The sequence below is a fragment of the Vreelandella hamiltonii genome (assembly GCF_014651795.1).
Classification (GTDB): domain Bacteria; phylum Pseudomonadota; class Gammaproteobacteria; order Pseudomonadales; family Halomonadaceae; genus Vreelandella; species Vreelandella hamiltonii.
Genome location: NZ_BMXO01000006.1, coordinates 57,672 through 115,342 on the forward strand (window position 1 = coordinate 57,672; position 57,671 = coordinate 115,342).

General features: G+C 58.5%; 45 protein-coding genes and 1 CRISPR repeat array (2 of these 46 cut by a window edge). Of the genes, 22 read left to right on the forward strand and 23 right to left on the reverse strand.

Annotation, left to right across the window (positions count from 1 at the left end; all coding sequences use genetic code 11):
- Both IE061_RS08070 and IE061_RS08075 read right to left on the reverse strand, forming a co-directional pair.
- On the reverse strand, positions 1-11 hold the 5' portion of the coding sequence (locus tag IE061_RS08070; protein ID WP_193461374.1) for a hypothetical protein. The gene continues 649 nt to the left of window position 1, outside the view; the window shows 11 of its 660 coding nt (coding positions 1-11); the start codon lies at positions 9-11; its stop codon lies off the left edge, out of view.
- Between the two features lie 953 nt (positions 12-964).
- Positions 965-2,614, reverse strand: a complete 1,650-nt coding sequence (locus tag IE061_RS08075) for a hypothetical protein (RefSeq protein ID WP_193461375.1) — start codon at positions 2,612-2,614, stop codon at positions 965-967.
- Positions 2,615-3,322: 708 nt separating this feature from the next.
- Here IE061_RS08075 and IE061_RS08080 point away from each other — a divergent pair.
- On the forward strand, positions 3,323-3,754 hold the full coding sequence (locus IE061_RS08080; protein WP_193461376.1) for a GNAT family N-acetyltransferase: 432 nt from the start codon (positions 3,323-3,325) through the stop codon (positions 3,752-3,754).
- Positions 3,755-3,849: 95 nt separating this feature from the next.
- On the opposite strand, the gene IE061_RS08085 is transcribed toward IE061_RS08080, so the two are convergent.
- Complete coding sequence (locus IE061_RS08085; RefSeq protein WP_193461377.1) at positions 3,850-4,029, reverse strand: hypothetical protein; 180 nt, start codon at positions 4,027-4,029, stop codon at positions 3,850-3,852.
- Positions 4,030-4,043: 14 nt separating this feature from the next.
- Entirely contained in the window at positions 4,044-4,490 is a 447-nt protein-coding gene (locus IE061_RS08090; RefSeq protein ID WP_193461378.1) for a hypothetical protein, read from the reverse strand.
- A gap of 233 nt (positions 4,491-4,723) precedes the next feature.
- Here IE061_RS08090 and IE061_RS08095 point away from each other — a divergent pair, with 233 nt between their 5' ends.
- From IE061_RS08095 to IE061_RS08105, 3 genes are read left to right on the forward strand one after another with little or no spacing between them, the layout of a single operon-like run.
- The gene (locus tag IE061_RS08095; protein ID WP_193461379.1) at positions 4,724-8,011 is read left to right on the forward strand and encodes a site-specific DNA-methyltransferase; all 3,288 of its coding nucleotides are present in this window, start codon (positions 4,724-4,726) and stop codon (positions 8,009-8,011) included.
- A 3-nt stretch (positions 8,012-8,014) separates the two neighbouring features.
- Positions 8,015-9,979 (forward strand): ATP-binding protein, encoded by a 1,965-nt coding sequence (locus IE061_RS08100; protein WP_193461380.1) that lies wholly within the window; start codon positions 8,015-8,017, stop codon positions 9,977-9,979.
- Positions 9,976-12,798, forward strand: coding sequence for a BPTD_3080 family restriction endonuclease (locus IE061_RS08105; RefSeq protein ID WP_193461381.1), 2,823 nt, complete (start codon positions 9,976-9,978; stop codon positions 12,796-12,798). The genes IE061_RS08100 and IE061_RS08105 overlap by 4 nt, the downstream gene beginning before the upstream one ends.
- Here IE061_RS08105 and IE061_RS08110 read toward each other — a convergent pair.
- The 11 genes from IE061_RS08110 to IE061_RS08160 all read right to left on the reverse strand — a co-directional run bounded on the left by IE061_RS08110 (position 12,773) and on the right by IE061_RS08160 (position 27,919).
- Complete coding sequence (locus IE061_RS08110) at positions 12,773-14,179, reverse strand: site-specific integrase (protein WP_193461382.1); 1,407 nt, start codon at positions 14,177-14,179, stop codon at positions 12,773-12,775. The genes IE061_RS08105 and IE061_RS08110 overlap by 26 nt on opposite strands.
- 295 nt (positions 14,180-14,474) lie before the next feature.
- Positions 14,475-16,202 carry an ExeM/NucH family extracellular endonuclease gene (locus IE061_RS08115; protein WP_193461383.1) on the reverse strand — a complete coding sequence of 576 codons (1,728 nt, stop codon included), beginning with the start codon at positions 16,200-16,202 and terminating at the stop codon, positions 14,475-14,477.
- A gap of 28 nt (positions 16,203-16,230) precedes the next feature.
- On the reverse strand, positions 16,231-17,010 hold the full coding sequence (locus IE061_RS08120) for a sulfite exporter TauE/SafE family protein (protein ID WP_144984347.1): 780 nt from the start codon (positions 17,008-17,010) through the stop codon (positions 16,231-16,233).
- A 48-nt stretch (positions 17,011-17,058) separates the two neighbouring features.
- Positions 17,059-19,326, reverse strand: coding sequence for an ATP-dependent DNA helicase (locus IE061_RS08125; protein WP_193461384.1), 2,268 nt, complete (start codon positions 19,324-19,326; stop codon positions 17,059-17,061).
- Entirely contained in the window at positions 19,323-21,002 is a 1,680-nt protein-coding gene (locus IE061_RS08130; protein WP_193461385.1) for a VRR-NUC domain-containing protein, read from the reverse strand. Before IE061_RS08130 ends, IE061_RS08125 begins: the two co-directional genes overlap by 4 nt.
- Before the next feature lie 32 nt (positions 21,003-21,034).
- A complete protein-coding gene (locus IE061_RS18050; RefSeq protein ID WP_039183209.1) occupies positions 21,035-21,463 on the reverse strand; it encodes a hypothetical protein in 429 nt (142 codons plus the stop codon).
- A gap of 64 nt (positions 21,464-21,527) precedes the next feature.
- Positions 21,528-22,562, reverse strand: a complete 1,035-nt coding sequence (locus IE061_RS08140; protein WP_193461386.1) for a histone deacetylase family protein — start codon at positions 22,560-22,562, stop codon at positions 21,528-21,530.
- Between the two features lie 25 nt (positions 22,563-22,587).
- Positions 22,588-22,875: a GIY-YIG nuclease family protein gene (locus IE061_RS08145; protein WP_039183214.1), complete on the reverse strand. Its 288-nt coding sequence runs from the start codon at positions 22,873-22,875 to the stop codon at positions 22,588-22,590.
- A 9-nt stretch (positions 22,876-22,884) separates the two neighbouring features.
- Positions 22,885-26,370 (reverse strand): bifunctional diguanylate cyclase/phosphodiesterase, encoded by a 3,486-nt coding sequence (locus IE061_RS08150; protein WP_193461387.1) that lies wholly within the window; start codon positions 26,368-26,370, stop codon positions 22,885-22,887.
- A gap of 30 nt (positions 26,371-26,400) precedes the next feature.
- On the reverse strand, positions 26,401-27,429 hold the full coding sequence (locus tag IE061_RS08155; RefSeq protein ID WP_096921612.1) for a Bug family tripartite tricarboxylate transporter substrate binding protein: 1,029 nt from the start codon (positions 27,427-27,429) through the stop codon (positions 26,401-26,403).
- Positions 27,430-27,454: 25 nt separating this feature from the next.
- Positions 27,455-27,919: a YchJ family protein gene (locus IE061_RS08160; RefSeq protein WP_039183222.1), complete on the reverse strand. Its 465-nt coding sequence runs from the start codon at positions 27,917-27,919 to the stop codon at positions 27,455-27,457.
- Between the two features lie 156 nt (positions 27,920-28,075).
- Here IE061_RS08160 and IE061_RS08165 point away from each other — a divergent pair, with 156 nt between their 5' ends.
- Positions 28,076-28,390 carry a hypothetical protein gene (locus tag IE061_RS08165; protein WP_039183225.1) on the forward strand — a complete coding sequence of 105 codons (315 nt, stop codon included), beginning with the start codon at positions 28,076-28,078 and terminating at the stop codon, positions 28,388-28,390.
- Positions 28,391-28,464: 74 nt separating this feature from the next.
- On the opposite strand, the gene argE is transcribed toward IE061_RS08165, so the two are convergent.
- Positions 28,465-29,646, reverse strand: a complete 1,182-nt coding sequence (gene argE, locus IE061_RS08170) for an acetylornithine deacetylase (RefSeq protein WP_039183228.1) — start codon at positions 29,644-29,646, stop codon at positions 28,465-28,467.
- Between the two features lie 175 nt (positions 29,647-29,821).
- Here argE and ugpB point away from each other — a divergent pair, with 175 nt between their 5' ends.
- The 4 genes from ugpB to IE061_RS08190 all read left to right on the forward strand — a co-directional run bounded on the left by ugpB (position 29,822) and on the right by IE061_RS08190 (position 34,086).
- Entirely contained in the window at positions 29,822-31,147 is a 1,326-nt protein-coding gene (ugpB, locus tag IE061_RS08175; protein ID WP_039183231.1) for a sn-glycerol-3-phosphate ABC transporter substrate-binding protein UgpB, read from the forward strand.
- 129 nt (positions 31,148-31,276) lie between these two features.
- The gene (gene ugpA / locus IE061_RS08180) at positions 31,277-32,161 is read left to right on the forward strand and encodes a sn-glycerol-3-phosphate ABC transporter permease UgpA (protein WP_039183234.1); all 885 of its coding nucleotides are present in this window, start codon (positions 31,277-31,279) and stop codon (positions 32,159-32,161) included.
- A 27-nt stretch (positions 32,162-32,188) separates the two neighbouring features.
- Positions 32,189-33,031: a sn-glycerol-3-phosphate ABC transporter permease UgpE gene (gene ugpE / locus IE061_RS08185; protein ID WP_039183237.1), complete on the forward strand. Its 843-nt coding sequence runs from the start codon at positions 32,189-32,191 to the stop codon at positions 33,029-33,031.
- 2 nt (positions 33,032-33,033) lie between these two features.
- Complete coding sequence (locus tag IE061_RS08190; RefSeq protein WP_193461388.1) at positions 33,034-34,086, forward strand: sn-glycerol-3-phosphate import ATP-binding protein UgpC; 1,053 nt, start codon at positions 33,034-33,036, stop codon at positions 34,084-34,086.
- 30 nt (positions 34,087-34,116) lie between these two features.
- Here the strand turns inward: IE061_RS08190 and IE061_RS08195 are convergent, their stop codons facing one another.
- Entirely contained in the window at positions 34,117-35,748 is a 1,632-nt protein-coding gene (locus IE061_RS08195; RefSeq protein ID WP_230478408.1) for a bifunctional metallophosphatase/5'-nucleotidase, read from the reverse strand.
- 176 nt (positions 35,749-35,924) lie between these two features.
- On the opposite strand from IE061_RS08195, the gene IE061_RS08200 reads away from it, so the two are divergent.
- The 10 genes from IE061_RS08200 to IE061_RS08245 all read left to right on the forward strand — a co-directional run bounded on the left by IE061_RS08200 (position 35,925) and on the right by IE061_RS08245 (position 45,158).
- Positions 35,925-37,088 carry a glycosyltransferase family 4 protein gene (locus tag IE061_RS08200; protein ID WP_193461389.1) on the forward strand — a complete coding sequence of 388 codons (1,164 nt, stop codon included), beginning with the start codon at positions 35,925-35,927 and terminating at the stop codon, positions 37,086-37,088.
- A complete protein-coding gene (locus IE061_RS08205) occupies positions 37,051-37,590 on the forward strand; it encodes a phosphatase PAP2 family protein (RefSeq protein ID WP_039183250.1) in 540 nt (179 codons plus the stop codon). Before IE061_RS08200 ends, IE061_RS08205 begins: the two co-directional genes overlap by 38 nt.
- Positions 37,591-37,682: 92 nt before the next feature.
- A complete protein-coding gene (locus IE061_RS08210; RefSeq protein WP_039183252.1) occupies positions 37,683-39,128 on the forward strand; it encodes a sodium/glutamate symporter in 1,446 nt (481 codons plus the stop codon).
- A gap of 895 nt (positions 39,129-40,023) precedes the next feature.
- The gene (locus IE061_RS08215) at positions 40,024-40,155 is read left to right on the forward strand and encodes an entericidin A/B family lipoprotein (RefSeq protein WP_016915839.1); all 132 of its coding nucleotides are present in this window, start codon (positions 40,024-40,026) and stop codon (positions 40,153-40,155) included.
- Between the two features lie 7 nt (positions 40,156-40,162).
- Positions 40,163-40,675 carry a YqiA/YcfP family alpha/beta fold hydrolase gene (locus IE061_RS08220; protein WP_096923352.1) on the forward strand — a complete coding sequence of 171 codons (513 nt, stop codon included), beginning with the start codon at positions 40,163-40,165 and terminating at the stop codon, positions 40,673-40,675.
- 106 nt (positions 40,676-40,781) lie between these two features.
- Complete coding sequence (locus IE061_RS08225) at positions 40,782-40,958, forward strand: DUF6435 family protein (RefSeq protein WP_144984375.1); 177 nt, start codon at positions 40,782-40,784, stop codon at positions 40,956-40,958.
- 3 nt (positions 40,959-40,961) lie between these two features.
- Positions 40,962-41,891 carry a ChaN family lipoprotein gene (locus IE061_RS08230; RefSeq protein ID WP_230478409.1) on the forward strand — a complete coding sequence of 310 codons (930 nt, stop codon included), beginning with the start codon at positions 40,962-40,964 and terminating at the stop codon, positions 41,889-41,891.
- Positions 41,892-42,212: 321 nt separating this feature from the next.
- A complete protein-coding gene (locus tag IE061_RS08235; protein WP_230478410.1) occupies positions 42,213-42,629 on the forward strand; it encodes a hypothetical protein in 417 nt (138 codons plus the stop codon).
- Position 42,630: 1 nt separating this feature from the next.
- Positions 42,631-44,142, forward strand: coding sequence for a tripartite tricarboxylate transporter permease (locus IE061_RS08240; RefSeq protein WP_189462985.1), 1,512 nt, complete (start codon positions 42,631-42,633; stop codon positions 44,140-44,142).
- Between the two features lie 47 nt (positions 44,143-44,189).
- Positions 44,190-45,158: a tripartite tricarboxylate transporter substrate binding protein gene (locus IE061_RS08245; protein WP_039183263.1), complete on the forward strand. Its 969-nt coding sequence runs from the start codon at positions 44,190-44,192 to the stop codon at positions 45,156-45,158.
- Positions 45,159-45,266: 108 nt separating this feature from the next.
- Here IE061_RS08245 and ntrC read toward each other — a convergent pair whose 3' ends face one another.
- The 4 genes from ntrC to glnA form a co-directional block, all read right to left on the reverse strand.
- On the reverse strand, positions 45,267-46,694 hold the full coding sequence (gene ntrC / locus IE061_RS08250) for a nitrogen regulation protein NR(I) (protein WP_016915831.1): 1,428 nt from the start codon (positions 46,692-46,694) through the stop codon (positions 45,267-45,269).
- Positions 46,687-47,748 (reverse strand): nitrogen regulation protein NR(II), encoded by a 1,062-nt coding sequence (glnL, locus tag IE061_RS08255; protein WP_039183267.1) that lies wholly within the window; start codon positions 47,746-47,748, stop codon positions 46,687-46,689. Before glnL ends, ntrC begins: the two co-directional genes overlap by 8 nt.
- A gap of 186 nt (positions 47,749-47,934) precedes the next feature.
- On the reverse strand, positions 47,935-48,468 hold the full coding sequence (locus IE061_RS08260; RefSeq protein WP_230478411.1) for a DUF4124 domain-containing protein: 534 nt from the start codon (positions 48,466-48,468) through the stop codon (positions 47,935-47,937).
- Between the two features lie 101 nt (positions 48,469-48,569).
- Positions 48,570-49,976: a glutamate--ammonia ligase gene (gene glnA / locus IE061_RS08265; protein WP_039183269.1), complete on the reverse strand. Its 1,407-nt coding sequence runs from the start codon at positions 49,974-49,976 to the stop codon at positions 48,570-48,572.
- Between the two features lie 588 nt (positions 49,977-50,564).
- Here glnA and IE061_RS08270 point away from each other — a divergent pair.
- Positions 50,565-51,182, forward strand: coding sequence for a hypothetical protein (locus IE061_RS08270; RefSeq protein ID WP_193461390.1), 618 nt, complete (start codon positions 50,565-50,567; stop codon positions 51,180-51,182).
- A gap of 92 nt (positions 51,183-51,274) precedes the next feature.
- Here IE061_RS08270 and IE061_RS08275 read toward each other — a convergent pair whose 3' ends face one another.
- The gene (locus tag IE061_RS08275) at positions 51,275-52,300 is read right to left on the reverse strand and encodes an acyltransferase family protein (RefSeq protein ID WP_193461391.1); all 1,026 of its coding nucleotides are present in this window, start codon (positions 52,298-52,300) and stop codon (positions 51,275-51,277) included.
- 123 nt (positions 52,301-52,423) lie between these two features.
- Here IE061_RS08275 and IE061_RS08280 point away from each other — a divergent pair, with 123 nt between their 5' ends.
- Positions 52,424-53,365 (forward strand): alpha/beta hydrolase, encoded by a 942-nt coding sequence (locus IE061_RS08280; protein WP_373294956.1) that lies wholly within the window; start codon positions 52,424-52,426, stop codon positions 53,363-53,365.
- Here the strand turns inward: IE061_RS08280 and IE061_RS08285 are convergent.
- Positions 53,335-53,589, reverse strand: a complete 255-nt coding sequence (locus IE061_RS08285; RefSeq protein WP_193461392.1) for a diguanylate cyclase domain-containing protein — start codon at positions 53,587-53,589, stop codon at positions 53,335-53,337. The genes IE061_RS08280 and IE061_RS08285 overlap by 31 nt on opposite strands.
- A gap of 547 nt (positions 53,590-54,136) precedes the next feature.
- Here IE061_RS08285 and IE061_RS08290 point away from each other — a divergent pair.
- Entirely contained in the window at positions 54,137-54,454 is a 318-nt protein-coding gene (locus IE061_RS08290; protein ID WP_039183279.1) for a hypothetical protein, read from the forward strand.
- Between the two features lie 171 nt (positions 54,455-54,625).
- Positions 54,626-57,671: direct repeats of the CRISPR family, unit length 28 nt; unit sequence TTTCTGAGCTGCCTGGGCGGCAGCGCAC (it continues 643 nt past the right edge of the window).

A 57,671-nucleotide genomic window follows, 5' to 3' on the forward strand; every position in this document is an offset into this window, starting at 1 on the left:
GATGCATTCATCAAAGGTTCCTTTTGGATGGGTGGAGTAACGAATAAAAGGTGTAGCAATACCTCCACTGGCGACTGAAGCCATGGATGAGAGCAACACATGGGGATAGAGATATGATTGGGAATAGCGGTACGGATGACGGCTATTGCCTGAACCAGCAAGCAGACTCCGGTTACCCTAGAGCCAAGGTAATCAGGAGTCAGAGTGACGTGAGCTATGCACAGGGCCGATGTTAGCTGCTGAGCTTTCGTCCTTATCCCCTGAAGTATTTTGATATCACCTATTCAAGCTAGAAAGCCGGTTAGCTCTGCTGGCTCCCGTGCCTTTCCCTATCATTTTCACAAGAGTGGCGGAGCCACGCTCATCTCTCGTATTGGCTAGCTCTTGTGGTATTGAGATCTAGTCACTTGCTATCACTACTGATATATACCCAGCGCAATGGCGTAGCCATGAGAGCATCAGCACAGACTCAGGGAGGACTACAAACTGTCTGGCTGGCTGTGTTGTGTTGTGTTGTGTTGTGTTGTGTTGTGTTGTGTTGTGCATAGGAGCAGAGCTCACTGCTAAACCAGTGAACTCCAGTGGGCCAATGATGTTTTTTCTAAGCTAGGCCCCCGGGGGGGGGGTAGTTGTGTAAACAGCAACCGATAGCTATCAGCAGGGGCCGTACGAATTTTATAAAATTGGTGAAAACCTGCGGCTGACTCAAATCAGACAGAGCCATTGATGAAGCTACCTACAGAGTAAGCCGTAGGGGCTTCGAATGATCTTGGCTAGTCAAGAAGTCTTGGACTGTCAGCGTGCATAGACTGCATCCGACATTGCTTGTACCAAGGGGCTGATAGGATATAGGCGTTCTTCGTCGTAACGACCTATTTTGATAGGGTTAGTATATGGGTGAGAAGTCTACGTAGAAGTGTGCAGACTTCTCCCACTATCGCTGTCCATCTGGCTTTGAAGTCGATTACAGCTTTGTCTGCTTGAGGGTAGGATATAGGTCTCCTAGGGTTCCTCCTTTACTAGGCTTAGAGGGGAGTAATCCTTTCTGATGCAGCTCCAACCGGAAGTCTTTGATATGTTTGTCGTATGCTGCTCTGGATAGGCCTGCAGCCTTGAGCAAGTCCTTGAGCTTGGCCTTCTTATTACGGCGCTGCGTCAAAATGCTGACCAGGGTATCTAGCCGCTTCTGCCTGGCGGCTCTGCGGTCGTACTCACTCTTTGTCAAAAACGACTTCTGGGTCGAAACACGCGCACAACCGGTCTCAAACCAGCTAGCGATGTATGTAGCGTACTCGTAGTCAGGCACAATGAAAGTGTGCATTTTCAAGGAATTGAGCTGATTCCTTACGCTAGTACGAGCAATACATTGATAGGCGTTCTCATATGATCGCTCAACTTTTATGGCTTTTAACAGCTGAGCAATAGGCAGGCTGCGATCGTTGGCAAATTTTCGGTAAATGCGTTCATCGAAAGGTGTCAGATTGGTAGCAGCCAAGTACACAGCATGGTCAAGGTGTGTGAGGTGGTTCATGCCGTGGACCTTGGTTGTGGTTCGGACTATGCCTCGCACTTCTAAACTCTCTAGCAGCTGCTCTTCAGTATTGAGAGTTATCATGAAATCCTGACGCCCCAAAATCCGCTCTGCGAATTCTTGAGCATACATACCTACCGCCAATGTTGACGAAACCGGTTGCCCTTGCACGTTAACTAGAGCTTCATTGGCTGGCTTTTTGCGTAGTGCCGTTGACCAGTCACCACCGCTCAGGATCGGAATGATATTGGCTCGGTTTCTGTGTTTTTTCTCTAGCTGTGTACTGTCATTGATCGGTTTTTCGACAATGGTGAGCTTAAGTAATTCTACGCAAATGAAACCAAACAACGTGTCTTTCAACTGTGCACTTAGAACGGCTAGGTAGCTGACGTTGTCGACTAATTTTTTCAGAGGGTGATAGTAAACCGCTTGGTACATCTGACATGGTTTGCCATCTATGGTCGTCTTTCCTCTGTATACAGGCTCCTGCCCCACCAACAGATGCTCCAACAAATCGGCCACTGAAAATGACAGGGTGTTATCGAAACCACTGCGTATCTCCCGGATGAGGCCTTGGACCGAAGCCCGTGCGTTAGGAACCAACGATACGATTTCATCGCCATTGGATGTTTGTGAAAATTGAAGGTACTGTTCCCAGGATATGTTTTGTCGCAAGGGATCGTGCTTGACCATCAAGGTGCCTGCCAGATCTTGTGGGACTTCATCGATCACCACACGAACATCACGTAACAGTTGAGGCGACAAAATGGCCAAAGCTTTATGCGAAATGAACATCACCCCCTTGAAGCCACCTTCGAGCAGATTCCTAATTGCGTCGGCAACCGTCCCCACGGCAGTTTCGAAATCCACTTTTTTAACGGAAATCTGGCTCTGGGGATACTTGCTGATCTCGGACAACGTGAAGCTGTAGTTCTGGCCTGACAGCGCTAATGTGCTGGATGCAAACAGATATGTTTCAGAAACGGTCTGCATGCTGGCAAGGTGCCTCACTAGCTCTCTGATAGCTTCACGACTTTTACCACCACCACACCTGCTGCTTACATGCAGAATTTCTTGGATCATTATGGGTGCCATGCTGAGAAAAAAAGAGGAGCATTATTCATCAACTTCTGACTTCTGTCCTCTACTGGCCACTGTTTTTTCGTAGCCAAAAAGTACACCTTCCCTTAAAGGTGCATTAAGGGAAGGTGTACTTTTTCCAGGCACCAACAACACCAAAAAAAACCAAGCCACTGATTTATTTGAAAAAATACCAAACTAACGAGAAGCGCATCCCTCTTTCCCCAGCGGTAAGGAACAAGCAGTAGAGACCGCCGCTTTAGCGGCGGAGTGTCTGCTGCGCCAGTTCCGGCACCGCAGGGGAAAGAGGGGTGAGGCAAAGAGAAACCAAAGTTGTCAGCCAGCTTGGGGGTGGCCAAAAAAGTACACCTGCCCTTAGAACTCCATAAGGGCAGGTGTACTTTTCCGCAAACACTGCTAACCCTCTACCCACAGAACAGCACTGGCTTCACCTTCCCTGAGCAAGGAGTCGCTTGATACTCTCCACACACAACCAGGGTGGGTGGATGCAGGCAAGGCCAATAACCTGTAGATATCCCCATATCCATTCCTCAGTTGAGGAGGACGAACTGCTAGAACCAAGAGTATAGGGCTGCGTTGCTGGTACTAGATGCCTGGTACGCCTGGTTCATTTCTTTGATATTGCTGCTTGGTTCCACAGCTGGATAGGATATTTCATCCCCCCCCCCCTTTCTGGCTGAGGCCCTCAACATGACGACCCTTCTTGACCGCCGTGAGCTTTCAGACGTAGACGCCTTATGCACTCGCCTCGATAGTTTTTTGATGGCCCGGTTTGGCTATAAAACCTCATGCGCCTTCTGCTCCAGCCTCAACACCAACATCACCGCCAAGCGTAAAAAATTCGACCTTTACATCAGAGTTTTTGAACATGAGGATAAGTTTTGGGGAGGCAGAGCCCTGATCCTTGCCCGTATTGATTTCGATAAAACTCGACAAGGCCATGGCACCGCACTACTGAAACTGCTTGTCGATTTCGCCCAGAAGTATCGCTACGATGTCATTGGGATCGAGCAAGGCAAGACCTCATCGATCCAAGGGTTTGCAAATAGGCATGGTTTCCAAACGGTGGATGATGGGAGCAATTTTACCGCGAGCGTTTCAAACCTAGCGGCTGAGCTCTGAGGTCAGCCATTTTGTCATCGTTACAGTGACGACCTGTCACCTTGACGATGACAATACAATTTCCTCGCCAGGTGCTGCCGTTATATATGGCAGTGCTACTCAAATCCTCGCACCACCCAACGCAACACCCAGCCTAAACCAATGGCTAGCATCCCTAGAAAAAGCAATCCTTCGCTTCCAGCAAATAGGCCCATGAGGCCTATGACCAGACCAACGACTAACCACAACCGAATCCATCCTTTTTTTTCAACTAGGTCTTTTAACTGGTCAAGCATGCTCGTAGCTTCCCTTATTGGCACATCGTGTAAGTGCCGACGCGGTTACAGATGACCGGCCGGTTCTGGTTGATCTGATTGATCTGGTTCTGGAGAGCCTGGCGGTTCTGATCGACTTGGGCGTTGTGCATGTCGATTTGTTGTTTTCGTCCTGCTATGGACGAAGCCAGACTGTTACAGTGTCCCCTATGAACACGAGGCGTATCACGATAAACCGCATTAATGAGGGCATTCATGCGCCCCACATTGTAGCTATAGTCCGTAAACGCCCCATTGGCGTACCTTTCTCCTAATGCACTGATTTCGGGGGAAAGATGGCCTTGCTCAATACACCGCTGGAGCTTTACCCAGGATTCGGCCATAGGCCGATAGCTTGTTTCTGGTAGTTCAGGAGCCTGTCGCGGACTACTAGCACACCCTGTTAATACCACCATCCCCAACAGCACGATCCACCGTCCCATAGTATTCTCCTTAAGAGGGTGAGAAATCATATTCTCATAATCTAATTTAACCTAGAAAAATTTCGTAGCATTGGACTAATTGCCAGGTACAGGTTGGTGCTCATGACAGTCCCAAAACAGTGGGTTGGGTACCGAAGCCATCGTTGCATTGAGCCGTCGCCTTCTCATTTCCTGGCGGGTCAGGCACTATTTCGCCCTAATGACACCTTCTGATGTATGACAGGGATGCCCCCATGAGCCTTACCGACACCCAACTGCGTGAGTTGATTCTTTCAATCGTTCCACAGGATGGCTCTACCGTAGGTAACGTCAAGTTACTGGGTCTAATCACTGCTCAAGACAGCAGCATCGATAGAAGCGCCTTTGAGCATGTACGCGATGCCCTGGTGGAGGAAGGCATGCTGAGTAAAGGGCGTGGACGCGGGGGATCAGTTTTCCTGGTTCAATCATCGGAGGCTGCCCACGTAGAACCCGACCTGACCCTAAAGATGCAGGAGGCGCCTGCAGAGCAGGCACCCGCCTCCACCAACACCAGAAAAACGGGGACCAGCAAAGCACGTCAGAAAAAGGCGGACCAGGCTCAAGTACTTTCCTACCGTCACGATGAAAAACGCAAGAACAACCCACACGTAGGCATGGTGGATACCGCCAGCGATGGCGTCGAAGAGAAAACCGTATGGGCGTACGACCCCCACCTAGACCCAGAGTTACAGTTTGACTCTTCCGCTAGTCGTGCCCAGGTAGAGAAGCTCATCGATGACGCCTTGGCATCGGGTGATCAAGAGCAGATGCGTGAGGCGCTAGAAGAGCTAAAGCGCCTGCAGTCGCCGTACCTTCAATGGGCAGGCAAAGCTGAACGAACCAGTTTTGACGTGGATACGGTTTCACTGCACGTACACGAGCGAATCGACCCAGCGACTATTTTGGGTGAAGTTCAAAAGCGTATGAAAGCCAGCCAGAAAAGCGGCAGTGCCTTTCAGCCGGATATGTTCCATGCGCCGTTTGAGAACCTCCCGCTGCGGGAAGCCATTGACTTCTATAAACACGAACGTGACTGGGCCAACCGCCTAATCGCGGGTGACTCCCTACTGGTCATGAACTCCATGCTGCAGAAAGAAGGCATGGCGGGGCAGGTACAGATGATCTACATCGACCCGCCCTACGGTATTAAGTACGGCTCTAACTTCCAGCCCTTCACCCACAAGCGGGATGTGAAGGATCGTAAGGACGAAGACCTGACCCAAGAACCGGAGATGATCAAAGCGTTCCGGGATACCTGGGAGCTAGGCATCCACTCCTACCTCACCTACCTGCGGGATCGCCTGTTATTGGCTCGGGAGCTACTGAGCGATAGTGGTTCAGTGTTTGTACAGATATCTGATGAGAACCTGCATCATGTACGTGAACTGATGGATGAAATTTTTGGTAAAGAAAATCTAGTTAGCCAGATACTTTATCGAAGAGGTGGTTTTCAAACAGGTGCTCATATAGCCAATACTTTTGACTACATAATTTGGTTTTCAAAAGATATTACTGAACTTCATAAAAAAGTTAACCGAGTTTATGTACAAGCCTCGGTGGATAGCTGGTATTCCTCCAGCGACAAATGGGCTGAATACCCGAATGGTCGCAGAGAAGTACATAAAAAAGGCCGTGAAATCCCCGGAAACGTAAAGATACATAGTGACCGCTCATGCTTCTCTGCCTCTGGTGGAGAATCTAGCTCCTTTACGACTTCACTAAAAGGAGCTGTGGCAGCCCCTGCCTCAGGTCGTGGCTGGTCAACAAATGAACGCGGGGTGTGGAGGCTAAATGTTTCAAACCGGTTATTTATCAAAGGCAATAGGCCAAGATATAAACCTTATTATGATGATTTTCCGCTTCAGTATCTGAGCAACGGATGGTTTGACGTTATACGTGGAGGGTTCTCAGGCGACCCTGAAAACGAAAAAATCTACGCCGTTCAAACTCTGACCTCGGTTGTAGAGCGCTGCATCCAGATGACTACCGATCCTGGCGATCTAGTCCTCGACCCCACCTGCGGCTCTGGCACTACCGCCTATGTGGCCGAAAAATGGGGGCGCCGCTGGATTACCTGTGATACCTCCCGAGTGGCTGTCACGTTAGCCAAGCAGCGCTTGATGACAGCCAGCTACGACTACTTTGAACTCAAGTACCCGCAGGAAGGGTTGAGCGGTGGCTTCATCTATAAGACCGTGCCACATATCACGCTCAAGTCGATTGCCAATAACCCTGAGATTGATCAGATCTACGAACAGCATCATCCAGCCATCGTTGAGGCACTGGGCTGGCTCAATGGTGAGCTTCAGAAAAAGTCAGCCCCCTTGTTCACAGTGACGGAAGGCGGCCGCAAGGGAGAGAAAGTTGACTTTACCGCCCCTGACCGTAAAACCACTACGCTCCCCAGCGGTGAAGAAGCCCCTGTTAATGCCTTGTTGGAGTGGGAAGTACCCTTTGATTGGCCAGAAGAGTGGCCAGAAGAAGCGCTTCATGCCTTTGAGGATTTCCATAAGCAGCGTATTCGTATGCAACAGCGTATGGACGAAAGCATTGCCAACCACGCTGGCCAGGAAACCCTCTACGATCAGCCCGAAGCCAGCAAAGACAAGCTGCGCATTACCGGCCCCTTCACCGTTGAAGCCGTACCTTTTGCTACCGTGCTTGGTTTAGATGAGGCAGAACAACCCAAAGAAGCCAATGTGGCTGTCGCCCGCTCTGGTGCAACCTCTCGCCATGCCCAGTGGCGTGACGAGCTGATAAAGGCCGGGATACGCGGTAAAGGAGGCCAATTACTCAAGCTGATGGACTTGGAAACCCTACCGGATGCTAAGTACCTACACGCAGTCGGTACCCTGGCCGATACCGGTGAGCGAGTTGCCGTTAGCTTTGGTCCTGAATATGCCGCGCTGGAGCAGCGTCAGGTAGAGATCGCCAAGAATGAAGCGGGTGACCTTTTCCCCACGCCTAAGCTACTGGTGTTTTGTGCCTTTACCTTCGACCCTGAGGCCGCGAAAGATCTCGATAGCATCCGAGGTATTCAGGCCTTACGGGTACAGATGAACACTGACCTGTTGACCGAAGACCTGAAGAAAAACAGCCGTAGCAACCAGTCCTTCTGGCTTATGGGTCAACCGGATGTAGAAGTTCATCAGCTGGAAGGTGGAAAGCTACAGGTTGAGGTGCATGGCTTCGATTATTTCGATACCAAAACGGGCGAGCTGAAATCGGGTGGCAAGCGGGATATCGCGGTTTGGGAGCTGGATACCGACTACGATGACCGCTCGCTTTACCCTCGCCAAGTCTTCTTCCCCATGGCCGGCAAGAAAGACGGCTGGTACAAGCTGAAGAAAGACATTCGTGCTGAGCTCAATGAATCACTGCTCGACCAGTACCACGGCACGAAATCGCTGCCTTTTGAGCCAGGCGATAACCAGTGTATTGCGGTGAAGATTGTTGATAACCGAGGCATTGAATCGCTCAAAGTCGTTCGGTTGGACTGAGCCATGATCCAGCAACTTAGCTTATTCGAGGTATTGTCTCGCCATGAAGGGGTCGATACCGAGTACAAAGCAGCCAAAGGAGGCCTGCCCAAGAGCCTATGGGAAACCTATAGCGCTTTTGCTAACACCGCAGGCGGCACAATCTACCTCGGCGTCAAGGAAGGTGATGATGGCCCTGTTACCGCTCGGCTGAGCGAAACAGACGTAGAGAAGTTACGGGGCGACTTCTGGGTGACGATTAACAATGCCCAGAAAGTCAGTGCCAATATTCTTCAGGAGCATCACGTCAATGTCGAAACGTACGGCGGTGATGCCATTCTGGTGATTGAAGTCCCACGTGCATCCAGAAGCGAACGCCCCGTTTATATTGGGGTAGATCCCATCAAAGGCACCTTTCGGCGTAACCACGAAGGTGATTTCCGCTGCAACGATGCGGAAGTGCAGCGAATGTTTGCGGATCGTCTCGACCATGAGCCTGCGGATAGTCGTATTCTGGCTCACTTCGATTTAGACGACCTGGATGCTGCCTCACTTAAGCAATTCCGAAATCGTGTGGCTTCACGAGTACCTGACCACCCTTGGCTCACTGAAGATGATATTGGCCTGCTCACTAAGTTAGGCGGTTGGCGTAAGGATCGTCGTACAGGTAGTACTGGCTTAACGGTAGCTGGGCTGTTGATGTTCGGCAAAACGGAAGCCATTCAAGACAACGAGGTACTCCCCGGCTTTCAGCTCGACTTTCGTGAGCGGTTAGCAGACGACGACAACATTCGCTGGAGTGACCGGTTGCATATCGATGGCACCTGGGAAGCTAATCTTTTTCAGTTTTATCAGCGCGTCTCACAAAAGCTGACCCATGATCCGGCACTGAAAGTGCCTTTCAATCAAGAACGACGTGGGTCTAGTGATGCCCATGAAGCTCTGAAAGAAGCCTTGGTGAATGCGTTGATTCATGCTGATCACTCTGGCCAGGGTGGCATCATCATTGAGCGCTTCAAGGATGCGTTTGAGTTTTCGAACCCTGGTACGTTGCTGCTCTCGCAAGAACAGTTGGTCGCCGGAGGTGTGAGCGAGTGCCGAAACAAGTCGCTACAGAAGATGTTCCAATGGCTAGGCGTAGGCGATAAAGCTGGTTCAGGATTGGATAAAATTCGCCGTAGCTGGCACGCCAATCTTTGGCAGCCACCTAGCTTGAGCGAGACGTTTCGTCCGGATCGCGTCAAGCTATCACTCCCGCTCATCAGCATGATGCCTGAAGATGTGCTCGATCGGCTTCACCAGTTGTTTGGCCCTGAGTTCAAGGCTCTTTCTCGTGATGAAGCTCAAGCCATCGTCATCGCTTCTACAGAAAACCAGGTCACCAACCAGCGCCTACAAGCAATGCTGACCCTGCATCGTGTCGACATTACAGGGATGTTGGCTGGGCTCGTTGATAAGGGTTTTTTAGAGCCTCACGGCCGCAGCCGTGGCATGTACTACACCTTGGCAGAACCCAACCACACACACTCCGCAGGCATTGGCGCCGTTACTGCTGCGAACGACGATTCCAGCAGCTCCCTAGAATCCGAATCCAGCTCCCTAGCATCTGAATCCAGCTCCCTAGCATCTGAATCTAGCTCCCTATTATCCGGGGATAGCTCCCTAGCCTCTGGTAACGATGATCAGCCGTTGGCTGAGCTGGAGAGACAGTTCGGTAGGGATATCGCTGGCTACCTTTGGCAGGTTGCAAGCCCCGCCCGGGGTAGAAAGCCACCAACCGCGACGGTGAAACACATATTGCTAACCCTTTGCCAAGGCCGCTACCTCAGCGTATACGAACTTGCTACGTTGATGCAGCGTAACAGTGAAAGTTTACGCCACAGCTATCTGAAGCCTATGGTGCTCAATCGACAGCTAGCGCTGCGGTATCCCGACACGCCTAACCATAGCCAGCAAAAATATATCGCGGTAGAAGGAATCACCGAATGAGCCAACCAACGCTGATCATCAACTCGCCTTATGATGTACCTACGGCTTACTGGGAGCGAGATGATAAGAAGCTAAATTTACAGCAAGGTCGCCGCCCTGCCGCTTACGATATTTTTGATACCCGCAGCAATACAACGCGTTCAGAACCCCTGGAACAGGTAAACCGCATTCGAGAACGTGTTGATGAGTGGCGAGAAGCGGGCTACCCGGGGGTCACCTCGGTAACTCGACAACTGTTAGAGCATTGGCATGAGCGTGGTGAATGGGATGAGGATGGCTGCCGATGGGAAGGTGGCCCACGCCAGTACCCCTTCTATTTTTGCCAACTTGAAGCTATCGAAACACTGATTTGGTGGTTAGAGGCTCAAGAACAGTATCGCCAAGGTATTTACCTGCATGGTGATGGCGGGCCTTGGGAACGCATCTGTAACAAGATGGCCACGGGGTCGGGTAAGACATCTGTCATGTCGTTGATCATTACTTGGCAGACGCTTAACGCCATTCAGTACCCTAAAGACCGGCGCTACTCCAAGGCTGTGTTTATTGTTGCCCCTGGGCTCACAGTGAAGAGCCGCTTGCAGGTGTTACAACCAGGGCACCTGCAAAACGTGTACGATGAGTTCAACCTTTGCCCAAACGAAGCCATGCGGCAGCAGCTGAACCAGGTACAACTGGTTATCGAAAACTGGCATGCCTTGATGCCATTAAAAGAGCAGGACCGTTCTGTGGTGCGTAAAGGCAAAGAGAGTGACGAAGCCTTTACCCGCAGAGTACTTGGTAAGCTAGCGAATGAGCGGGATCTAATCGTCATCAACGACGAGGCCCACCACGCTTACCGAAAGCCAGCCGAAGCTAAAATCAGCAAGAAGCAAGCGGAGGAAATGGGTATAGACTTGGATGAGGCCACTCGCTGGATAGAGGGACTGGATCGAATTCATAAAACACGACGTATCCGCCGCTGTTTTGACCTCTCTGCGACACCTTTTGCTCCTACTGGGAAGAGCAATACGGAATCAGGTCTCTTCGAGTGGATCATCTCGGACTTTGGCCTAAACGATGCTATTGAGGCGGGGCTGGTGAAAACACCTCGTGTCGTCGTTCGTGATGATGCACTGCCTAACGCCAAGACCTATGCCAGTAAGCTCTATCATCTCTACCGTGAAGAGGAGGTGAAAGAAGACCTTAATCGCAAGGCTGAAGCCACTGCCCCCTTGCCTGATTTGGTTCAAAAAGCTTATGCACTGCTTTCTTATGATTGGCAAGAGACCAAGCAGCAATGGCAAACCGCTGGGCATACTATTCCCCCCGTCATGCTGACCGTATGTAACCGTACCGAGACAGCAGCTCGCATCGAACGCTTCTTCAATAGCGGTGATTGCTTGATCTCAGGAACCCAAGCACCTGAGGCCACGCTTCGGGTAGATTCCAAGGTGCTGGAAAAGGCAGAGAAAGGCGAAAGCATCACAAAAGATAAACAGTACGCAGAACGCCTGAAAGCGGTGATCAAGGCATCGGGCTTGCCCGAGGATAAACAAGCAGACCTGTTGGCGATGAAGCAGGAGGAACAACTGCGTGCACTTGTGGATACGGTGGGCAAGCGAGGCAAACCAGGCCAACAGCTCCAGAATGTCATTTCTGTGGCGATGCTCTCAGAAGGTTGGGATGCCGCCAACGTGACTCATATTATGGGCCTGCGGGCCTTCACAAGTCAGTTGTTATGCGAGCAAGTCATTGGGCGCGGCCTGCGTCGTGTGTCTCATGATATGACGGCTGAGAAAAGATTTGTTCCTGAGTACGTCAACGTCTTTGGTGTTCCGCTCTCTATCTTCCAGGATGATAGCGGTGGCGGTGAACCACCCCCTCCACCCAAGCCCAGTGTTCGTGTAGAGGTCGAAACAGGACGCAATCATCTAGAACTGCGTTGGCCCAATGTGGAACGTATCGATAACGTTCTGAAACCCGAGTTAGTCATCAACTGGGAGGAAGTGCCCTCTCTTAAGCTTGACCCGGGGCAAACACCGCTGAACGCAGATATCGCTCCCTCCTTAACAGGGTCTCCGAACCTGGAGATGGTGACAGAGATTGCCTTGGAAAAAGCGGTTCAAGACTTCCGACTACAGAATTTGATTTTTAGGGCTGCGAAGAAGCTCTACCAGCAGAATGCAGAATCATTTGGTGGCGACAAACAGTACCTCGCCGTGCAGCTTATTCGGATTGTTGAGCAATTTTTGAACAGTGACAAAATCGATATTCCTAGCCTATGGCACCAGGATCCTATCAGGCGACGCCTGCTCTTTGCCCTCAACATGGATACAGTCGTCGGCCATGTTGGCCACTATGTCACTGAGCAAAATGTTGAAAAACAAGAGCTGATTTACGACGAACATCAGCCTATTGGTTCAACTGCCTATATGCGCCCTTGGCTAACCACAAAGCCTTGTTCGCCCACGCAGCGCTCCCAAATTAGCCATGTGGTATACGACAGTACGTGGGAAAAAATGGTGGCGGATATCTGTGAAAAACATCCAGATATTACTGCCTGGGCTAAAAATGATCACCTCGACTTCAAGCTTCGCTACCTATGGCGTGGATCATCTCGAAATTTCGTGCCTGACTATTTGATACGCTTCAGCAACGGCAAGACTCTGGTGCTTGAGGTCAAAGGTCAGGACAGCTCGCAAAACGCTGCGAAGCGAGCTGCCATGAATAACTGGATAACCGCCGTCAACACTCAAGGAGGCTTTGGCCACTGGGCATTCAGCACTGTTTATGATCCATCGAAAACCCGCGATGTTATCGAGCAAGCGTTGTCTGGTTAGTAGCACTTGGCCGCTCACGGGGTAGCCTATGCGTCAGGTGTTCCTGTGAGTTGGCCAGAGAGGCAGCAAATGCTTCCACAATGTCGCGGGTATGGTCGGGCCTCAGGTGGGCATAGTGCTGAATCGTCGTCTGGATATCACTGTGAGCCATCAGCTTAGAGACCGCTAGCAGGTCGGCTCCAGCCATGACCAACTGCGATGCAAAATTATGGCGAAGGGTGTAGAGCACCAAGTCGTTAGGTAACTTGGCGAACGCTCTGACCTTCGCCCATGGCTTTTGCATCGCGGTTCTATCAAAACGCTTTCCTGTTAAGGGGTTAGGAAATACCAGTCCTGTTTTAGGCTTTCCTTGCTGATTGTGCCAAGTCGTCAACACCTCAACGACTGAGCTCGATAGTGGGAAAGTTTGTGGTTCAGGGTGGTGGTGTGCTGTCTTCTCGATGGTCTTTCGGACAGTTTTGAAGGGTAAATTGACGTGCTCCCAGCAGAGCCCAGCTATGTCCCCTGGACGAAAGCCTGTGTAGTACATGAATAGAATCCACGGCTTCACGTGATCGACGTATGCCAGCTGATCCAAGTCTGGAAGAAAGGCCTTACCGTGCGCTCGACTATTACGTCGCTGCTTCCGCCTTTCCTCTTGATACAGCTCCAAGCCTAGAAAAAGTGCCTGTACTTCTTCTGGCTCAAGGTACCGCCGCTCATTACCCACCGATGCTAGCTCCTCTTCTGTCATAGCCGGTTTCTGGAGCTTGATACCCTTGAGTGGATTGGTAGAGATGACTTTTCGCTCAGCGGCATGAGCGAGCAAGGTGTGTAACGCCCCGAAGTCACGCTTCATGGTAGAGAAGGCGCGTGGCTTGTTAGCTGCTTTGCTATTGGGCCTAGAAGGTTTCATGGCCTCTTGTGCTGCCTGCCAACGCTCAACATCCGCACGTGTAATGCTACCCATAGGCCTATCAAGCCAGTCCGCAAAGGCTTTATGAAGCCTGCTCAAGGTAGCTTGGCCACCCTTCTTTCGGCTTTGATAAGCTTTGTAGGGGCCATCCAAATAAGAACGAATCGTTTGCTGTGCTTGGAGCTGATGATCGAATTTAGCCTGTTCAGCAACGGCACGGGGATCTTTACCCTGGGCAATGTCAGCCAATGATTCCTTTGCCATCTGGCGGGCTTCTTCCGCGGTAATCTCACCATAGCGGCCAAGCGTCAGCACACGACGTTGACCGAGCGTGTTGTAGTAAGACAGTCGACAGGCAAGACCACGCTTACCTGAGCGGACGTGGTAACCACCTAAAGCGGCATCCCACACCTCGTGGCCATCAGGCAATGTTTTGGTCAAGCGATCCAATGTACGGGTCGTCAAGCTAGCGGTTGTTTTAGCCATTAAGGTCACCTTTTTCTAGGTTCCAAATAGGTTCCAGAGGTTGGAAATTACCCATATGGCTCAGCAAAAAGATGACAAGGCAAAACAGGAGTAACTCTTTGAAATAAATGAACTAACCTCGCAATCCAAAGAGATAGCTTATTACCCAATCAACTCCCTAAATCTCCTTCGGGAGGCAGAGGTCGTAGGTTCGAATCCTGCTATTCCGACCAAGAATTCAACGAAAACGGCCACTTAGCTCTTAGAGCAAGTGGCCGTTTTTGTTTTTGCGCCCCTCATCAGCGCCCACCACGTTTCATGGCCATACCAGGTCCACCGCGATGGGGTCGTGGTCTGACGAGCGAAACGGGCTGGGCGGGGTGTCGTCCGGCTGTTGGTCGTAGCTCAAAAAGCGCGGCTCGTCGGCGTTGATGGGCCAGGTATGCACCTGCTGCACGGCCTCGGCCAGTTCAGCGCTGGCCAGGGCGTGGTCGAGATACCCGGACTCACCGCGAAACACATAGGTGTAACGGCGCTCGGCGGGGAGATGACGCGCGATCAGGTCGGTCATGCCTGCATGTACCAAAGTGCGGATCGGGTCTTCGGCACCGTAGGCATTGAGGTCCCCCAGTAGCAGCAAACGCTCATGGCCTACTTCCTCGCGCAAGGTGTCCAGAAAGCGCTGGGTGGCCTGCGCCTGGGCAACACGTCGTTCGTTCCAGCAGCCTTGGCCACGGTCGATATCCCCCTGCGCAGGGCAGCCGGATTTGGCCTTGAAGTGCGCGGTCACCACCCCTACCTCTGGCCCTCCTCGCACACTGCGGAAGAAGCCGGCCAGCGGCGGTCGGTCGTGGGCATCGTCACGGTCGATATGCAGGGCTCCCAAGGCCTCCACTCGGTCCGGCCGATAGAGCAACGCCACCCGAATGGCGTCCGTTCCATGGCGCTCGGGCTCGCCCACCGGCTGGTAGCGAATCCCCGTGCGCTGGTGCAACTGCTCGACCAGATCGGTCAACGCGTCGGGGCGGTTCTCTATTTCGATCAGCGCCAGAATATCCGCCTCCAGCCCCGCGATGGCCGCTGCCAGCTTGCCGCGCTGGCGCTCCAGCGCGGGCGCATTGGCGGCACCACGCTCCCCCAGGGTGACGAAGTAGTTCTCGACGTTGAAGGTAGCTACCCTCAGGGCATCACCCGGTGCTTCCAGCGGGCCGGGGCGGGGGTTGCTGTCGGTGAACGTGACCGCTTGCGTGGGGTGCAAACGGTAGTCGCCAAAGGCGTGGGTGAGCACCCCGGTCAGCCCGTCGAGGGTGCTACCTACGCGGCGGGTGCCCTGCTCGTTCAAATAGGGCACGGGGTCGGGGTTCGTGTGGTAGCTGCCATCGTCCAGCAGCAGTGGCGCAGGCGAAGGGGCTGCCTGGGCGGCACTATGGGTCGGCCGAAAGCGTCGCTCGTTGGCCAGCGCCAGCGTGCCGTAACGGCCCAGATCATGGTTATCGGTGACCGTCAGCGGCTCAGGGAAAGTGACCAATAGCGCTTCCATGGCGTCCAGCGAGGCCGCGTCCTGGGGCCAGGATAACGCAATGGGTTCGGGCAGCTCGCCTGCGCTGTCACAGGTCACCAGCCGAGTGACGCGCTGCAGCTGAGGGTTGCCGCGAAAGCTTCCTGTACGCGCCTGTAGCTGCAGATGCTGGCCCGCCACTACCTGCGTGGCCTTGTGCTCGGCCAGCCCCGGCGCATACACGAATATGCCTACCGGGCCCTGCTCGGTGGTTTGCTGCAGGTAGAACCCGCTGAGGCGCTCGCGCCCCAGAAACTCCCCGGTCACGACGCCATCGATGGTCACACGCTGGCCTTCGGCGAGGGCAGACTGCTCGCCAATGCCTTTGATGTGCGCCAGGTCCGTGTTGGACGCTGCCGGGCAGCTGGCCATGGCAGGCAGCGCCAGCGGCAGCACGAGCCACACGATGCCGTGGGTCGCTCGCCGAAGGGACCTGTGCAGCTGGCCTGCGCGTTGCAGGTTGGCCAGCGCGTCGATGAATCTCATGCGACCACCGCTCCTCTTGAAAGGTTATTCAGCCTGGCATGCTCAGCAAGCCCACCACACTGACCAGAATCAGCACCGCCCCCAGCACCCGAAAGAACAGCCCGGTATCGGCATGGAGCAGGTAACGGTGCGCCTTTTCGCCCAGCAGGTGGCCAATGAAAGCGCACGGCAACAGCCATAGCTGATGCACCAGCTGCAGGTCGACCCCCGCCACCACGAACGACACCATCTTGATGACCACGAGGATGAACCACAGCACGAACATGGTATCGCGCAGCTGCTCCTTGGCCACATGGGCGGCAAACACCGCCACGATCAGCGGCGCGCCAATCAGCGAGGTGCCGCTGACATAGCCGCCCAGCCCCAGCAGCAGGTAATCCACATAGCGGTGCTTGCTTTGGAACGGCTTGTTCAAGACATAGCCAATGGCGTAGATGATCACGATGCCAAAGATGATGCTGGTCATGACATGGTTGGGCAGGGTCAGCAGGCCCACCACCCCGACCAGCTTGGGGATGATCATGATCTTCAGCGCCTTGACCAGATACCCCCAATCGATATTGCTTTGCACCGCGGCTCCATTGCCCGCCTGCCGCACCTGCCGGTGCCCGTTCCAGGCAATCCAGCTGGAGAAGATCAGCAGATGAATGGCAATGATGGGCAGAAAGACCAGCGGCTCGTTGCTGACCAGCAGCAAGAACGGCAGCGCCAGCACGGCGCCACCAAAGCCCAAACTGGTGCGCACGAAGCCACTCCAGGCAAAGATCAGCCCAATGAGTACGTACTGGTACCAGAGTAGATCGGCCATGGTGCAATGCGGTCCTTGTGGTTATGGGTTAGGGGACGTGACTCAGCATCAAGGGGTATCCAACTGCCACCAGCGTGGCAGCAGCGCCCGTATACGCGCCTGGGAAAAGCGGTCATCCATTAATACCACAACCCCACGGTCCTCGGGGCCACGGATCACCCGGCCCGCCGCCTGCACGACCTTGACCATGCCCGGCACACGGTAGGTGTAGTCGTCTCCGCGCCCAAAGCGCGCCTGTAACCGAGCCTTCAGCGCTTCGTTGAAGTCGTTGAAGGGCGGCAAGCCCAGCGTGGCCACAAAGGCACCGATCAACCGCTCGCCGGGCAGGTCGATCCCCTCCGCGAAGGCGCCCCCCAGCACTGCAAAACCGATGCCGCAGCCGCCAGGCGTAAAACGTGCCAGAAAAGCGTCGCGCTCGGCCTCCTGCATGCTGCGCGTCTGGGCAAACACGGGAATGTCCGGGTGGGCCTGGGCAAACGCAGCCAGCACCTGTTCCAGGTAGGCAAAGCTGCTGAAAAACGCCAGGTAATGCCCCGGGTGGCGCTGGTACTGCGCCGCCAGGGTAGCCACGATGGGTGCCACCGAGGCCCCGCGGTGATGGTAACGGGTGGAGATATCCGTGCGCAGCTGCACTTCCAGCTGCTGCGCCACGAAGGGAGACGCCACCTCGCGCCAGACGCTGTGCTCCGGCAACCCCAGCAGGTCACGATAGTAGTGAAAGGGCGACAGCGTGGCGGAGAACAGCACCGTGCAGTGGGCACGCTTGAAGCGCGGGCCAAGAAAATCCGCCGGGATCACGTTACGCAGGCCGAGGACGGCACTGCCCTTCCCCGCGACGTCCAGGTCGCACAGCGAATGATCGCCAAACTGCTCTGCCAGGCGACAGAACGCCAGCGCCTCGAACAGCAGTTCCTGAAGCGCCTGGCTCGCCCCGTCAGGATGCTCCACCAGATAATCCGTGATCGCCCCGGCCAAGGTATGCAGTGCACCCAACAATTTGGTGGGTAGCGCATCCAGCAGGTGATAACGACGCTCCGGCGCCTGGTCTTGCACCGCCTTGTTGAGGGCCTGCCACTGCCTGCCAACGCGCGCCAAGGGCTTGGCCAGCGCCGGTCGGGAGTGGCGCCGCAGGTAGCTCAGACGCTGCTGGGAGAGCGCAGCGCTATACATGCCACGGGCACGCTCGACCAGATTATGGGCTTCATCCACCAGCAGGCCCACCCGCCAGTCGTTGGCCTGGGCCAGCCCGTGCAAAAGCGCGTGGCTATCGAACCAGTGATTGACATCCCCCACGGCCACATCGGCCCAGCGGGCCAACTCCTGGCCCAGATAGTAAGGGCACACCTGATGCGCCAGCGCCACCTCGCGCAGAGCCTCGCGGTCTAGCCAGCCATGTTCCACCGCCGCCTGACGGGCCGCGGGCAGGCGATCGTAAAAGCCTTTTGCCAGCGGGCAGGCATCGCCCTGGCACGCCGTACCGGGGTGCTCGCAGGCCTTGTCACGCGCCACCAGCTCCAGCACCCGCAGCGGCTGTGCGGGGGCCTGCAGGCTGGTGAGGGCATCCAGCGCCAGGCGGCGGCCGGGGGTTTTCATGGTCAGAAAGGCGATGCGGTCGAGCCGCTGGCGGGGCATCGCGGAGAGCATGGGAAACAGCGTGCCCAGGGTCTTGCCGATACCGGTGGGCGCCTGGGCCAGCAGGCAGCGGCCGGTGCTGGCCGCCTTGAAGACATCCTCGGCCAGTGCCCGCTGGCCGGGTCGGAAATCCGCATGGGGAAAGCTCAGCGTGGCGAGCCATGCATCGCGGCGCTCGCGGTGGGCCGCCTCCTGGTCGGCCCAGGCCAGGAAGCGCTGGCACTGGTGGGCAAAAAACGTTTCCAGCTCATCGGCGCTTGCCTCGCAGGTCAGCCGGGTTTCCTGACCGCTGGCAATCTCCAGGTACACCAGCGCCAGCGTGATATGCGCAAGGCCCCGTTCGGCACAGAGCAGCGCGCCGTACACTTTCACCTGCGCCCAGTGCAGCGCCCTTTGGTTATCCGCCATGCGCGCCAGGCTACCGCGATGGGTCTTGACCTCTTCGACACAGTTGCCCGCCACATCGAAACCATCGGCGCGGCCAGACACGCGCAGCCCCTGATACTCACCGGAGAGCGGCAGTTCGGCGAGATAACTGGGGATCTTTTCCCGCCGCCTGGCCACCAGAGCGTGCCCCTCGATGCCCTCCTGAGCACTGGGTGCGGGCGTAAAGCGGTGGTCCAGGTCACCCTGGCGGGCGGTGAAGTCACACAGGGTACGCACCGCCACGCGATAGCGGCTCATGGGTCGGGCTGCCAGCGCACGTGGCAAACCTCGACGGGAATCCCCTGGCGGCAGAAGAAGTCGATCCAGCGACGCTGGTTATCCTGCAGACGATCCCCCGGCCCTTTGACCTCGATCATCCGATAGCGCGGCTCGCCATCTGCTGCTTCCGGCATCAGCTGAATGAGGTCCGGCAGGCCTGCGCGATTGTGCTTGAGATCCCCCAGCAGGCGGGTAAAACAGCCGCGCAGGTGCGCAGCGGGCAGGCAGTCAAGCGCCATGGTGACCAGCGGTTCGCTCAGCACTCCCCAATGCACGAAGGGGGAAGCAAGCCCCTGCTTGTCCTGCCAGGTGGCCAGAATCGTCGCGCGGTAGCGGCCATCCTCCAGCTGCGCCAGGCAGGCGTCGATCTCTGCCTGGCGCTGGCCCACGAAGTCTTCGCGATAGAGGTCCGCAGGCCCGCTGTGGAACGGGTGAAAGAACGCTCCCGGCAGCGGCTTGAAAATGACTGGCCAGAGCAGCAGGCCGAACAGCCCCGTGATCAGGCAGTTTTCCACATAGAAGACCGGCGCACGGGCGGTGGATAAGTGCTCGGCAACGGCGCGCTCCACCGGCTGCGGCCCGGGCAGCTCCAGCACGTAAGTGGGGGCATCGACGGCTTTGGCGGCCGGTGGGGCGGGCAAATTCAACTTGCGCGTCAGGCGTGGCAGCAGGCGTCCCAGCGCCTGGGCTTCGCTCTCGCCGGCCTGATCGAGCGACGCCTCGGCAAGCGCGTAAGCCTCCTGATAGCGGCCCAGGCGCTCCAGCACTCGCAGCCGACGAATGCGCGCTTCTCTGTTGCTGGACTCGGCATATAGCGCCAGGGCCAGGGCCGCCTCACCGCTGCGCTCTGCCGTGTGCCCCAGGGTCAACAGCAGCCGCGAGCGGCGGGCGTCCAGCCAGCGGTTGCCGAAGGCAGCGGGCACGTCAGTGGCGATCACTCCCGGCGCCTCGCCGCTCTCCAGGCGCTCGCGCAGGCGGTGCAGCGTGAGATAGGTATCGACCTCTTCGCGGCGCTGAAATGCACGCGAATCCGAAGAGAGCGGAAGCTGTTCGAAACGCTGCAAGCCAAGCTCGGTGAGCACGAATTCGGCCCAGTCCTGGCGCAGGTTGCCAAAGAACATCAGCCGCAGGCGGTCGCATAGCGCCATGATGTCGAGGCGCACGATGTTCGTGGCGGCCTCTGGCCACCACTGCTGCAGCGGGCGTGCCTCGGCAAGCTCTGGTGTCAGTGCCGCCTGAAGTTCGCGTTTGGTCGCCCTGGGGGCGATGCCCAGCTCAAGGATCGTCGGTTGCAGGGCGTCGCGCAGCTCGCTGAGGCGCAGCAGCCGAAATAGCGCCTCGATGCTCAACAACGGCGTCTCGTCGACCCACCCCTGGGCCAGTAGCGGGGCCAGTGCCTGCCGGGTGTCGCCAATCTCGGGGTAGCTGAGCTTATCGATGCGGAACAGCTCGCCTTTGCGCATCACCATGCGTACCAGCAGCGCTTGAGCAGCGCGCGGCAGCTGTGACCATTGCTGGAGGGCGTGATGCTCCTCGGCACTCAGCAAATCGCCGTGACGCGACTGCACCCAATCGACCACGAAGCGGAAATTCGCCAAGTAGTAAAAAGGGTCATCGAGGGAGGCGGTGGCCGAAACGGCATGAGCACTGTTCATGCATCCATTGTAACAGCGCTGGATGGCGTGGGTTAACCCACCCGGTGTTGATAAAGCGCGTCTAGCGCGTCGTCCACGAAGGGATCTTCCAAGGAGGCATCATCTATGGAAGGGGCGGCAGGCTCGCTACCGGTCAGGGCATCACGGGGCTGACCCGCGAGAGGTGCAGTGCTGGTAACGTTCGAGGAGGGCGGCTTGCGACCGCCCACCAGCACGTACCACTCCGCTTCGCTGAGGTAGTGCTGGCACCAGCGGCTCAAGCCATCGGCGACGGCGTCGCGAGTGCGTTCACCGCTGCGAAACGAGGTGGCCAAATAAATGAGGTCCTGACGCGCAATGCGTGCACGGGCATTGCCGCCATGCACTTGGGAGAGCGGGCAGCGTCGGTCATAGGCCGCGTTGGTGAGGGCATTCAGCCAACGCTCCACTTCATGTGCCTGTATTCCGCCGTAGACTGCCACGACACGCTCCCGCCATCATCGATAGGCTAAAAAGGCGTAAGACTGCCCGAATTTGGTGCCGTTGTCATCTCGCACCCGCACCAAAGCCCTGCAAGACATTCACCACATTGACACCGATATCTCCCACTGCATAGCCCCCTTCCAGTAAAAAGACGCAGGGCAAACCACACTGGGCCAGCCGCTGGCCAAGGGCCGTAAAGTCGGCGTGCTGGAAGGTAAAAGCGCTGATCGGGTCGCCTTCGAAGATGTCCACGCCCAGCGACACCACCACCAGCTCACACTCGGCCTGGGCAATCCGGGTCAAGGCATCGTCCAACGCCGCCATCCACCGCGCCACCGACGTACCGGGCGGCAGCGGGTAGTTCAGCGTGTAGCCCTCGCCCTTGCCCTCCCCCGTTTCGTCGGCATAACCGGAAAAGTAGGGAAAGGTCACGTCGGGGTCGCCATGCAGGGAAGCGAACAGCACATCGTCACGCTGGTAGAAAATCTGCTGGGTACCGTTGCCGTGATGAAAGTCCACGTCCAGCACGGCCACGCGATGCATGCCGCTGGCCAGGGCCCGCTGGGCAGCAATGGCGGCATTGTTGAAGAAGCAGTAGCCACCGAACTGATCGAAGGCTGCATGATGGCCAGGCGGGCGGCACAGCCCAAAGCTGGGCTCGCCGGTGGCCAGCGTATGCTCCACGGCAGCCAGCGCAGTGTCCTTGCTGGCCATGGCCGCCGCAAACGTCCCCTCGCTGATCGAGGTTTCGGCGGCCAGCGCATAGTAGCCCAGCTGGCCGCTCACCGAACTCGGTATGCGGTCGCCGCGCAGGGTCCGCGCTGGCCAGATATTGGGAATGGCCTCGCCTTCATGACCGGCGGCCTGCCATGCCTGCCAGCAGCCTTCCAGGAACGCCACGTAGTCTGCATCGTGCACCGCCAGCACGGGGTCGAGCCCATAGGCCGGCGGTGCCTGCACCTCGATATTGGCCTGCGCCAGCGCCGCCAGCACGAGATCCATGCGCTCCGGGCACTCGAAGGGGCTGACCAGCGTGCCATCGTGCAGTTCACTGCGCGCCTGACGCAGACGACTATCCTCGGAAAAAAACGTACGCATGAAGGCTCCTGTTGCCATGGTGTGTTTACTCGCTTTCCGGGTGCCACCCTTCGACCGGCCATTGGCGGGCCCAGTGGCGCTTTTGATCCGGGGTGCGCTGTTTCAAGCGGTACTCGGCCTGGCTGGCCGTGGCGCGATCGGGAAACGGCTGCGCCCCCAAGAGCGCCGTGGGCGGGTGCGCACGGGTATAGCGCGCGCCCTTGCCGGTTCGGTGGGCCTGGTAGCGCTTCGTCAAATCATTGGTGATGCCCACATAGGTGCCTCGGCGACACTCCAGCAGATACAGGTACCAGGTCGTGGTGGTCAACGCCATGTTTTCTCGTCAGCCAGAGGTGGTCGAAGCCGTGAATGCCACCATGATGTTTTCGAGCTCCGCCAGCGGCATGGGTTTGGCCAGCCCGAAGCCCTGGAACATGTCACAGCGGTAAGTCATCAAACGTTGGTGCTGGGCGTCATTCTCGACCCCTTCGGCCACCACGCCAAGCCCCAAATGGTGGGCCATGGAAATGATGCCCTGCACGATGGCGGCATCGTCATCGCTGTGAATCAGCTCGTTGATGAAGCTGCGATCGATCTTGATGGTGCTGATGGGCAGGTGTTTCAGATAGCTCAAGCTCGAGTAGCCGGTGCCGAAGTCATCAATGGCGACGCTCACCTGCATGCTGCGCAGCGCATGCAGAATGCCAATCGCCGCCTCGGTGTTGTTCATCAGGATGCCTTCGGTCAGTTCCAGCGTCAGCTGCTCGGCAGGAAGACCGGTCGATGAGAGTGTCTGGCGCAGCGTCGCCAGAAAGCTTGCGCGATGAAACTGCAAAGGCGAGAGATTGACCGCCACCTTCAGGCTTCCCAACCCCTTTTGCTGCAGGCTCAGCATGTCGGTACAGGCACGCTGCAGGACCCACTCGCTGATGGGCACGATCTGCCCCGTTGCCTCGGCCAGCGGAATGAAACGCGCCGGAGAAATATAGCCTTTCACGGGGTGCCGCCAACGTACCAGGGCTTCTACGCTGACGATGTTGCCCGCGCCGTCGAACAGTGGCTGATAGTGCAGCTCGAAGTTTTGATGGTCGATGGCTTCCTGCAAATCGTTGCGCAGGATGACGCGCTCACTGGCCAGCTCGTTGATGTCGTTACTGAACCAGGCATACGCATTGCGCCCTTGCTGCTTGGCCTTGTACATCGCCATGTCTGCCTGCTGAATCAAGCTTTGTGGCTGGGGTGTGGTCGGCCCACTGATGGCGATGCCGACACTGGCCGTCAGGTACAGCTCGTGGCCATCGATGCAGTAAGGGCGAGCCAAGGCGGGCAACAGGCGCTCGACGATGTCGATCACCTGCTTTTCGTCACTGACCGACGAAATCAGCAGCACGAACTCGTCACCGCCCAAGCGGGCCACCGTATCTTCCTGACGCAGCGCCGCCTTCAGCCGCTGGCCTACTTCGATCAATACCTGATCACCCACGGCATGCCCCAGGCTGTCGTTGATCGGCTTGAAATCGTCCAGATCCACGAACAGCACGCTGATGGCATGCCCCTCCAGCTGTGCCTGGGCAAACTGTGCCTGCAGGGCTTCTTCGAAATGCATGCGGTTAGGCAAGCGAGTCAGGTCGTCATGGGTGGCATGATAGGCCAGGCGAGCTTCGTAGGCCTTGTGCTTGGAAATATCGTGCTGAACGCCGACGAAATGGGTCACCCCGCCATCCTGGCCCCGCACCGGTGCGACGTAGAGGTCGTTCCAGAACGGCGTACCATCCTTGCGATAATTGCACAGCGTGACGTGGGTCTCTCGCTGGTTCTGGAGGCCGCAGCGCAGCGCCTCCACCATGTCCGGGTCGCTCTCCGGCCCTTGCAGAAAACGACAGTTCCGACCAATGACGTCTTCCAGCGAGTAGCCGGTCATCACGCTAAACGCACGGTTGGCGTAGATGATCGGCAAATCCGGTGCGCGGGCATCGGCAATCAGCACGCCGTTCACGCTGGCTTCCACGCTGCGCTCCAGAATGCGCAAACGAGTCTGCTGGGCGCGGCTTGCGGTGACGTCCTGTGCAATGCCGTACACCCCGTCGACTCGGCCATTGACCGTGATCGGAATACCGATCACATCCAGCAAGCGCTGCTGGCCATCACGGTGGCGCAGCGAGACTTCGAAGCGCGCGATTTCGCCGCCCAGCACCTGCTGAAACTGTTGCGCCACATGCGTGACGTCGTCAGGGTCGATAAAGTTGGCAAAGTGACGCTGCAAGACCTCTTCCCGAGGAATGCCGGTCACACGCCCGCAGGTTGCGTTCGCTTCGATGAAACGCCCTTCGGGATCCACGGCAAAAATGGCGTCGGGGTGATGCGCAAACAGCGAACGATAGCGCTGCTCGCTGTCGGCCAGGGAGTGGCGCGCTTCGGCCAGCTCTTTGGCCCGGGTGACGCTTGCCCTCATCAGCCCCACGCTGAACGCCAGCAGCCAGCTCATCACCAGCCCACCCAGCGTGACGCTCAGCGGCATCACGCCCAACAGTGCCCAGTTGTAGTGTTGGCCGGGATAGGCGCTCAGCATGAGGTTGATCCCCCCCGGCAACCCCATATGCCGAGATGCCAGCATCAGCGTGGAGGCTTCGCCATCATCGACCGTGAACCCGGAAGGGTGCAGCCGAATCAGCCGTTGGTCTGCCCGGCTGACGTCCACATGAAAAGGCCCCAGCGCCAGCCGCAGCTCGTTGCCCAGCAGCTCGCCCAGATGCAACGAGGCCAGCAGCTGCTCGGGCTGGCCAGGAATGGGTACGGCCATCAATATCTGGCTGGGCTGACGGCTGTCCGGGATCAGTAACCGGGGGCGTTCGAACGGAATGTTCATCCAGGCCTGTACCGCAGGCATGGCCAGCTGCTCCAGCAGCCAGCCATCACTGCGTTGCCTGCGCCCTTGCGACCACCGCAGCGCCCCCGTCTCCTCCCTCAGTGCCATGGCATGCAGGCTGAGCGTATCGCGAAAATAGTTCTGGGCATCTTGTGCCAGCAACCGCTCACGCTGCACGCCTGTCACCCCGTCCAGGCGCTCAGCCATGCGCTGCATCAGCTTTAGCCGTTCCGACATGGCCTGTTCGGCGTTGAGCTGCACATTATCCAGCAGGTAACTGGCCTGCAATTCGGCAGAGGAGCGCTGATGCATGCTCAGCAGCAACCACGCCAGACTACTGGCCAACACACCTGCCAACCCGACCACCACAGTCAAGCGGCCCGGGCTGAGCCGCTCATGACGCTGCCGCCAGCCGGCCACCAACAGCGCAGCCCCCAACAGCACGATGAACACCAGCACCGCCAGAGGCGAGGAGGTAAATAGCGTCGCCTGGTTTGCCTGAGGACGCCATAGCTGGAGCACCACCACGCCGCCAAACAGCAGCAAACCTATTCCTGCCGCGCGCCACCAGCGCTTTTTTGCCGCCCCTTCCACACCACGCCATAGGCAGACATTGATCATCAGCAACACCACCGCCGCCAAACTGGTCATGCGCGGTTGCCCAGTGACCCACGATTCGCTGACGCCCTGCGCCATCAGGTTGTGCAGCAAGGTGTACAGCAGCAGCGCCGTCAAGCCTCCGGCACTTGCCAGTCTCAGCACGCGCCACCGGCACAGCGTGGCCAGCAGGCTGACGCCGATCAGCAGCGTCGCCAGCGCGGCATCCGGCACCAGCATCGGGCCGAATACCACTTGTGGCAGCACCAGCCCCACCAACAGGCTGGTCGCTCCCATGCACAGGAGCGTCGCCGAGACCAGCAGCAGTAGCGTCTCGGCGGCTAAATCACGAGTATTCAAGGGCATTAGACGTGGTGGCTCCGGTCGATGGTCTGGCTAGCGCTCGAACGCTAACCGCTGGGTCAGGCTTTCCAACTGTTGATACTGCTCATCCAGATACTGCCCATAGGCCTCCAGGGGGCGAAAGTCCACCAGAGAGCCGTGGGTGTCCATCAAGCGACGTGCCAGGTCAGGCGCTTCCAGCGCCTGACGGAAGGCGGTGGCAATGACGTCAAGACGCTCAGGAGGCGTGTTCAAGGGAGCAAACAAACCGCGGTCCGTGGTATTGACCAGCGTGATGCCCTGCTCCAGAAGCGTCGGCACGGACGGTAGCGCCGCAAGACGCTGCTCGCTGGCAGCGCCCAGAGGCACCAGGGCACCCGACGCAAACAGGGCACCTGCCGACGGCAGGTTGAGCATGGCAAAATCAAGCTCTCTGCCTAACAAGGCCACGACCTGGGCACCGGTATCAGGATATTGGACGAACTGTACATCGCTGGCATCGATACCGGCCTGCGCGAAGAAGTGTAGCCAAAAAAAGTGGTCCGTTGAGTTGGGAATCACCCCGAACAGCAGCTTGCCCGGCTGTTCGCGCACCTTTTCGGCAATCTGGGAAGCACTGCTGACCGAGTGACCTGCATAGGTGGCCGGAATGTTCACGGTGCGGGTCAGCAGGGCAATGGGGGCGAATGCCTCATGCGAAAAGTTGGAAAGCCCCGACAGGTAGGCGAGGTCGATGGTTTGATGGCTGCCCAGTACGGTGTAGCCATCGGGCGGGGATTCCTTGACGAACTGCGCCCCCAGCGTGGCCCCGCTGCCGGGCATGTTCACGACGACGATGGGGGCCTGTAGCGCAACCTGGGCACGCTCGGCAATGGCTCTGAACAAGACGTCCGTTGCGCCGCCTTCCCCGTAGGGCAGCACCAGCGTCATGTCCGTGGCAGGGTAAGGCTCCGCTTGCGTCTGGCCATGGGCAGAGGCGCCCACGAAAAGGCTTAGCCACCCCAACAGCACGATGGCCCCCCAGCCACTCGATGAAGACCATAAACCACGCTGCCATCGCCGTTCGGTTTGCTTCGCGTTCATCGGGGGTGCCTCATGCTACTTAGTCTTATAGCTGGCAACATACCTTGAATTTGCGTCCGCTTCCACAAGGGCAGGCATCGTTACGGCCCGGCTTCAGGCGTATCACGGTGGGCTTTCCATCGACGTACCACCACCGCTGCTCTTCCCATACGAACCGCGATGCTTCTTCCAGCACATGCCAACGGCCTGATTCCCTGAACGTTGCCTTGAAGTGCACGTGCCCTTCATCGCGGGAAGGCTGCGGTGCCGACACGATGACCAGCGATTGCCACTGTGTCGTGGGGTCGGGTGGCAGTGTGGCTGGGCGCGTGGTGGCGTGCCAGGTGGCCAGCAAATAGTCACGCTCATTCAACGCAAAGGCGGTGTATCGTGAACGCATCAGGGCTTCCGGGGTTTCTGGAACGGCCTGGCCCTGATGAAACGGCTGGCAGCAGGCTGCCAGTGGCAACGTGCTGCCACAGGGGCAACTTTCCGGCATGGGGTGGGTCATAACGGTGACTCTGGCTTGTGCAATGAATAAAGGCTGTAGACGTTTTGTTTCGGTAATAGGGCCCGAGTCAGGTATAGTAGCAGAGCAAGATCTTCAGACAGACGGAGTACGACAACACGATCGATCATTCTTTCCAAACGCAGTGGAGGTTCTCCTATGAAGGTTTACAGACCGGAATGGCAGTGCACGTTTAGCGTAAACGAAGGCGCGGAAGAATCAGCAAACTGGAAAGAGCGAATCGCGTGGCGGCTTAGAGCCGTGGCAGACCGCCTGGAAGGCAAAGGGCGTACGGTGAAAATCGACTATGACGTGTCGCCCACGGTTAGCCGAGACGAAGTCGACCACTGCCTGGGCAAAGGCTTTGAAGTCACCCAGAAGCTGTTGACCCAACTGGCTCGCCAGCAGGCCTGCGAAGATGTCATGCGCCATGCGAAAGCCGAGCTTTATGAAGAGCATTACCCTCAGCACTGATCGCTCTAAAGCATCATGAAAACATCCGCCGCGTCACCGGGCGGATGTTTTTTTATGGGCGTGAGCGCTCGACTTCAGGCATGGTCATCGGCTTGATAGGCCGATTGCAGGGAGCCACCCAAGCGCTGCATGAACTGCTGACATGCCTCGAGCTGTGAGATCTCGATATACTCATCCGGCTGGTGTGCCTGGGCAATGCTGCCCGGCCCCAGAATGATCGTCTGCAGCCCCTGCCCCTGAAACTGGCCAGCCTCGGTGGCGTAGGCCACGGCATGCTGGCAACAGCCTGCCGGAAGGTGCGCTTCTGCCAGTTGCAGCACCTGCTGGTTGTCACGGTTTGCCAACCCGGGCACCGTCACGTTCAAGGGCTCTGTGGTGATGTCGACGGTTTTCCCCTGGGCCGCCAGGGCCTCACTCAGCGTGGCGCAGTAGTCGCTGAAGCGGGCATACACCTCTTCGAAGGTTTCCGTGGGCAGGTGGCGTATCTCCCACTCGAACTGGCACTCCCGCGCCATGATGTTGATGGCCGTGCCCCCCTTGATCTTGCCCACGTGCAGGCTGGTATGCGGCACGTTGAACGCCTCGTCCACGCGTCCTTCTTCGATCAGCGTGGCCATGGTGTCCTCGATGAAAGTGACCAGCCTGGCCGCCACATGAATCGCCGAGGTGCCCTGGTTCACCTGGCTGCTGTGGGCCTCGCGCCCCACTACGGTAGTGCGCAGGTTGGTAGCGCCTTTCTGGGCAACCACTGGCTGCATGCTGGTCGGCTCGCCGACGATGACCCGTGCCGTGGTGGAGTAGTGCTCATAAAAGCGCTTGATCAGGCTCGGCGCACCCACACAGCCGATCTCTTCGTCATAGGAAAAGCCCAGGTAGACCGGCTGCTGCAAAGGCGCCTTGACCCACTCGGGCACCATGGCCAGCGCGCAGGCGATGAAGCCTTTCATGTCGCAGGTACCTCGCCCATACAACCGACCATCGCCCCCATCACGCAGGGTGAACGGGTCGCTGCTCCACGGCTGCCCTACGACGGGCACCACATCCGTATGCCCGGAAAGCATCACCCCGCCGGGCGCATCAGGGCCGATGCGCGCAATCAGGTTGGCTTTGGTGCCACAGGGGCTCATCACCCGCTCGGAAGCGACGCCAGCCTTGGTCAGGTACGCTTCGACAAATTCGATCAGGGCCAGATTGGACGCGCTGGAGGTGGTATCGAAGGCGACCAGTCTGGTCAGTAGCGTGGTGACATCGCTCATAGTGCTCTCGCTGTGCAGGCTTTTGGCCACCCTAGCACCGCCATGGGCATTTGGAAATGCTGACCGTCACGACAACTTCACCGTGCGTTCATGAAAGCGTCATCTACACTTTCTACTGTGCAGTGCACCCAAAAAATTCAACAAACGTACTGCGCATGACCTACAAGGAGTCGTTATGTCTCGTTTCACGTTGCATGCTCTTGCCCTCGGTGTGGCGACGGCCACTTTCAGCCTGTCGGCCCAGGCCACGACCAACATTCAGTGGTGGCACGCCATGGGAGGTCAGCTCGGTAACCTGCTGGAAGAGATGACCGAAGACTTCAATGCTTCCCAGGACGATTACCGCGTCACCCCCAGCTATCGGGGCAACTACACCGAAACGATGACTGGCGCGATCGCGGCCTTCCGTGCAGGCGAACAGCCCCACATCCTGCAAGTATTCGAAGTCGGTACCGGCACCATGATGAATGCCGACGGTGCGATCTACCCAGTCTACGAGCTGATGGAAGCCCACGGCCGTGCCTTCGACCCGGATGCCTTCCTGCCCGCCGTGGTGGGCTACTACACGGACACCAACGGCAACATGCTGTCGTTCCCGTTCAACTCCTCGACGCCCATCATGTACTACAACCGGGATGTGTTCGAAGCCGCTGGCCTGGACCCGGAACAGCCGCCACAGACCTGGGAAGAACTGGCCGAACAGGCCACCCAGATCACCGAGTCGGGTGCCGCACGCTGTGGCTTCACCTCTTCATGGCCAAGCTGGGTGATGCTGGAGAACTTCTCCGCCATGCACAACTCGCCGCTGGGCACTCTGGAGAACGGCTTTGGTGGCCTGGAAACCGAGCTGAACTTCAATAACGACCTGGTGGCCCGCCACTGGGACAACCTGAAAGCCTGGCAGGACGCGGGTGCCTACAAATGGGGCGGCCCCGGCTCAGGCCCTGATGCCGAACCCATGTTCTACTCCCAGGAGTGCGCGATCTTCTTCGGCTCATCGGCCTCACGGGCAGATGTGGCAGCCAACGCCGACTTCGAAGTAGGCTTCGGCATGCAGCCCTACTATGCCGATGTCGACGGCGCGCCGCAGAACTCGATTATCGGGGGTGCCACGCTGTGGGCACTGCAAGGCCATAGCGATGAAGAGTACGAGGCCGTTGCTGCCTTCTTCGAGTACCTTTCAGAGCCCGAAGTGCAGGCCAAGTGGCACCAGCAAACCGGCTACCTGCCGATCACTCAGGCGGCATGGGACTTGAGCACCGAGCAGGGCTATTACGACGAGAACCCAGGCGCAGATATCTCGCTCAAGCAGATGACGCTGAACGAGCCCACCGAAAACTCCAAGGGCCTGCGCTTCGGCAACTTCGTGCAGATTCGCGACATCATTTCCGAAGAGATGGAAGCCGTCATGACCGGCAACAAATCTGGTCAGGCCGCTGCCGATGCAGCCGTTGAGCGGGGTAACCGCCTGCTGCGTGACTTCCAGTCCGCCAATCAGTAAGTAAGCACTCGCTTCGCCGCCTGACTAACGCCAGGCGGCGAAGTCGTTTCAAGTATCGCTCGGCATCGGTACTCCTCGACCCGCGTACCCCTCGCCTTACGTGCTACCCGTTCTCGCGGAAACCTGCTTATGCAAACCAAACGCATGACCTTTCCGGGGCGCTTTCTGCCTTATGCGCTGCTGGCCCCGCAAATCGTCATTACGCTGATCTTTTTCATCTGGCCGGCGGGCAAGGCGCTGTATCAATCGCTGCTGCGCGAAGATGCCTTCGGCCTGCGCACGACCTTCGTCGGCCTGGAGAACTTCACTCGCCTGTTCAGCGATGGCAACTACCTCAATGCGCTTTCGGTCACGGCCACCTTTGCCATCGGCACCACGCTGCTCTCCATGTCGGTGGCGCTGCTGCTGGCCTGCACGGTGAATCGCATGATCCGTTCGCGCAGCGCCTACACCACCCTGCTGGTATGGCCTTATGCCATTGCGCCCGCCATTGCCGGGGTGCTGTGGTGGTTCATTTTCAATCCTTCCATCGGCATCGTGCCTTACATGCTCGACATGGTGGGCTACCGCTGGAACCACCGCACGTCGGGAAGCGACGCCATGCTGCTGGTGATCTTTGCCGCCGCCTGGAAGCAGATTTCCTACAACTTTCTGTTTTTTCTAGCGGGCTTGCAGTCCATCCCGCAGTCGTTGATCGAAGCCGCCGCCATCGACGGGGCCAGCCCCATGAAGCGCTTCTGGACCATCGTCTTTCCACTCCTTTCCCCCACCACGTTTTTCCTGATGGTGGTCAACGTGGTGTACGCGATGTTCGATACCTTCGGCATTATCCACGCCACGACCCAGGGCGGCCCCGCACAGGCCACCAACACCCTGGTGTACAAGGTGTATGCCGATGGCTTCGTAGGCTTGAACCTGGGCTCTTCGGCGGCGCAGTCGGTCATTCTGATGGCCATCGTGATCGCCCTGACCATCGTTCAGTTCCGCTTCATCGAGCGCCGGGTCAACTACTGATCCAGGCGGATTGTGAGGAGTTTCGTTATGGTTGAAAACCGCCCCTGGGCCAACCTCCTGGCCCATCTGACGCTGATCCTGGGCGTTGCCGTGGTGGTATTTCCGGTGTACGTGGCGCTGGTGGCCTCGACCCAGGCCCCCGGCGACTTGCTGCGCGGCACGCTGCCCATGCTGCCCGGCAGCCACGGCCTGGAAAACTACACGCGCATGTGGCAGTCCGGCGTTTCCAACGCGGGCGCGCCACCGGCAGGCACCATGCTGTGGAACAGCTTCGTGATGGCCATGGCCATTACGCTGGGCAAACTGTCCATCTCGCTGCTGTCCGCGTTTGCCATCGTCTATTTCCGTTTCCGCTTTCGGATGCTGTTCTTCTGGCTGATCTTCATCACCTTGATGCTGCCGGTGGAGGTGCGCATCATCCCCACCTTCCAGGTGGTGGCCGACCTGAAGATGCTCAACAGTTTTGCCGGGCTGTCGATTCCGCTGATTGCTTCGGCCACCGCTACCTTTCTCTTTCGCCAGTTCTTCATGACCATCCCTGAAGAGATGCTGGAAGCCGCCAGGGTGGACGGCGCGGGGCCGCTGAAGTTCTTCAAGGACATTCTGATGCCGCTCTCGATCACCAATATCGCGGCGCTGTTCGTGATCATGTTCATCTACGGCTGGAACCAGTACCTGTGGCCGCTGCTGATCACCACCAACCCGGATTACTACACCATCGTGATGGGCATTCAGCGCATGACCTCCGATGAAAATCCCCAATGGCACTTGATCATGGCGGCCGTCGTGATGGCGGCCCTGCCGCCGGTGCTGGTGATCCTGTTTATGCAACGCCTGTTCGTGAAAGGCCTGACCGAGACGGAGAAGTAACCATGGCCAGCATTACCCTGGAAGGGCTGAAGAAAACCTACGCCGGTAACGTGGCAGCCGTCAAAGGCATCGACCTGCACATCGAAGATGGTGAATTCGTGGTTCTGGTGGGGCCTTCCGGCTGCGGTAAATCGACCCTGCTGCGCATGGTGGCCGGGCTGGAAACCATTACCGAAGGCACGTTGAAGATCGGCGAGCGGGTGGTCAATCGGCTGGAGCCAGCCGAACGGGACATCGCCATGGTGTTCCAGAACTATGCGCTCTACCCTCACATGACGGTCTACAACAACCTGGCCTACGGCTTGAAGAACCGCGGTTTCAAGAAGCATGACATCGACCAGCGCGTGCGCGCCGCCGCCAAAATGCTGGAAATCGAGGAGTACCTGGCGCGCAAACCGCGCAAGCTTTCAGGTGGCCAGCGCCAGCGCGTGGCCATGGGACGCGCGCTGGTACGCGAGCCCTCGGCCTTCCTGTTCGACGAGCCGCTCTCCAACCTGGATGCCAAGCTGCGGGTGCAGATGCGCGTCGAGATCAAGCAGCTGCAGCGTCGCCTGAAGACCACCAGCCTGTACGTCACCCACGACCAGCTCGAAGCGATGACCCTGGGCGACCGCCTGGTGGTGCTGAACGCAGGCAATATCGAGCAGGTAGGCACGCCCATGGAGATTTACACGCGCCCTGCCACGCTGTTCGTGGCCCAGTTCATCGGCTCCCCTGCCATGAACATCCTGCCGTTGGCGTATCTGGCCCCCCAGGATCATGAAGGGATACTGAGCCAGCTGCCGGAAGGCACGGACACCCTGGGTATTCGCCCGGATGACATGCTGCTGACACCGCCTGCCGAGCCGCATATCGCGCTACGAGCCACGCTGATGCTGTACGAAGCAGCCGGGGCCGAAAGCCACCTCTACGTGCATCTGGCCGACCGCCAACAGCCTACGGTACTGAAGACCGCAGGCCAGCCCCCCGTTCAGGAGGGCGAGACGCTCAATCTGTACGTCACCGCCGGTGCTCTGCACCCGTTCAATGCCACCACCGGGCAGCGCACCGGCTGAGCCTGCCGCTTGCCCAGGGCGATGAAGTGACTATTCGTCCTGGGCAATATCCACAATGCGACCCTCGGGCTGATAGAACACCTCGCCACGAGACACCACATGATCACGCAACATCTCCCAATCGGTGTGCCCCACGATGGTATGGCGCCCATCGTCGTGGGCCGCCCCCAGTGCCGTGTGACCATCGCCACCCGCCGCCGTGAAGTTGTTGGTGGCCACGGTATAGGTCTTGTCCGGATCGATCGCCTGCATGGCACCTTCGCGGTTCACCTCCAGGCTGATGAGACGCTCGCCTGCGGGCTGACGGCTGTCGTAGGTGAGCCGCGTGCCTTCGGACACCTGCAGGAAGCCACCGCTTTCGTCCGGCGCATTGGTCAGCGCAATTTCGAAGGTTTCCAGCAGCTCGGCACCAGTGACTTCCAGCAGCGTCAAACGGTTACCGAACGGCTGCACGGCGATCAGGTCACCCACGGTGATATCCCCCTGGGGCAGCGCTTCACGAATACCGCCGCTGTTCTGTAGCGCCATGAGGGTGTCCGGTACCACCTTGCGCGCTGCATGGAGCTGACCGTCGGCAATCAGGTTGCCCAGCGCCGTTTCGTTGGCGCGTACGCTCAGCGCATCACCCTGGCCATGACGAGGGTTGGGCAGCGCCAGAATCGCCTTCGCACCTACCTGTTCGTCACGCAGTGCTTCGATGGCCTCGGTATACGGTGCTAAAAGCTCCAGCGCAGCCGCATCCGGCGTGCGCTCGTCGGTGGCCAGCAGCTCACCGCTGACCTCCTGGACCACGCCATCGGCATCGAAGATCACCTGCATGACCCCCAGATGCTGGCCATACTCACCCGCCTGCCCTACCACGGTGGGCGCTGGCCAGTGCTCGGTCAGCAGCGCAGGCGGGGCGACCCGCGTATGGCTATGCCCCCCGATGATGACGTCGATCCCCTCGACCTGCTCTGCCAGCAGCAGGTCGTTACCGACGCGGGGGTCGCTGTCGTAGCCCAGATGCGTGAGCGCGATGATCTTGTTGACTCCCTGCGCTTCGAGCGCCTCGACCATCGCTTCGGCCGCCTGACGATACTCACCAATGGTGACCTGGCCCGGGCTGGAGATGGCGTCGCTATCCTGGGTGCTCAATCCGAAGATCCCGATACGCTCCCCCTGATGTTCGAGGATCATGCCGTCATAGAGATACCCCGCCTGGGGGTCGGCCGTGATGCTCTCCCCGAGGCGCTCGGCAAACTCGGGAGACGCCGAAAAGTCCAGGTTGGCGCCCAGAATGGGGAAGTCTGCCCCTGCAAAGAACGCCGCCAACGCCTGATGACCGGTCTCAGGGTCACCCAGGTCGAACTCATGATTTCCCGGCACGAACGCGTCGTAGCCCATCAGATTCATGAAGGTCAGCGCGTCCTGGCCCTGAAATTCGTTGAAGTAGAGCGTCCCGGAGAAGATATCCCCCGCATCCAGCAGCAACCCCTCGCCATAGGTCTCCCGGGCCTCGTTCAAGGTGGCCACCAGGGCCGGGTAGGCATCCGTGCGGCCATGCAGGTCGTTGGTGTGATAGATCGTCAGGGTAAAGGTCTCGTCGGCCATCACGGCCGATGACGAGATCATGAGTGCACCCGCAATGGCGCATGGAGTAACAAAGTGTCGTGAGGTCATGGACTGGGTTCCTTTCGTCAGGGTCAAGTCACTTTCCTGGTATATGTAACGATACTTGCTTCCTGCGGCACAAGACAGGGCACATTGCGTGTCATCGCTTGTTCACCTGGCTGTCGCCTCGGTGTCACTGTTGGGCCTCACCATGGCGCTAAACGTGATAAAGGGACGAATCGCTCATGCGACTCTGTATCGTCAGCGAAACATGGTCACCGGAAATCAACGGCGTCGCGCACACGCTGAACCGGCTGTGTCGTGAACTGCTGTTGCTGGGTATCACAGTGGACGTGATACGCCCGGCGCCGCGTCAACCCGGAAGCGCCGCGTGCGCTACTCAGGAACTTCAGGTCAAGCGGTTTGCGCTGCCTAACTATACCGACGTTCAGGTAGGCTTTGCCCGCCCCGGGAAGCTTCAGCGCTTTTGGCAGCAATACCGCCCGGATGCCGTGTATCTGGCGACCCAGGGCCCGCTGGGCTGGGCAGCCCGCCAGGCAGCCCAGCGCCTGGACCTGCCGCTGGTGGCCGGTTGGCATACCAACTTCGACCACTACTGCCAAGATTATGGTGTTGCCTGGCTGGCCAAAGCGACACGACGCTATTTGCGCTATTTCCACAATGGCTGCGCCCTCACCCTGGTGCCTACCCAGCAGCAAGCCGTGGCGCTGCGCCAGGATGGCATCAAAGACGTGCAGGTGCTTTCCCGGGGCATCGACGGCGAGCGCTTCTCCCCTGCCCACCGCGACCTCGCGCTGCGTCAGCAGTGGGGGGTCAGCGAGCATCAACCGGTGGCCCTGTACGTGGGGCGCCTGGCACCCGAAAAGAACCTTTCGCTCCTGCAGGAAACGCTGCAAGCCATGCGCAGCGCTCGCCCAGATATGGCGCAGGTCATCGTGGGCGACGGCCCAGCCCGCAGCCAGCTGCAAAAAGCCTTGCCAGAAGCCCACTTCACCGGATTTGTGGACAAGCTTTCGCTGGCCCGCCACTACGCCAGCGCCGACATGTTCGTGTTTCCCTCGCTGTCCGAAACCTGGGGCAACGTAGTGACCGAAGCCATGGTCAGCGGCCTGGCAGTCGTGGCGTTTCGCCACGCAGCCAGCGCAGAACTGATTCACAGTGGTCATAACGGCATCACCGTGGCGACCGACGATGCGCTGGGCTTTCAACACGCAGCGGTCACGCTGTGCCAGCACCCTGCCGATTACGCACGACTAGGAAGAGTCGCCCGCCTGCGCGCACTGGAACAGAGCTGGTCGGGCATTGCCGAGCAATTTCTACGTTACCTGCACCATGCCCAGGAGGCCCGCCATGCGAGCTCGCCCGCTTGTCGTATTCGATCGTCTTGACCTGTGGGAGTGGCGCTTTTGCCAGCGCGTGACGCATCTCTCGCTCTACCGCCCCTGGCGTCTGACGCTCCAGACGGCCAGCAAACTGGGTGATTGGCCCGTCTGGGTGCTGCTGATTGCAGCTCAGCCGTGGCTGCAAACGGACGGCCTATGGCGCATGTGGCAATACTCACTGATCGCGCTGCTGGCGATCCTGGTCTACAAGCTGGTGAAAACTCGGCTGTGCCGCGAACGCCCTTTCATCACCTATCTAGGGGGCGTCCACTGCGGCGAACCCGCCCGAGACCGCTACAGTTTTCCCAGTGGTCATACCATGCATGCCGTGATGTTCAGCGTCCTGGTGGCCAGCCACACGCCCTGGCTGCTACCAATCGTGTTACCGCTTGCCTTGATCATCGCGATTTCAAGAGTAGGCCTGGGCCTGCACTATGCCAGTGACGTGTTGGCCGGTGCTGCCATGGGCTACGGGTTTGCGTTACTGAGCCTTTACTGGATGGGCTAGGCGCTGTTCGACGCCTGAATGCCATAGCGCTTTCATTTGATTGGCACTACGTTTATCTCATTACCCTTTTCGGATCATCAAGGAGCGATGAGATGACCATGACCGTAGGTGAACTGTTTATCGCGCTGGTGCTCATTGCGCTAGTGCTGCTGGTCAGCAATGCGCTGCGCCTTTGGCTACCCTGGCTGCGCCGCCTGTTTCTTCCCAGTTCGGTGATTGGCGGGCTGCTCCTGCTGCTGCTTGGTCCCGATGTCATCGGGCGCTTCATGCCCACACTGTTCGAAGAAAGCCCCGGGTTGTTCCCCGCTTACGTCCAGGAAAGCTGGTCGGCGCTGCCCGGACTGCTGATCAACGTCGTCTTTGCTGCCCTGTTCATCGGCAAGGCCATCCCTGGGCTGCGCACCATCTGGTTACGTGCAGGGCCGCAGGTCGTGGTGGGCCAGACCATGGCGTGGGGCCAGTATGTGGTAGGTCTCAGCCTTGCTTTGCTGGTACTGGTTCCCATGTTCAACATGAACCCCATGGTGGGGGCACTGATTGAAATCGGTTTCGAAGGCGGGCACGGCACCGCCGCAGGCATGGCCGACACCTTCGCCGACCTCGGCTTTGAGGAAGGCGCCGACCTGGCGCTGGGCCTGGCCACCGTCGGCATCGTTTCGGGGGTGTTGATCGGCACGGTGATGATCAACATCGCGGCACGCAGAGGCGTGGTCAAGCCCACCCGTGAAGAAGATCAGCCGGATGAAAGCCTGCGTGAAGACGAACGCCCCTCTACAGAGGAGTTCAGCGAATTCAAGAAGGATCTGGCACAAGAAGCAGGCACCACCGACCCATTGAGCCTGCATATCGGGCTGGTGGGTATCGCCATCGTGATTGGCTGGCTGCTGCTGACAGGCCTGCAGTGGGTAGAGCAGATGACCTGGGCACGCGACGGCGGGCTGGAAATACTCGCCCACGTGCCGCTGTTTCCCATTGCCATGATTGGCGGGGTGATCGTACAGCTATGTGTCATGCGCTTTGGGCTGGAACGGCACGTATCCACCCGCACCATGTCACGTATTGCGGGCACCGCGCTGGATTTCACCATCGTGGCCGCCCTCGCGACGCTTTCGCTGACCACGCTGGGCGATTACTTCATCCCGTTCCTGCTGCTGGCACTGGCCGGGATTGCCTGGGGCTTGTTCGTGCTGATCGTGATCGCCCCTCGCGTGATCCCCGAGAACTGGTTCGAACGCGGTATTGGTGACTTCGGCCAATCCATGGGGGTGACCGTCACCGGGCTGTTGCTGATGCGCATGGCAGACCCCAAGAACAAGTCCGGCGCACTGGAGAGTTTTGGCTACAAACAGCTGATGTTCGAACCCGTGGTGGGGGGCGGCCTGTTCACCGCCGCCGCGTTACCGCTGATTGCCCAGTTTGGCGCACCCGCCGTGCTGGGATTGACCGCCATACTGACCGTCGGTTGGCTGGCATTCGGATTGCTCTACTTTGGCAGGATGGTGCCCGACCGTGGCAAGGGTCGATGGCAAGGCAAGTAAACATCGGATAGCAAAACGCCCGCAATAGCGGGCGTTTTGCATTGGGACGGATGTCTTGCAAGGGAGGACTTACATATCAGGTGGCATGTCGTCACGCTCTTCCAGGCCCCCTGAAAATGACGTCTTGAACGCCATATACAGGCCTACCCCCGAAAACCCCAAGAAGAGCACGAACATGCATAACATCAATACCATCGCCATAACGCGTGTCCCTGTCAGTGTGCGGCCGTTGCGTTGACGTCTTCTCACCGCTGAAATTTGGTCTACACGACAGGATAGACCAAAACACTGCGCCCATCTGTACCATTACTGTACAGACGCAGGGATGGATTTGTAAAATTATCTAAAATCAGTTACTTGAGAAAACAAAAATAACGCAAAAAAACCATCCCACAAACGCGAGATGGCTGTTTTGCATCGCTGCCGATCCTTGGCCTTGATGGCCAGCACATCCAAGTGCTGGCAAGAGTGAGCAGGCTCGATGTCCCTACACGTCCTTGATGCTTTCTGGGCGTCCTGCCCTCCTTGACTGCCTGTTAGCCTGCCCACACTGTCGATAAAGAAAGGGGTCACTCCCTGTGAACCCGAGGCAGTTCATGCTACTGACCATGATAATGCATCAGCCAGGCCAAAACTTTTAAAAAATAGAAAAGTAAATAAAAAACAAATACATACTAAAATAAATAAACCACCCTGCTATGCCAATCCAGCCCACCGACGACTCGGAACCTGTATAAAACTGACACATGAGACAAATGCGTATAGCGCATTTTTAGCCTGCCAACGCCGTTTGTGTCACACAGTCAGAACGACCAGTGGCGAGCCCTCTCGTTAACGCTTATGTTATACATCGAATGCCCCACTCTCGGGGATGGGCCCCACTGAGGACACGCTCATGAAACGCTCCATGCTGCTTGGCATACTCTTGATGTCGACCCTGCTGGTCATCAGCGGATGTAATACGGTTCGTGGCATGGGTCAGGATATCGAGCGGGGTGGCGCCGCCATTCAGCGCTCGGCGGAATAACCCCATGATGATGACGGTCTTTCTTTCCCACGGCTTGGAGAGCGGCCCAGGCGCCCTGAAGATACAGGCGCTGAAAGGCGTCGCGGAACACGTGGATGACTGCGAGCCCGTGGTCATGGATTATCGCGGCATGAGCGAGCCGGCGGCCCGCTTGAGCCACCTGCGTGAGACGCTGAATGCCCGAGGCGACGACCCATCTCGATGCATTCTGGCAGGGTCTAGCCTGGGCGGCTGGATCAGTGCGGCACTGAGTGCCGAGACGCCCATGCTGGGCTGCTTCCTGTTGGCTCCCGCGCTCGGCATGCCCCGCTACCCGGAAACCTCCCCTTTCATTCAGGCCCGACACACCCATGTGATCCATGGCTGGCAGGACGATGTGGTGCTGCCAGGCCCGGTCATCGAGCACGCCCAGCGCCAGCGGCTCTCGCTGCGCATGGTGGATGACGACCATCGGCTGCACCAAAGCCTGGATGTCATCTTGGCGGATTTCACGCGGTTTCTGGCCACGTGTGCAGCGTGATGCGTCCTCTCCTATTGTTCTGCTTGTTAAATGCTTTGCTTGTCAAAACCTCGACACGAGCCCTTAAAAACTATACAAATAATATACACACGATAGGAGGCAGCTCATGTTCGGACTCTTCAAGCGCGACCCCAAGAAGAAACTTCAACAGGCCTACGAACGCAAGCTCACCGAGGCCATGCAGGCGTCGCGCAACGGCGACATGCGTGCCAATGCCACCCTGACCGCCGAAGCCGAAGCGCTTTTGGAGGAGATCAACCGTTTGAAGGCAGAAGGCCACTAACTCGTGGGTCGTTTGCCAAAGGGAGCGAGCTACCTGATGCTGGCCTTGGGCATAGCGGCACAGGCACAGGCACAGGCACAGGCACAGGCACAGGCACAGGCACAGGCAACAGAAGCATGCCAGCTTCAGGGTCGCTGGTGGCAATCGGGTCAGCCCGCGACGCCCAATGAGGTACTCGGCTTGGCAGCGCAGCGGTCAGTCGTGCTGCTCGGGGAACGGCACGACGCCATGGAACACCACCGCTGGCAATTGCACACCCTGGCAGGCCTGTACGCCCATGAGAGCGACATGGTGATTGGCCTGGAGATGCTGCCCAGAGAAGCGCAGCCGGTACTGGAGCGCTGGGTGGCGGGAGAGCTATCCGAAGAGGAGTTTCTGGAGCAGAGCGACTGGCAGGAAGCCTGGGGGTTCGATCCTGAGCTTTACTGGCCCATCCTTCACTTTGCACGCTTGAACCGCATCCCACTGAAGGCGCTCAACATTACTCCAGCCTTACGCCAGCGGCTGACCAGCGAAGAGATCGGCCACATTCCCCCAAAGCAGCGTTACGGTATACCCGCGCCGCGACCTGCCAATGACGCCTACCAGACTTACCTGGAGGAAGTCTTCGACCAGCATGCCATGGGGCAAGACAACCCCAACATGCTGGAACGCTTCATTCGAGCGCAGCTCAGTTGGGACATTGCCATGGCGCAGGGGCTGGCAGACGCTACCCAAGAGAGCACTCTGGCCGTAGGCCTGATGGGCCTTGGGCATGTCGTGCATGGCCATGGCGTAGCGCACCAATTGGAAGGACTGGGTATTCAAGATACGCTCAGTCTCTTGCCCTGGGAGCTGGAGGAGTGCGCGCTTCCCAACCCCACCTTGAGCGATGCGATCTTCATTGTGCCCACCCCGTTGACCACATCATCACCGGCAGCTAACGGCCCGTGACTCAACACACATCAAATTCATAACGTTTATTAGCTAACTAATAGCATTTAAACTTGTTGCCGCTGCCATGACCCTTTATATCTCGATTCACGATCACGCAGCGCTTCGATATCATACTGTGCGCTTACTCTCCCCGCTTGCTCTTCCCGCTTACCATTCCTTACTCATAAAAGCGTTGACTGTCCCGTTTAATCAGACCTGTATTACCAATTGATTACAATGACGGCCGCTCATACGGTAGAACGCTTCTTCATCTGCCGATACCGCCCCATGACACCTGACTCTCAATTACAGCGAAGAAACGTGTGGTCTGGACTCGGAGTGACCCTGGTTGCCTGCTGGCTGCTGGTCTGGTTGATTCCACGCTACGGTGGCTCGGGCATGGCGTTTGGCATGCATCCACAGCGTTTGGCGACGCTGGGCGCCTGGGTCATGCTGCTGTGTGCCGCCACGCTCATGGTCATCAGTCTTACTCGCTTGAAACAACAACACGCCCCTCTCTTCAACCGTTTATCACTTATTGACTTGTGGCATCAAGTTTGGCCTTTCTTATATATATTACTTTTTATCATATTGGCCAACTTTATTCCTTTAACGTGGCTTGCGCCTTTTATCATCGGCTTTCTCGTTGCACTATTGGGTGAACGGCGCTGGTATGTCATTGCACTTTCCGCCGCGATTCCTACGGCTGCGCTTTATTTACTGACCGTGCAACTCATGCGCATAGGAATTGTTTAACATGCCAGAACTCAGTGCCATTACCAGTGCCTTTGGCGATGCCTTAACACTGCACTCCATCAGTGTCATTCTAGGGGGCGTTTTACTGGGCTATATCGTGGGCGTCATTCCTGGCTTGAACCGTTCGGTCGCCATTGCCATTGCCATACCGCTCACTTTCTACATGTCGGCCTATGCCGCCATCGCCTTTTTGATTGGCCTTTCAAAGGGCACGGCGGCGGGCAGCGCCGTCTCTGCCATTTTGCTCAACACCCCAGGTGAGCCCTCTTCTGCAGCCACCTGCCTGGATGGCTACCCCATGGCCAGCAATGGCCAGCCGCGCAAGGCGCTCAAGGTAGGGCTCTTGGCATCGGTGGTCGGCGACCTGCTTTCGACACTGCTGCTGATCGTCGTGGTCATTCCCTTTGCCTCGATTGCTCTCAAGTTTGGCCCTTATGAACTGGCTGCCATTCTCATTTTTGCACTGGTCTTCATTGCCGGGATGGCCGGGGGCTCTTTTTTGAAGGGCATGGCCGCCGGAGGCATGGGCGTTATTTTAGGAACCGTCGGGTTAGACCCGGAAACCGGCGCCATGCGCTTTACGTTTGGCTACGCGGAACTGATGGAAGGCGTGCCTATTCTTCCTTTGGTCATCGGAACTCTGGCCCTCTCCGAAATGTTCGTACAACTGGAAGCTTATCGGCGTAATAAAGGCGCCAGCTCCGTCAAGCTTGGCCATAACCCGGAAGACGACCTCTCCTTCAAAGAGTTTAAAAGCACCTTGCCGACCATCTTTAAAAGCACCGGCGTCGGGGCTTTCGTGGGCGCGCTGCCGGGCCTGGGGCCATCGGTGGGCTCGTTCATGGCGTACGGGCTCGCCAAACGCGGCGCCAAAGACCCGGACAGCTTCGGCAAGGGCAACCCCAATGGCATTGCCGCCGCCGAGGCTGCCGACAACGCCGTCATTCCCGCCAGCTACATTCCGCTGTTCGGGCTGGGTATTCCCGGCAGCGTGTCGGCAGCGCTGCTGGTGGGTGCTTTCATGATCCACGGTATTCAGGTCGGCCCGCTGATGCTGCGCGACCATCCCCAGATGCTGTTCACCATCTTTGCCGGCATGGTGGTCGCCAGCCTGATCATGCTGGCCGTAGGCTGGTACGGGCTACGTATCTTTGCCCGCGTCACGGATGTGCCGCAGAACATCGTCATCCCCGTGGTGATCTTTCTCTGCCTGGCCGGCATTCAAGTGCAGGGCTACGGCACGTTTGGCCTGCTGACCGTGTTTGGCTTCGCGATCTTCGGCTATTTCCTGAAGAAGCATGACTACTCCTTCGTGACCTTCCTGGTCGCTTTCATCGTCACGCCCATGCTGGAGATGAACCTGCGCCAGTCGGTCATTCTTTCCGGGGGCGACATCGGCATTCTCATGCAGCGCCCCATCGCGCTGACGTTTGTGGTCGCCACTGGCCTGCTGGTACTGCACCTGCTGTGGAGCAGCTATCGCCAGTACCGGCTGCGTCGGCAACACGGCTAATACCGAGCAACCTTCACTACCAAGAAAAAACCATCGAGGAAACCACCATGAAAAAGCATCTTCTGACCACCGCCATCGTTTCAGCGGCGCTGACCCTGGCCGCAGGCACCGCCCAGGCCAATGACTTCCCCAGCAAGCCGCTGACCATGGTCGTCGGCTTTGGCGCAGGCGGCAGCACCGACATTCAAGCCCGTGTGCTGGCCAACGTACTGGAAGAAGAGCTGGGCCAGCCGGTGAACGTGGTCAACCAGCCGGGTGCTGGCGGTGGCGTGGCCTTGACTCGCCTGGCAAACAATAACGACGAAGGCTACACCTTTGCCTTTGGCACCTCCATGACCATCACCTACGGCCCGTTGGCCACGGAAACCGCCTACCAGCTGGACGACTTCCGCTACGTGGCGGGCGTGACGCTGGGCCAGTCGGCCATCGTGACCGGCGAGAACCGCCCCTTTGGTGACAGCTGGGAGTCGCTGGTGGAGTATGCCCGCGAAAACCCCGGCACCAGCTATGCCACGCAGACCGCCCTGGATCGCATGATCATCGAGTACATTGCCCAGCAGGAAGGTCTTGACCTGCGCATCGTGCCCACAGCGGGCGGCGCTGGCATGGCACCGCTGATTCTTTCTGGCGACGTGGACTTCGCCTACAGCGGTGGCACCCACTCCGGCTACGCAGAAACGGGTGAAATGCCGGTACTGCTGAGCCTGGCAGAAGACCGTCTGGTAGCCTTCCCGGATGCGCCCAGCCTGCAGGAAGCCGGTTATGACATCAACCCGGCTGAAATTCGCGTGGTCATGGTGCCCAACAACACACCGGATGCCCACGTAGAGCGCCTGGCAGAAGCACTGGAAGCCGCTACCCAGGATGAGCGCTTCATCGAGATCACCGAAGAGCGCATTCTGATGCCGGTGGTGTACCTGTCGGAAGAAGACGTCACCCAAACCCTCACCGAGCAGACCGAAAGCTACAAGGCGCTGATCGAAGAGCTGGGCGGCGTACCGGGCGCAGACGACTAAGCTGCCCCGCATGCCGTGAACAGGATGCATGAAAAAGCCCGCTGACCGTGTCAGCGGGCTTTTTAGTGGTTCCGAGCCGGGATCGCCGAGCCTACGGCGATCAACAGCCTACTCGTCGGCAAGCGCGGGCAGCAGCGTCTTGAGCTTGCGCGTCAAGGTATTGCGCCCCCAGCCCAGCAGCTCGGCCGCTTCCCCCTTGCGCCCCCCGGTGTGCTTCAGGGCGGTTTCGATCAGGATGCGCTCGAAGTCTGGCACCGCTTCTTCCAGCAGGTGCGTATGCCCTTCGGCCAGGGCGTGGTCGGCCCAATCCCGGAAGGCCGAACGCCAATCACCGTAAGCGCCCCCTTCCGGCGCGCTGACCGAGCGAAGCTCAGGTGGCAGGTCCTCTATCAGGATCTCCCTGCCAGACGCCATCACGGTGAGCCAACGGCAGATATTTTCCAGCTGGCGAACGTTGCCCGGCCACGGCAGCCGAGTCAGGTGAGCCTCTGCCTCGGTGGTCAGTACCTTGATATCGGTGGATAGCTCCTTGGCCGCCTCCGCCAGGAAATGGCGGGTCAAGCGGGGGATGTCTTCACGGCGCTCGGCCAGGCGCGGCAGGTGCACCCGAATCACGTTCAGGCGGTGGAACAGATCCTCACGAAAACGCCCTTCATCCACCAGGGATTCCAGGTTCTGGTGGGTGGCAGCAATGATCCGCACATCCACCTTGACCGGCGTATGGCCGCCGACCCGGTAAAACTCGCCATCGGCCAGTACCCGCAGCAGGCGCGTTTGCGTCTCGGCGGGCATGTCGCCGATTTCATCCAGAAACAGCGTACCGCCGTTGGCCTGCTCGAAACGCCCTTGGCGCTGCTGGGCGGCGCCGGTAAACGCGCCTTTCTCATGGCCAAACAGTTCCGACTCGATCAGGTCACGGGGAATCGCCGCCATATTGAGGGCAATGAACGGCTTGCCGGAGCGCGGGCTGTGCTGATGCAGCGCCTGGGCCACCCGCTCTTTACCGGTGCCCGACTCCCCATTGATCAAGACCGTGATATGAGAGTGCGACAAGCGCCCGATGGCGCGAAACACCTCCTGCATGGCAGGCGCTTCGCCGATGATCTCGGCGCTCAGCCCTTCCGGTACGCTGACCGGCCGCTGCCGCTCGCGGGCATGGGCCACCGCGCGCCGCACCAGCGCCAGCGCTTCGTCGACATCAAAGGGCTTGGGCAGGTACTCGAAAGCGCCCCCTTGGTAAGAAGCCACCGCGCTATCCAGATCCGAGTGGGCGGTCATGACAATGACGGGTAAATCGGGATGGGCGGCACGCACGCGGGACATCAGGTCCAGACCGTCGATGCCTGGCATGCGAATATCGGTGACCAGCACGTCCGGCGGGTTTTCCAGCAGCCGAGCCAGCGCCGTATCCGCCCGCTCGATACACTCTACATCCAGGTCGGGTTGCGCCAGCGCGCGCTCCAGCACCCAGCGGATAGCGCGGTCATCATCGACGATAACCACCCGTGCAACATCGGTACGTGTCGCCTCAGTCATGACGCATCTCCGGTAAATTAATAACCAATGGAATCAGTAAACGAAATTCGGTGTGTCCGGGTCGGGAATCGCATTCGATCAATCCTTGATGTTGGTGCAAAATTGACTGAGCAATCGACAGTCCCAGGCCGCTACCTTCCGCGCGACCTGACACCATGGGGTAGAAGAGCGTTTCGCGAAGCGCATCGGGAATGCCGGGGCCGTTATCGATGACACCCACCTCGCTGACCAGCCGATGACGCTCGGCCCCCAGGGTGAACTGGCGGCGGGCACGGGTGCGCAGGGTCAGCGTGGGGGACGGCGTGTCGGCTTCGCTCATGGCCTGTACCGCGTTGCGGGCCACGTTCAAGACCGCCTGAATCATCTGCGACTCGTCGCCAGAGAGGTCGGGCAAGCTGGGGTCGTAATCGCGATGAACGGTGACCTGCGGGTGCTCGGCCAGCAATAGCGCACGCACGCGTTCCAGCACTTTGTGAATGTTCACCGGCTCATGCTTGATGATGCGATTGGGGCCCAGCATGGAGTCCACCAGATCGCGCAGACGATCCACTTCCTCGACGATGATGTGGGTAAACTCCCGCAAGGCCGGATCGTCCAGATCGCGCTCCAGCAGCTGCGCCGCACCGCGGATACCGCCCAAGGGGTTTTTCACCTCATGGGCCAGCCCGCGGGCCAGTACCTTGATGGTTTCCTGGCGGGTGGTCAGCGCTTCTTCTCGAGAAATCTGCATCAGCCGATCACGGGGCTCCACCTCCAACAGCAGCTCTTCGGCAGACAGCGGCGTCACGGTGTAATCCACCGTCAAGGGTTCACTGTTGAGCGGCGTAATACGCGCTTCGCGTTGGGTGTAAGGGTGAAACGCATCGCGTGCCTTGGCCAGCACGTCATCGATACTCTCATCGCCGCCCAGCAAGGTATCCAGACTGATGCCTTGTACGCGGCTGAAGCTCACCGCCAACAGCGCCTCGGCGGCCGGATTCATCCAGCGAACCCGAAGTTCGCCGTCCAGCAGCAGTACCGCCGTGGTGAGGTGTTCCAATAAGCGCTGATACATGGCGTGTCCTGAAGCGTCGCTAACCGTTGCGTTAGAGATTTAGCTGAGGAACTGCAAAAAGCGCGCCAAGTTACCCAAAACGACGCCATGCACGGCTTGGGGGCAGCCTGCCGGTGCCGCTCGGGCATTTATAGCGCACGGGCAGGGAGATTTAGCCAACCTAATGCACCATTATAGTGCATTGCATTAATCGGCGATAAAAATCGTCACCTGATCGGTGCGATGCTGAATACGCCCTTGGCTGTCCAGCAGCTCTGCCTGCAAACGATGTTGCCCTGGAGGCAGGCCTGACAGCCAAAAAGCATCGCTGTGCAGAGGAGATTGGCTAAGCTCGCCGTTGACGAGCAGCTGGATCTGGTGGTCCTCGCGCAGCGCAGGGGAAACGCTGACCTCCACGGGCGTCATGCCACCGCGCAGCGACGCCCCTGGCGCGGGGGCAACGATGACGAACCGGTCATAAGGCATGAACGGCTGGCCCGGACGCCCCAAAGGCCGTGCCGCCGAAGGCGCGGCTGGGCGGGTGGCGGCAGGCAAGCTGGGCAAGGGCGCCAGCCGCAGCACTTCGCCTCCGCGCTCGGGGTTATCGGTAAACGTGACGTTGCCCTGGGCATCGACGATGCGGTACACCGTTTGCGCCTGGGCAGCGCTTACCCACAGGCAGGCAGCCACGAAAATCCCTGTGGATAATATCGCTGACCATGCAACACGCCGCTTGCTCACCACGCTGTCTCCTCACCTATTCTGCCCATAAAAAAACCCCGCCGAAGCGGGGTTTTGGCTCGTCACACCGCAAGGGTGATCTTAGCAGTCATGCCATCAGCTTAGCAGCTGTAGTACATGTCGAACTCGATCGGGTGAGTCGTCATGCGGATACGCTCGACGTCTTCCATCTTCAGTTCGATGTAGGCATCGATCATATCGTCGGTGAACACGCCACCTTCGGTCAGGAACGCACGGTCAGCATCGAGTGCTTCCAGTGCTTGATCCAGGCTGTTGGCCACTGTCGGTACGGACTTGCCTTCTTCTGGCGGCAGGTCGTACAGGTTCTTGTCCATGGCATCGCCAGGGTGGATCTTGTTCTTGATACCGTCGATACCCGCCATCAGCATCGCTGCGAACGCCAGGTAGGGGTTGGCAGTCGGGTCAGGGAAGCGAGTCTCTACACGCTTGCCTTTCGGGCTGGCAGTGTAAGGAATACGGATAGACGCAGAGCGGTTACGAGCACTGTAGGCCAGCATGACCGGTGCTTCGAAGCCCGGTACCAGACGCTTGTACGAGTTGGTAGAAGCGTTGGTGAAGGCGTTCAGAGCACGGGCGTGCTTGATGATACCGCCGATGTAGTACAGCGCCATTTCAGACAGGCCAGCGTACTCATCGCCCGCGAACTGGTTCTGACCATCTTTCCAGAACGACTGGTGTACGTGCATACCAGAACCGTTGTCGCCTACCAGCGGCTTCGGCATGAAGGTAGCGGTCTTGCCGTAAGCGTGCGCCACGTTGTGGATCACGTACTTCATTTCCTGAACTTCGTCGGCCTTCTTCACCAGCGTGTTGAACTTCACGCCGATTTCGTTCTGACCGGCGTTGGCCACTTCGTGGTGGTGTACTTCGACAGTCTGGCCAATCGCTTCCAGGGTGTTACACATGGCACCACGGATATCGTGGAAGCTGTCGACCGGCGGAACCGGGAAGTAGCCACCCTTGAGGCGCGGACGGTGACCCAGGTTGCCAGTCTCGACCTTGCTGTCGGTGGCCCAGGCGCCTTCGTCGGAAGTGATCTTGTACATGGATCCTTGAATGTCGGACTTCCAGTGCACTTCGTCGAAGATGAAGAATTCGGGCTCTGGGCCGAAGAACGCAGTGTCACCCAGGCCAGTGGACTCGAGGTAGGCCTCGGCGCGCTTGGCGATGGAACGCGGGTCACGGTCATAGCCCTGCATGGTGGCAGGCTCGATGATGTCGCAACGCAGGATCAGAGTAGCGTCTTCGGTGAAGGGGTCCAGGAAGCCGGTGCCGTCTTCCGGACGCAGGATCATGTCAGACTCGTTGATGCCTTTCCAGCCATTGATGGAAGAACCATCGAACATCTGGCCGTTTTCAAAAAACTCTTCGTTCACGTCACGCGCAGGCACGGTCACGTGCTGCTCTTTACCGCGTGTGTCGGTGAAACGCAGGTCTACCCACTTAACGTCATGTTCTTCGATTAGCGCAAGAGTCTTGGCTGACATAGTGTCCTCCGGTATGAGCGTGGCTTAGAGCTTGAAACAATAAGCTATCGATAAAAGTGTTATTCAACAAATCGTCTACATGCCTTGGCACGTGGCGCGTTTGTCTTTTTTGTTCGCTTTACGTTTGCTTGACCATGGATAACAAATCGCCCAGCGATCATTTCAGACCGGCTATCGTTGTAGCACGCCAAGCGGCTTCTGCCTATGGCCTGCTAGCGACTGACAAACGGCCCATGAAACTGTTCATGAAACTGCCTACGAAGCTGTCACGAAATATAAGCACGTAGCATGCCAACTTTGCACCAATATGGCTTTTAAAAAAATAACAGCATGATTCAAAAAGCAAAAATCATTTTCCCCGATGCCTCCTGATGTAGCATTTCCCTACTACGCTACTGCATGAAGCACGTCTCAAGCTCAATATGCACCAAAAAAATACAAAAAATTTCCTTATTGCACAAAATCAGTGCATAGCAAGGCAGTCTATTTTTATACTTTTCTCCACCATTTCTCCTTGCTACGAAAAGAAACCAATGCCTACAATAAATTACAAAACGGAAAGTTGTTACTACGAAGGAAGCCGCTTTCATGGGTACGGTTTGCTTTATCGTCGATGCTTCCGTGGTGGGAGCCTGCCTTCCTCGCCACCTGCGCTCCATTCGTCAATCTGGCCTGGCCGAGCATCTCGTGCCCGTGATCGTGACCGCCGCGTTTCTGGATGAGCGCTTCGCGACCCTGGAGCACCGTTTTCACGCTCACTGCCTCGTCACCCCAGAGAAGAAACTAGGCGCTCGCCTGAATCAGGCGGCGTATGTCAGCCAGGCAGAATGGCTGCTGGTGGCCATGCACAAACAGGTACTGCCTGCACAGCTATGGCCCCTGCTGTACCCCGAGCTGGATACGCAAACGCTGGATGCGCTGATCATCAGCGCGATGACGCCTCGGTTGCCAGAGCGCCTCTGGCAGCAGCTACGTGGCCCTAACGCCGCATTGCCCCCTTACATGGCCATCAGCCGAACCTGGCTGGAACGCTTGGGAGGCTTCGACCCCGAGCTGGAGGTCACGGCAATGACCGACCTGCTACAGCGCCTGCATGCCTGCCCCACCCGCCTGAAGACCCTCAGCGGGCAAGCACTGGGGTTGCCGCGAGGCTCGCCACTGAGCGCGTTGAAAGCACGCTTTTCTACCGAAACACCCCCACATTGATCGTCGCCCTCATCCCTTCATCACTCTTCAACGCCTTCCCCAATGCACAAGGCATACTGAACGGCCCCAGCGAGGCTTACCTAACGCCAGCCTCATACTTTCAGGCGTTTGCCAAACAGCATGGCGCCCCAGGTGGAAGTGTTCACCGCCTTGTTCAACAGCACCGAGCCCACGCTGGCCACCACGATCAAGAGCAGTGCGTAAAGCACCAGCGGCAGCGTTTCCACGCCGACCAAGGTATCGGTAATGGCAAAAAACATCGGGTGGGCCAGGTAAATACCGAAAGAGTAGACATTGATATAGCGCACCCAGCCAGGCGCTCGGCGCCCCTTCAAGCGGCGCATGGTCACCAACACGAACAGCACGAAAAAGGGAATGACCCAAACTTCCTTGGAAGAGAACGCCAGCCAATGAGCAAAGGTGGCCATCACGATCAGCGCCACCCACCCCCATAGCCAACGGGACTGAGACAGCGTTTGCAGCCACACGGGGCGCTCCTGCAGCACGGCACGAGGCGCCAGCGGGTAATAGCGCACCAGCACCAGCGCCAGAAAGAAGAGATACACCCACCCCAGGGGCGCGATCCACAGCAAGTAGCCTGGGGGTTCTACCTGGAACCAGTACGCCAGCCCCCAGTAGGCCATGCTGACTACACACGCCACCCACAGCCAGGGCACCGGATTCACCCGCCACAGCTGCCAGCGGGTAAATGCCCAATACGCCGCATAGAACTGCATGGCGATGATCAAGAAATACCCGTGCCAGCCCGCATAGATGAAGTAGCTGCGTGCGTTGGCCAAAAAGCCCACGGCATCGTCGCTGCCCGCCAACCGCCACCACTCTGCCGTCGAATAGATAAAGCCATACATCAGGTAAGGCAGCATGACGTACTTGACCCGCTGGAGCAGAAAGCCCGGCGGGACCTGCTTGTCGTAACGCACGGCGAAAACGAATATCGAGATGAACAGGAACACGGGGGTGCCCAACACCAGGGGAATCCGCATGAGGTCGGTGGCCAGGTTATCTACCCGCTGGTTCAAATGGTCCAGCCAATGAAACAAAAAAACGGCAATGCAGCCGTAAGCACGAAGCCAGTAGATTTCCTCGATTTTCTGCATCCAGCCTCCCGGTTTCCCCCAGCGCACCGCCTAGCCGCTATCCTGTTAATAGCGGCCGAGAGTGAACACCCGCGAGCCGCCTGTTGTCCGACCTTGTAAATGCCCGTAAATTCCGGAGGCCCCGTGATCAGAAGAACTGCCTTGCAACGCATTGCTCTGCTGGCTGGACGCTTGGCCGGGCTCTTTGGCTGGCTGGTGTTGAGCAACGTCGCACTGGCAGGCGAGGTGGTGCGCGAGCAGTTCTACTCCCCCACGCTGGGCTACGATTACCCTTATACGCTGTATTTACCCGATGGCTATGACAGCCAAGCGACAACGCCCTACCCCGTGATCTACCTGCTGCACGGTTCTTTCGGTAACGAGCTGGACTGGGCTACTCGGGGCAACCTGCCACAAGTGGCAGACCGACTGATTCAGGCAGGGCATATTCCCCCCGCCGTATTCGTGATGCCAGGCAGCCGCAGCTGGTGGGTAGATGGCCATAACGAACCCGCCCGCAGCGCCTTTTTCAACGACCTGATGCCTCACATCGAAGCCCACTACCACGTGGGCACCACTCGTGAGCAGCGAGGGGTGGCCGGGCTTTCGGCAGGCGGCTACGGCGCGCTCAACTTCGCGCTGGAACACCCCGAAATGTTTGCCGCCGCCGCCGCGCTGAGCCCCGCCAGCTACGTGCCCACGCCGCCCAGCAACTCTTCGGCGCACCGCCACCCCACCTTTCTGGATGAACGGGGCCAGTTCGACCAGGCACTGTGGGAGCAGCTCAATTACCCCGCGCACCTGGAACACTATCGCCTTCAGGTCATACCGCGCCCCGCCGCCGAACAGGGCGACACTCCGCCCGTGCCGCTCTACATCAGCGCCGGGCGCAGTGACGTATACGACGCCGAATACCACGCTCGTCAGCTACGCCAGGCCATGGAACGCATTCAGCCAGAGCTGGTGCGGCTAGACCTGTACCCCGGTGGGCACACTTGGCGTGTATGGCGGGCCAGCCTGCCCGCCGCGCTCAACTTCCTGTTCCAGTACGTGGGTCACGAAGCACCTGGCGAAACGGGCGCATAGAGCACCGCCTGGTTACGCCCCTGCGCCTTTGCCTGATACATCGCCTGGTCGGCGCAGTGGATCAGCGTGGACTCTTCAGCAGCGTGCAGGGGCAACAGCGCCACTCCAATACTGGCCGAGACATGGACTTCCCCAACTGACAGCGTGAACGGCACCGCCAGTGCCTGGCACAGCTGGTCTGCCACCCTCAGGGCCTCTTCGGCACCCACGGGCCCGCCCAACATGGCCCAGGATGCACGGCCAGTTCGGCGACACGTAGGTGAGCGCGCCTTCGGCACTCAACGTGTCGATGATATCGTTGGCCTACTCGACCAGCTGGCGAAAGCGCTGTTCGCTGGCCCCCATCGCGCACGGGCGAAAGCTGCAGTTGCCACGCCCGCCCCGACTCCCCCCACCGGACACTCAACGCGCATGGCTGCTGCTGTTCGTCACAGCGGCGAATAGTGTCCAGCACGCTCGCCCCATCCAATGGAAAACAGCGCCCCAAGGCCGCTTCCGAGCCCATGGCTTGCCAACCGGCCACACGCCGAAAAGCAGCATTGGCCTGAACGCACGCCTGGCCATCGCACATCATCACAAACAGCGGGGTCGCCGACTGCTCGAACTCGAACAGCGCATGGTATAAGTGCATGGGCGCTCCGCTCCCTGGTTCGTAAACGGTTAAGTTAAGCGGCCCAGCCCACGGTGTCCACGAACATTGGTTGACTTCTACCAACGCAAACTACACTGAAAAGGAACCCTTTTTCTGGACACACGAAAGGAAGCCTTCCTATGCATAAACATATTGAATGGGACGACCCCGGCAGCGCGAGCGTGGTGGAGTACTTCAAGAACGACCCTGACCACACCTCCCCCTACCCCGGCGCTATCCTTTCCGCCCGCTACCAGGGCCGCATCGTACGCGTCAAAGTAGAAGCCTACCGTGACGACGACGCCGTCAGCATCGGCAGCGTCGCCGCCATCCTCGACGAACACGGCCACCGCTTCAAATCGCACCAGAAAATCGTCATCGGCGACATCGTGCGCCTACCCGACGACAAACGCGCCATGGAACACTGGGAAGAGGAAGAAGAGGACGAAAAAGAGTAACCACGGCCCCCGCTCGGGCGACATGTTGGGGCGGGGGTTAAGCATGGGCCGGCCACCCATGCGGCAGACACCTGCATGAACTCACCGCCTCAACACTAGCGCACCAACCGGAACAAGAGCTGCCTGGGCGGCAGCGAATGCATGAATCTCAACAGAAGAGACCCGGTTCATTTTCTGAGCTGCCTGGGCGGCAGCGAACTGTTCGTAGCTCTGGCAGCTAACGCACGCCCTTTTCTGAGCTGCCTGGGCGGCAGCGAACTAAAGGCGGTCTTGCAGGGATTGTAGGGCGGTTTTCTGAGCTGCCTGGGCGGCAGCGAACATTGTGCCGCGCCTCGATGACAAGCTGATTCATTTCTGAGCTGCCTGGGCGGCAGCGAACCTGCCGTCCAAGGGAAGTTCACCTTCCAAGATTTTCTGAGCTGCCTGGGCGGCAGCGAACGGATTTGCTGGCCACGTGTTGAGCCATACCGATTTCTGAGCTGCCTGGGCGGCAGCGAACTGTGGAATGAGGTTTGGCTCCGGGATGGGCGCTTTCTGAGCTGCCTGGGCGGCAGCGAACTGTGGAATGAGGTTTGGCTCCGGGATGGGCGCTTTCTGAGCTGCCTGGGCGGCAGCGAACGGGAGGACGTTAGAAATGGCATTTTTCAACGTTTTCTGAGCTGCCTGGGCGGCAGCGAACGCGGGCCATGGACGCCTTATCCGGCAGGCGCTTTTCTGAGCTGCCTGGGCGGCAGCGAACCCTCTTTGGCATCCGCTGGGGGCCTGCCTTATTTTCTGAGCTGCCTGGGCGGCAGCGAACTCAATGACGATGCGATCATGTGGCTGGAAGTCTTTCTGAGCTGCCTGGGCGGCAGCGAACACGGCTTCCAGGTCGAACCCGCTGAGGCCGGTTTTCTGAGCTGCCTGGGCGGCAGCGAACCGGTTTACGACAGAGGTGTCCCACTCGATAACTTTCTGAGCTGCCTGGGCGGCAGCGAACCTTCACCACGACCCGGCCTTGGCGCCGGGCTTTTTCTGAGCTGCCTGGGCGGCAGCGAACGTTCTTTATCGACTCGACCACTTGATGCGTTATTTCTGAGCTGCCTGGGCGGCAGCGAACATGGATGATGACCGGGAGCGTCTGGAGCAATCTTTCTGAGCTGCCTGGGCGGCAGCGAACGCGATGGGCGGCCGCTGCCCCTCGGCCAGAATTTTCTGAGCTGCCTGGGCGGCAGCGAACCTCTGGCTCCGTGGCCGTGCATTCCGATATGTTTTCTGAGCTGCCTGGGCGGCAGCGAACGCGTTTCGGTTGATGTGCACCTTGGGGCTTGATTTCTGAGCTGCCTGGGCGGCAGCGAACTTCGGCGGGCTTGCTCCACCGGATCATCTGTTTTTCTGAGCTGCCTGGGCGGCAGCGAACGGAGGCCGAGGTAGAGCAGGCTGTACAGGAGTTTTCTGAGCTGCCTGGGCGGCAGCGAACAGAGACACGTGACGGAAAAGCATTTGACTAACTTTTCTGAGCTGCCTGGGCGGCAGCGAACTGTCGCGCTGGCTACTGCCGACCAGTGCGTTGTTTCTGAGCTGCCTGGGCGGCAGCGAACCTGATGAGGTAATTTACAACCAGAAGCTAACATTTCTGAGCTGCCTGGGCGGCAGCGAACATGTTGCGCTTGGAGTTGCCGTCGTGCAGTTCTTTCTGAGCTGCCTGGGCGGCAGCGAACACTGGCAGCCATAGGTCAGTTGCTCGCTCAAATTTCTGAGCTGCCTGGGCGGCAGCGCACCAGATGAACCAAGGGAACCTCCCCATCATCAATTTCTGAGCTGCCTGGGCGGCAGCGCACCCTGGCCAGAGGGCGGCTGGGTGACTGACCCATTTCTGAGCTGCCTGGGCGGCAGCGCACTTCTTCTTCGGTCACTTGATTGCCCTCCTTAGTTTCTGAGCTGCCTGGGCGGCAGCGCACACGCAGGGCTGTCGGGCACTGTGAGGGGCGTTTTTCTGAGCTGCCTGGGCGGCAGCGCACGACCGGACATGCCGCGAGTAGCGGCACTGAGCTTTCTGAGCTGCCTGGGCGGCAGCGCACCCCTTTATATTGCGGGCGCTCTTCACGCTGATTTTCTGAGCTGCCTGGGCGGCAGCGCACTTGTTCTGGAGTCGATAGCGGAAGCCGGAACCTTTCTGAGCTGCCTGGGCGGCAGCGCACGCCGCATATCACCGCCTCTGCTACATCCTTGCTTTCTGAGCTGCCTGGGCGGCAGCGCACGAGGCCGGTGGGGAATGGCATTTCGAATACAATTTCTGAGCTGCCTGGGCGGCAGCGCACGCATGGCGACTCAGCAAGAGGCCATGCCAACTTTTCTGAGCTGCCTGGGCGGCAGCGCACCCTGCGCCGCCACGACTTCGACGACAAGCGTTTTTCTGAGCTGCCTGGGCGGCAGCGCACTCTGGCTTGGTGAGCTGGCTGATTTGCTGGGTTTTCTGAGCTGCCTGGGCGGCAGCGCACGCCGAAGCGCTGCGCATCACCATCGGCACGCTTTTCTGAGCTGCCTGGGCGGCAGCGCACGACTCCAGCTTGTAGCCTTCAGGTACCAGCATTTTCTGAGCTGCCTGGGCGGCAGCGCACGCGGAGACTACGTCTACGCCTGCAGAACAGACTTTCTGAGCTGCCTGGGCGGCAGCGCACGTTCGACGGCATCGACACTGCTGAATGAGCATTTTCTGAGCTGCCTGGGCGGCAGCGCACTTGGCATCCGGCGCCAGCCCGCGCTGCCAGCATTTCTGAGCTGCCTGGGCGGCAGCGCACCAGGAAGAACAAGTCGGTCATGCAAACCGTGTTTTCTGAGCTGCCTGGGCGGCAGCGCACAGCTGGTCGTCGATAACTTCGCAGGTGGAGGCTTTCTGAGCTGCCTGGGCGGCAGCGCACATGAGCGCTTTGACGTGGGCGCGCCGATTCTATTTCTGAGCTGCCTGGGCGGCAGCGCACTTCATCACCGAAGGCCTGGCCAACGGCATCGATTTCTGAGCTGCCTGGGCGGCAGCGCACAAAACTTGCGGGGCGGTAGCGCCTCGCCGTTGTTTCTGAGCTGCCTGGGCGGCAGCGCACTTTGGTGGTGATGGTGGTCATCGGTTCATTCATTTCTGAGCTGCCTGGGCGGCAGCGCACGATACCGACATTCAGAAACGAGAGCTTAAGGATTTCTGAGCTGCCTGGGCGGCAGCGCACACTGCTTTTCAGCTTGA

Coding starts and splice junctions, on each gene's coding strand:
- IE061_RS08075 (WP_193461375.1), bottom strand. CDS start 2,614: ATGATCCAAGAAATTCTGCATGTAAGCAGCAGGTGTGGTGGTGGTAAA.
- IE061_RS08080 (WP_193461376.1), top strand. CDS start 3,323: ATGACGACCCTTCTTGACCGCCGTGAGCTTTCAGACGTAGACGCCTTA.
- IE061_RS08085 (WP_193461377.1), bottom strand. CDS start 4,029: ATGCTTGACCAGTTAAAAGACCTAGTTGAAAAAAAAGGATGGATTCGG.
- IE061_RS08090 (WP_193461378.1), bottom strand. CDS start 4,490: ATGGGACGGTGGATCGTGCTGTTGGGGATGGTGGTATTAACAGGGTGT.
- IE061_RS08095 (WP_193461379.1), top strand. CDS start 4,724: ATGAGCCTTACCGACACCCAACTGCGTGAGTTGATTCTTTCAATCGTT.
- IE061_RS08100 (WP_193461380.1), top strand. CDS start 8,015: ATGATCCAGCAACTTAGCTTATTCGAGGTATTGTCTCGCCATGAAGGG.
- IE061_RS08105 (WP_193461381.1), top strand. CDS start 9,976: ATGAGCCAACCAACGCTGATCATCAACTCGCCTTATGATGTACCTACG.
- IE061_RS08110 (WP_193461382.1), bottom strand. CDS start 14,179: ATGGCTAAAACAACCGCTAGCTTGACGACCCGTACATTGGATCGCTTG.
- IE061_RS08115 (WP_193461383.1), bottom strand. CDS start 16,202: ATGAGATTCATCGACGCGCTGGCCAACCTGCAACGCGCAGGCCAGCTG.
- IE061_RS08120 (WP_144984347.1), bottom strand. CDS start 17,010: ATGGCCGATCTACTCTGGTACCAGTACGTACTCATTGGGCTGATCTTT.
- IE061_RS08125 (WP_193461384.1), bottom strand. CDS start 19,326: ATGAGCCGCTATCGCGTGGCGGTGCGTACCCTGTGTGACTTCACCGCC.
- IE061_RS08130 (WP_193461385.1), bottom strand. CDS start 21,002: ATGAACAGTGCTCATGCCGTTTCGGCCACCGCCTCCCTCGATGACCCT.
- IE061_RS08140 (WP_193461386.1), bottom strand. CDS start 22,562: ATGCGTACGTTTTTTTCCGAGGATAGTCGTCTGCGTCAGGCGCGCAGT.
- IE061_RS08145 (WP_039183214.1), bottom strand. CDS start 22,875: ATGGCGTTGACCACCACGACCTGGTACCTGTATCTGCTGGAGTGTCGC.
- IE061_RS08150 (WP_193461387.1), bottom strand. CDS start 26,370: ATGCCCTTGAATACTCGTGATTTAGCCGCCGAGACGCTACTGCTGCTG.
- IE061_RS08155 (WP_096921612.1), bottom strand. CDS start 27,429: ATGAACGCGAAGCAAACCGAACGGCGATGGCAGCGTGGTTTATGGTCT.
- IE061_RS08160 (WP_039183222.1), bottom strand. CDS start 27,919: ATGACCCACCCCATGCCGGAAAGTTGCCCCTGTGGCAGCACGTTGCCA.
- IE061_RS08165 (WP_039183225.1), top strand. CDS start 28,076: ATGAAGGTTTACAGACCGGAATGGCAGTGCACGTTTAGCGTAAACGAA.
- argE (WP_039183228.1), bottom strand. CDS start 29,646: ATGAGCGATGTCACCACGCTACTGACCAGACTGGTCGCCTTCGATACC.
- ugpB (WP_039183231.1), top strand. CDS start 29,822: ATGTCTCGTTTCACGTTGCATGCTCTTGCCCTCGGTGTGGCGACGGCC.
- ugpA (WP_039183234.1), top strand. CDS start 31,277: ATGCAAACCAAACGCATGACCTTTCCGGGGCGCTTTCTGCCTTATGCG.
- ugpE (WP_039183237.1), top strand. CDS start 32,189: ATGGTTGAAAACCGCCCCTGGGCCAACCTCCTGGCCCATCTGACGCTG.
- IE061_RS08190 (WP_193461388.1), top strand. CDS start 33,034: ATGGCCAGCATTACCCTGGAAGGGCTGAAGAAAACCTACGCCGGTAAC.
- IE061_RS08195 (WP_230478408.1), bottom strand. CDS start 35,748: ATGACCTCACGACACTTTGTTACTCCATGCGCCATTGCGGGTGCACTC.
- IE061_RS08200 (WP_193461389.1), top strand. CDS start 35,925: ATGCGACTCTGTATCGTCAGCGAAACATGGTCACCGGAAATCAACGGC.
- IE061_RS08205 (WP_039183250.1), top strand. CDS start 37,051: ATGCGAGCTCGCCCGCTTGTCGTATTCGATCGTCTTGACCTGTGGGAG.
- IE061_RS08210 (WP_039183252.1), top strand. CDS start 37,683: ATGACCATGACCGTAGGTGAACTGTTTATCGCGCTGGTGCTCATTGCG.
- IE061_RS08215 (WP_016915839.1), top strand. CDS start 40,024: ATGAAACGCTCCATGCTGCTTGGCATACTCTTGATGTCGACCCTGCTG.
- IE061_RS08220 (WP_096923352.1), top strand. CDS start 40,163: ATGATGACGGTCTTTCTTTCCCACGGCTTGGAGAGCGGCCCAGGCGCC.
- IE061_RS08225 (WP_144984375.1), top strand. CDS start 40,782: ATGTTCGGACTCTTCAAGCGCGACCCCAAGAAGAAACTTCAACAGGCC.
- IE061_RS08240 (WP_189462985.1), top strand. CDS start 42,631: ATGCCAGAACTCAGTGCCATTACCAGTGCCTTTGGCGATGCCTTAACA.
- IE061_RS08245 (WP_039183263.1), top strand. CDS start 44,190: ATGAAAAAGCATCTTCTGACCACCGCCATCGTTTCAGCGGCGCTGACC.
- ntrC (WP_016915831.1), bottom strand. CDS start 46,694: ATGACTGAGGCGACACGTACCGATGTTGCACGGGTGGTTATCGTCGAT.
- glnL (WP_039183267.1), bottom strand. CDS start 47,748: ATGTATCAGCGCTTATTGGAACACCTCACCACGGCGGTACTGCTGCTG.
- glnA (WP_039183269.1), bottom strand. CDS start 49,976: ATGTCAGCCAAGACTCTTGCGCTAATCGAAGAACATGACGTTAAGTGG.
- IE061_RS08270 (WP_193461390.1), top strand. CDS start 50,565: ATGGGTACGGTTTGCTTTATCGTCGATGCTTCCGTGGTGGGAGCCTGC.
- IE061_RS08275 (WP_193461391.1), bottom strand. CDS start 52,300: ATGCAGAAAATCGAGGAAATCTACTGGCTTCGTGCTTACGGCTGCATT.
- IE061_RS08285 (WP_193461392.1), bottom strand. CDS start 53,589: ATGTTGGGCGGGCCCGTGGGTGCCGAAGAGGCCCTGAGGGTGGCAGAC.
- IE061_RS08290 (WP_039183279.1), top strand. CDS start 54,137: ATGCATAAACATATTGAATGGGACGACCCCGGCAGCGCGAGCGTGGTG.